The following is a 46,054-nucleotide window of genomic DNA, read 5'->3' as shown; positions in this document are numbered from 1 at the left end:
ACCTTCCGAGATGGCGAGCCTCCGGCTGAAACCTCCGGGGACGCCGTCTCATTTCAGTCCTCGCAGGACAAGCGAGCAGAGCGTTCCCCGGAGGTCCCGGCCATGAATGAAGGTAGCCCTATCAGCGAGGACGCCGAACTGGCCAAGCAGGCCCATCGCGAACTGACCGGACTGGACTACGCCATCCGGCTGGCCGCTCGCTGAGTCAGCCGGTCCGGCCAAGGCACGTGACTGCCGAGGAGAGAGGTCAGCCAGTGAACGACAAGCACGACCGGGACGCGGCCGCGGTCGCCGAGTTCGCCTTCGAGCTGGGGGTGCTCAAGCGCACCCGCCGGGCTGGTTGGTGGCACATCGGCGTCCGCGACCCCGAATCGGTCGCCGAGCACAGCCTGCGGGTCGCCCAGCTCGCCACCATGCTCGCCGCCATGGAGGGCGCCGACCCCGCCCGCGCGGCGTTACTCGCGCTCTGGCACGACTCCCAGGAGACCAGGATCGGCGATCTCACCCACACCGCCCGCGACTACCTGGTGTCGGCCTCCAACGAGCAGATCACCGCGGACCAGACCGCGGCGCTGCCGGACACCGCGCGCAAGACGGTGCAGGAGGTGGTCAACGAGTACGAGGCGGCTGGCACCGCCGAGGCGCACTGCGCCAAGGACGCGGACAAGCTGGAATGCCTGTTCCAGGCGGTGGAATACCGGGAAAGCGGCTACCGGGGGGTGCAGGGCTGGATCGACTCCTCGCGCGAGTCGCTGCGCACCGAGGCGGCCCGGCGGGTGGCCGAGGCCGCGCTGAGCGTGTCCACCCTGGCCTGGCGCGGACGCTGAGCCGACGGCGCCCCCGGCCGCGAACGGGCCGGGGGCGCCGGACTCACTTACGGCTCAACGCCTCGGTGAGTTTCGTGCGCGCCCCCACGCGCAGCACGGTGTTGGCGTAGACCCGGCCGCCCAGCCACAGCAGCAGAGCGATCGCCGGCAGCATCAGCCCGGCCGCCAGCAACTGCTGCCACAGCGGGGCCGCGCCCAGGGCCGCGCGGATCGGCATCAGCATCGGCGCGAACGGCGGCAGCAGCGATACCCACTCCACCAGCTGGTCGTTCGGATTGCGCAGCAGCAGCGGCAGCCCGCCCGCCATCGGGATGACGATCAGCATCATCACCGGCATGATCACCGACTGCATGTCCTCCTGACGGGAGACCAGCGCGCCGGTGGCGGCGAACAGCGTGGCGTAGAGGGTGAACCCGAGCAGGTACCAGCCGATCAGCGCGGTGATCGTGCCCACCGTGCCGCCGGGCAGCGTCACCGACCCGGTGGCGGTGGCCGCGGCCAGGCCGGCCCCGGTGACCAGCGCGAGCTGGGCCAGGCCGACCAGGCCGATGCCGATCACCTTGCCCGCCAGCAGCTGCCACGGCCGGACCGCGGCCAGCAACAGCTCGACCACCCGGCTGCTCTTCTCCTCCACCACGCCCTGGGCCACCGTGATCCCGTAGCCGAGCAGGGCGAAGTACAGCAGCATCGCGGTGGCGAAGGCCAGCGCCAGCCGGGATCCGCGATCCGGATCGGCCGGGGTCAGCGCCCGCACCTGGGCCGGTTCCGGCGCCCGGCCCGCCTGATCCAGCACCGATTTGACCGCGAGCACGTCCAGCGCCGCGCGCAGTTCGCCGTCGGTGTCGTTGTCCACCACCGCGCGCACGCCCGGACCGGCGTCCAGGAACACGGTCACCTCGCCCGCGCGAACCAGACGCTCACCCTCGGCGGCATCGGCCACCGTGCGCAGCTCCAGCTGGTCGCCACTGGCGGTGAACTGCGCCCGCAACGCCTCGCCGACCGGTGCGCTGCGCGCGGTGACCGCGGCGGTGCGTTCGGTCCCGCCGTTGAGCGTGGCGAAGCCGACCAGGCCGCCGACAATGGCCAGCATCAGCAGGGTGCCGAGCACGAAGGACTTGCCGCGCATCCGGGTGGCGATCTCGCGACTGGCCACCAGCCAGGCGCCGCGGGCCGGTCCGAGCTGGGTGTTCACGCGCTCGCCTCCTCGGTGACGATGTGCCGGTAGGTCTCGGTCAGACTCGGCTGGTGCCGGCCGAAACCACGCACCGGCCCGGTGCGCAGGGCCGCAGCCAGCACCACCTGGTCGTCCACGCCCTCGGCCAGTTCCAGCACGGTCTGACCGTCCACTGTGGACACAATGCGGACGCCGGGAATGCGTTCCGCCCAACCCGGAGTAGCCGAGGGCGCGTCCACCACCAAACGGGCCGAACCGGCCCGCTGTAGCTCGGAGACGGTGCCGCAGGCCACCATCCGGCCCTGCCGCACGATGCCCACCCGGTCGCACAGCCGCTCGACCAGGTCGAGCTGGTGGCTGGAGAACAGCACCGGCACGCCCTGGGCGCACTGCTCGCGCAGCACCTCGCTGAGCACGTCCACCGCCACCGGGTCCAGCCCGGAGAACGGCTCGTCCAGCACCAGCAGCATCGGCCGGTAGACCAGCGCCGCGGCCAGCTGCACCCGCTGCTGGTTGCCCAGGCTGAGCTTCTGCACCTCATCGTCCCGGCGCTGCGCCACACCCAGCCGCTCCAGCCAGTCCTCGGCCTCCCGCCGGGCGGCCTTCGGGCCGAACCCGTGCAGCCGGGCCAGGTAGGTGAGCTGCTCGCCGACCTTCATCTTCGGGTAGAGCCCACGTTCCTCCGGCATGTAGCCGATCCGGCGGCGCCCGGCGAAGTCCAGCGACGCCCCGTCCCAGCGCACCTGTCCCGAGTCGGCGGCCAGCACGCCCAGCACGATCCGCATGGTCGTGGTCTTGCCGGCGCCGTTACCGCCGACGAAGCCGAACAGCTCACCGGGCCGCACCAGGAAGCTCATCCCGTCCAGCGCGCGCAGGTCCCCGTAACGCTTGCCGAGCCGGTCCACCTCCAGGCCAGCGCCCGCCCCCACCGTCGCTGATGTGTTCATACGGCGAAGTGTTGTAAAAACCCAACAGCTTGTCAAGTTGTCCAACCAGCCGGTTGTGCCAGACTTACCTGGTGAGCCCAGTGCGACGGGGCAAGGACCTGCCGATCTACAACCGGCTCCCGGTGCTGCGCGCCGAACGCGGCCTGTCCAGGGTCGCGCTGGCCGAGGCGGTGGAGGTCAACCCGCAGACCATCGGCGCGCTGGAGCGTGGAGATCACTACCCGAGCCTGGATCTGGCCTTCCGGATCTGCGAGGTCTTCGGGCTGCCGGTGGAGGCGGTGTTCAGCCGGGCGCCGTTCACCCCGCTGTCCGAGCAGGTCTATCGAGGAGGGCAGGGATGAGCCTGCGCGAGCGGTACACGGAGTACGAGCGGCGGCGGACGGCGAAGTTCAGCCGCAGGCTGCCCCGCTGGCGCACCCGGCGGCACCGGCGGGTGCTGGCCGTGGCCTGGTCGCTGTTCCCGGTCTTCCTGGTCGTGGTGCTGCTGACGGACCTGCGCGGTACCGGGTGGTTCCTGCCGCTGTGGCTCGCCCTCTACGCGGGCTGGCTGTCGGTGTGGGGCCTGCTCCGGGTGCTGACCGCGGCACTCGTCGAGACCCTCTCGCCCTCCTTGGACGAGCGCCAGCGCGAGCTGCGCGACCGCGCGATCTTCCTCGGCTACCAGTTCGGGCTGCTGACCCTGCTCCCGCTACTGGCCTACCTGCTGCTCAACCAGCGCAGTCCGGATCTCGGCATCAACGCGAGCATCCTGCTGGCGATCGCCTTCGTGGTACTGGCGGCCGCGCCGACGGCCCTGCTCGCCTGGGTGCTGCCGGATGACCACCCCGAGGATTTTCAGGACCAGTAGGGCTCGGCCCGTCGCGCCGCCGCGGCGATCGCCGCCCCGTCGAGCTTGGCGGTGGTGTTGATCCCGGCGCTGGCCCACTCGATCCGCAGCTCGAACTCGGTGTCCGGCAACGGGTGCAGCCAGAGCTGGAAGTGCGAGTCCACCCGCCCGCTGTCCGCGGCGCCACCGTCCGGACTGCACACCAGCAGCGCTCCGGCGGGCTGCTGCTCCGGCGCCGACCCGACCGCGGCGACCTCGGTCCCGTCGGCCAGCCGCACGCTGAAGTGCGGGGCGGATTCGGTGGAGGGGTCGCGGTTCCAGCGCCGCCGGTGCGCGCCGAAGAGCCCGTCGTGCAGCTCCCACCAGGCATCCTCGGCCAGCCCCGCGCGCCGGGCGGCCACCCTGGCCTCCACCTGGCAGCCATTGGGATAGGCCCGCGCGCCGACCACGAGCACCACCGCGTTGTCCGTCCTGGTCACCACGGCTTCCAGCGGCACCAGCACCCCGGGCACATCCTCCGGCGGCCCCAGCCACACCGCCCGCGCGGCCCGCGCCGGCTCGGCCACGGGCGCGGCAACGACATCCGGCTCATCGTCAAAAAACCCCATGACCCCCAACCCTAACCACCGAGTTGGCCCAACTGGTACGCCGACTTGGGCCAACTCGACGTACGAGTTGGCCCAAGTCGACGGTCAGCGGGTGGGGAAGAGGACCTTGGCGCTGCCGCCGCCGCGGCGGACCGGCTCGGCCACCGCCTGGATCTTGCCGCGGCCCAGGAACTCCAGCGCGGCCACGGTGCCGATCTCCGGGTTCGGGGTGAAGGTGGTCGAGGGCAGCTCGAACTGCTGGCCGTACGCCTCCAGCTCAGCCCGCCTTGGCGAGTTGAAGAAGGCGGGTTCGGCCTCGGTCTTGGCCCGGTTGCGCTGGGACAGCCGCGGCGCGGCCACCGCCTGGGGCAGGGACATGCCCAGGTCGATCCGGTTGAACAGGGTCTGCAGGACGGTGGTGATGATGGTCGAGCCGCCGGGGGAACCCAGGGCCAGCAACGGTTTGCCGTCCTTGAGCACGATGGTCGGCGACATGCTGCTGCGCGGCCGCTTGCCCGCCTCGGGCGCGTTCGCCGGCCACGGCTGGCCCGCCGCCGGGGGCGCGAAGTCGAAGTCGGTCAGCTCGTTGTTGAGCAGGAAACCGCGGTGCGGCACGGTGAGCGCGCTGCCGCCGGTCTGCTCGATGGTCAGCGTGTAGGCCACCACGTTGCCCCAGGCGTCCGCGGTGCTCAGGTGGGTGGTGGAGGTGCCCTCGTGCCGGTCCGAGCCGGGCGCGGTGGTCTTGCAGCCGCCGGGCTTGAGCGGGTCACCGGCCGGGGCGGGGTGCGGCATGGCCTTCTTCGGGTCGATCAGGCAGGCCCGGTCCTTGGCGAAACCGTCCGACAGCAGCTGTTTCAGCGGAACGTCCACAAAGGACGGATCCCCGATCCACTTGTTCCGGTCCGCGTAGGCCAGCCTGCTGGCCTCCAGGTAGGTGTGGGTGGCCCCGTTGACGTCCTTGCCGGACAACGGGAATCGCTCCATGATGTTGAGCGCCTCGCCGACCGTGGACCCGCCGGAGGACGGCGGGGCCATGCTGTACACGTCCAGCCCGCGGTAACCGATCTTCGTCGGCGCGCGGTCCACCGTCCGGTAGGCGGCCAGGTCGCCGGTCTCCATCAGGCCGGGCCGCACCTTGATCGTGGCGCCCGGGGCCACCGGCGGCTGGTTCACCGTGTGCACGACCTCGCGACCCAGCTCACCGCGGTAGAGCCAGTCCAACCCGCGCTGGGCCAGGCCCTGGTAGGTCTGGGCCAGGTCGGGGTTGCGGAAGGTGCTGCCCACCTCGGGCAGCTTGCCGCCGGGCAGGAACAGCTTCGCGGTGGGTGCGATGGCGCGGAAGCGAGCCTCGTTCTGCCAGGTGTGGTCGCGGTACTCCTTGTCCACGGTGAACCCGTCGCGGGCCAGCCTGATCGCCGGGCGCAGGTTCTCGGCCAGGTCCCGGCGGCCCCACTTGTCCAGGGCGCGCTGCCAGGTCAGCGGGGTGCCGGGCACGCCGACGGACAGGCCGGAGGTGACCGCCTCGTCGAACGGGATGGCCTTGCCGTCCTCGACGAAGGAGTCCCGCTTCATCCGCTTCGGCGCGGTCTCCCGGCCGTCGATGGTGTGCACCCTGCCGGTGCGCGCCTCGTAGTAGACGAAGAACCCGCCGCCACCGATCCCGGCGGAGAACGGTTCGGTCACGCCCAGCGCCGCGGCCGCGGCCACCGCCGCGTCCACCGCGTTGCCACCCCGGCGCAGCACCTCGATACCGGCCTTGGTGGCGTCCTCATCCACCGTGGACACCGCACCGCCGTAGCCGGTCTGGGTTGGCCTCTTACCGCTCTGACCAGCCTCGACCGCGCCCGCGGCCGGAGCACTGGTCAGGGTCACCGCCGCGGTGGCACACAGCACCACCGCCGCGCGCAAGGGTCGTGAGGTCCGCACGTCGCCGCCTTTCGCCGGGTTCGTTACCCCGGCAAACTAACGGCTCAGGACCCGCCGCACCAGGCGCAGACCTTGCCTCGCCCCCATATTCGGCAGATATGCCCGGCCGATCGCGTTGGCGATGCGCGGCAGCGCGGCCGGGTCCGGGTAGGCCATGTACATCGGCTGGTAGGTCGGCTGGAACTTGGCCTTGAACGCGAACAGCGAGCGGAACCCGTACACCGGTTCCAGCGCCCGGCCGGCGAAGTCGAGCAGTCGTTGCAGCGCGCCGGGCTGCTGACCGCGGTCCAGCCGGGCCAGCGGAGCGCCGGAGAGGCTGAGGAACTCCGCGCCCTCCTCCTTGAAGCTGAGCGCGGCCGAGGCGATCAGGAACTCCATCACGCCGCGGAATCCGGTGGCCCGGCGGCGCATGAAGTCCAGCGTCCAGCCGACCACCTGCCCGTCCCGGTGCACCGGCAACCAGCTGGTGATGCCGTGCACGGTCCGGTCGGCGTCCAGCGCGACCAGGCAGCGGACCTCGTCGTCGTTCAGCTCGTCCAGCCCGCCGAGGGTGAAGCCCATCTCGGGCAGGCCCTTGTCCGCCACCCACTCCTCGGAAATGGACCGGACCTGGTCGGTGATGGCAAGGGGCGCCTTCGGATAGCTCCACCATTCCGCGGTGATCCCGGCCTTGCCCGCCTTGTTCAGCGCGGTGCGCACGTCCTGCCACTTCTTGCCGGTGAAGGCCAGTTCGGGCAGTGGCACCAGGGTGTCCTCGGCGACCTGCACCGCGCTCCAGCCGAATTCCCTGGTCTCGTCCTTGATCGCTTCGGTGACGCTGTAGAAGCAGGGCGTCCAGCCGTTGCGCGCGCAGAAGTCGGCGAATCCGCGCACCGCCTCGATCCGCGCCGCGGGTTCGCCGACCGGGTCGCCGGTGGTGATCGCGATGGTGGCCACCACCCGGTAGGCGACCACGGCCTGCTCGTCCGCGGTGAACCAGTAGTTGTTGCCGCGCCAGGTGGTCATGTGCGCCAGGGTGGAGCCGCCGAACTTCCGCGCCAGGTCCCTGGCCCGCGCGGCCGCGGTCTCGTCGGTGGGTGGCGCGGCCCGCCAGAAGGTGACCAGCAGCGCGCCCAGCACCAGCAGCCAGAACACCACGCCCAGGTACTCGCACAGCAGCCCGGCCATGCCGCCGGTGGCGATGAACCGCACCGGGAACAGGTCCAGGTAACCCGGCGGCAGGAACCGCGAGGGCGCGTCCGCGATGAGCTGGCCGAAGCCGGGCTGCGGGTCGAACTGGTCCCGCCAGGCGTACCCGCCGAGCACGTACACCACGCCCAGCAGCACGAACGCGCCCACGATGAAGGCGACCAGCCGCCGCCGGGACCTGCGCGGCCCGGCCACGGTGAACTGCCTGCGGGTGACCACCAGGCCGATCAGCATGGCCACCGACAACAGCACCGGCATCGAGGAGTCGAAGACCAGCTGGCCCTTGGTGTGCGGCGTGATGTCGCCGAATTCCGCGGCCGGAGTCAGCATCAGGTCCACAATGGACTGGACGAACCACACCAGCAGCGCCAGGTTGGCCACCGTGGCCGACCACCAGGCCAGTTTCCGGCCCCGCCGCAGCCCTTCGGCCAGCACCAGCAGGAACAGCGCGGGCAGCACGGACATGATCGCGCTGGGCAGGCCGTCGAAATTGGCCCTGGCCTTGAGTTCCCGGCACCGCTCGGCGAAGTCCGGGTCGGCGCAGATGGCCTCGATCTGGTCCGCGCTGGGCACCGGCGAGGTCAGCACATCACCGAGCGCGGTCAGCGGCCCGGCGGTGTAGGGGGTGAGCAGCATGAACACCGGTCCCAGCGCGCAGGCCGCGAGCAACAGCGCGAGCAGCACCCTGGTCTCCGAGCGGGACGGCGCGCCCACGGTCTTGCTGGAGCGGCCGAGCATGGCCAGCCCGGCCAGCATGCCGACCAGCCCACCGCAGAGCCGCACCACGTCCTGGGCGTAGCCGGAGAACAACGCCAGCGTCACCAGCGCCACGATCAGCGCCAGCCGCAATCGCCTGCGCCACAACGCGGGCAGCCGGGAGCTGAGCGCCAGGCCGAGCCCGACCGCGCCGGTGGACGGGCTCAGCGCCAGCTCGGCCGGATCGTCCAGGAAGTTCAGCCACAGCCAGCCCGCCACCGAGCCGAGTTTGATCACGCCGATGCCCAGCAGGGTGCCGCCGACCTGGCTGATCAGGAACAGCACCGCGGTCCGGCCCGGTCCGAGCAACCGCTCGCCAGCCGCGCCGAATCCCAGCAGCAGCACCGAGGTGGCCAGGTAGCCGACCAGGTCCAGGCACCACAGCGCACTGCTCAGCGGCGCCCACCAGTGCCCGTCGGCCAGCGAGCCGGTGCCGATGCCGACCTGCGGCAGCAACTCCCCCGAGGGCCCGTCCAGCAGGCTGCCGGTCAGCGCGCCCACCGTCCACAGCGCGACCAGGAACACCAGCGTCAGCGGGGCGTGCGCGAGCAGTCCGAGCAGCCCGCGCAGCGCGGCGATTCCCTGGTGCACCAGCCTGATCGGCGCAGGCCGGCGCGCCACGGACGCTGGCTCGACCTGACTGTCCTCAGTGGACACTGCGGGCTCCGATCATCGCGGGGTCAGTCCGGTGTGCTGGGCCAGCCAGGGCATGGCCTGGGCCAGCGCCGGTCGCCACACCACCCAGTTGTGCGGGCCGGGGATCTCCAGCCAGTCCACCTGCATGCCCGCCCGGCGGCAGGCCTTGAGCACGTCCTGCTGCTGCGGCCGGAACTCGCCGTCCTTGTTGCCGGAGACGATCAGGCCCGCGGTCTTCGGGAACTTCGCGGTGGCCAGGATGTCCAGCGGGTTGACCCGTTTGAACGCGGCCTCGTCGCCACCGAAGGCCGCGTTCACCGAGTCCTTGCGGGTGCCCAGCGAGGGCTCGCGCTGACCGGAGATGTCGATGAAGTTGCGGTAGACCTCGGGCGCGCGCACCGCCAGCTGCAACGCGCAGGTCCCGCCCTGGGACAGCCCGCCGATGGCCCAGGCCTGCGGGTCGGCCTCGGCCTGCAGGTTCTGCCGGACCCAGGCAGGCACGTCCTTGGCCAGGTAGGTCTCGGCCGCGCCGAGCTTGGAGTCCAGGCACATCGGGTTGGCCAGCTCGCTGCCCAGATGGTCCGGCACCACCACGATCGGCGCCAGGCCCCGGTTGTCCGCGGCGTACTTGTCCATGGTGGTGGCCAGTTGCCCCGGCCCGAGCCAGTCCGACGGCGAGCCGGGCTGCCCGGCCAGCAGCACCAGCACCGGCAGCTTCGGCCGCGGCGTGGCCTGGTAGGCCGGGGGCAGATACACCCGGCCGGTGCGGGTGCTGAACCCGGCCGAGGACGGGATGGTCACCTCGGACACCGTGCCCTGGGCAGGCAGGTCCGCCGGCGGCTGCCACACCTCACTGAGCGCCTTGCCCGGCGGCACCACCACGGTGGAGGCGGCCGGTTTGGCCGCCTCGGACAGGTCGGTGGTCGGGCGCTGCCCGCTGCCGAAGAGCGCGCCCACGGTCGGGAACTGGCCGAAGTACCGGTTGATGTCGGCCACCCCGCACACCGCGAGCACCACCACCGCCAGCGCGATCCCGGTCCGGGCAGGCCAGCGCTGCGGGAGGCAGCGGAACACGCCGAGCACCAGGCTGCCGACGATCATCGTGATCCACAGCGTCGTGTTGGTCGGCACCCGGTCCGCGAACGGCCGCCACACCTGGTTGACCAGCACCTCGATCAGCAGTCCGAGCACCAGCATGCCGAGCAGCACCAGCGGCAGGGTCCGCCGCCACCACACCCGGCGGCCATCGGCGAGCAACACGGCGAAGGCCGCTCCGCCGGCGAAGGTCAGCCCAGCGGGGACCGCCCCGTCGATCAGGGACCAATCGAGCAGGCTAGCCATGGGCACACCCTGGGTCCGCCCAGCCCGGTGGCACAACGCGACAACCTGTCCGTTCATCAATTAGGGCGGTTCGTGTCCCCGAAATTGGTGAAGTATGTGATCTGTGACCGATCGACTCGCCACCCTGTTGCCCCGCCCACGGAGCGCGCGAGGGCTCGCCGGTACCTTCCGCTTCACCGAACGCACCAGCGTTGTCGCTGGTCCGGGCGCTGAGAGCACAACCGATCTGGTGCGCCGCGCACTGGGCTTCCTGCGCCTGCCGCTACCCCAGCGCGGCACCCCCGACCCCGGTTCGGTGGTGATCACCCTGGACGCCGCCGCGCACGGCCCGGAGGGCTACCAGCTGCTGGTCCGGCCGGACCGGCTGGACATCGTGGCCGGGTCCACCGCGGGCGCGACCTACGCGGTGCAGACTCTGCGCCAGCTGCTGCCGGACGCGGCCTGGCGGGCCGCGGCGCCCAGGGGCACGGTCTGGGAGCTGGCCTGCTGCGAGGTCACCGACGCCCCGGCCACCGCCTGGCGCGGCCTGATGCTCGACGTGTCCCGGCATTTCCTGCCCAAGCGGGAGGTGCTGCGGATGATCGACCTGCTCGCCATGCACAAGCTCAACCGGCTGCACCTGCACCTGGCCGATGACCAGGGCTGGCGGATCGAGAGCGCCCGCTACCCCCAGCTCACCGAACTGGCCGCGCACCGGTCAAGGACCATGATCGGCCACGGCCACTCCCCCGAGGGCGAGGACGGCACCCCGCACGGCGGCTGCTACAGCCGGGACGACCTGGCCGAGATCGGCGCGTACGCGCAGGAGCGGGCGGTCACCGTGGTGCCCGAACTGGACGTGCCCGGCCACGCCTCGGCGCTGCTCACCGCGATGCCCGAACTGGGCTCGGTGCCCGGCGGCAGCTACCAGGTCCAGTCCACCTGGGGCATATTCCCCAATCTGTTGTCCCCGCTCCCGGCGGTGGAACAGGTGGTGGACGAGCTGCTCGGCGAACTCCTGGAGGTGCTGCCCGGCCCATACGTGCACCTGGGCGGGGACGAGTGCCCGCTCGGCCAGTGGGAGGCCAACCCGGAGATCCAGGCCTACCGCGAGTCCCGCGGCCTGCCGGACATGGCCGCGTTGCACGGGGACTTCCTGCGCAGGCTGGCCGACCGGCTGGCCGGCCGCGGCGTCCGCGCGGTGTTCTGGGACGAGGCCTTCGGCAGCGGCGGCCTGCGGCCGGACTCGATCGTGATGGCCTGGCGCGGCGACGAGGTGGCCCGCAAGGCCGCGGCCGCCGGGTTCCAGGTGGTGCGCACCCCGGTCTTCCCCACCTACTTCGACTACTACAGCGAGGCCGACCCGCGCGAGCCACTGGCCATCGGCGGTCCGGTGCGGCTGGCCGACGTGGCCGCGCTCGACCCGCGCCCGGCCGGGTTCAGCGAGGCGGAGAACGCCAACATCATCGGCGTGCAGGCCCAGCTGTGGAGTGAGTACCTGCCGCACGCGCGGCTGCTCGACTACCGCGCCTTCCCGCGGACCTGCGCCCTCGCCGAGGTGGCCTGGACCGGCGCCCCGTCCAGCTGGCCGGAGGAGCCGGAGCGGGTGCGCGCGCAGCTGTCCAGATTGGACGCCGCGGGTGTGGAGTACCGGCCCTTCGACGGCCCGAAACCCTGGCAGCAAGGCGGATCCGGCGCCCGCGCCTTCCAGCCCGGCTTCCCGATGGCCGAGGTCACCCAGGCCCTGGGCGATCTCGCCGCCCAAGACAACCCGGAAGGACTACTACCTTCGTCGTAACCTGGCCGTGACCAGGTCGCAAGATCCGGTACGTTGGCGGTGTGCGTCTGGCCCGCCCCGTTGTGGCGCTGCTACTCGGGGTCCTCTACCTCACTCTCCACCTCGGTGGCGAGTGCTTCGTGACGCACACCGCTTCCGTGCATTCCCATACACACAGCGGTTCCACGGCCGATCACAGCACACACGACTGCGATCACACCCAGCACGACGGCACCGATGAACTGTGCCTCGCGCTGCCCCGCGGCGCCGATCCGCTGACCCCCGCCACCGAACTGCCGGACCCCGCCGTCATCCCGCCGGTTTTCCTTGCCCCGCAAGCAGAACCCGCCCCGGCTCCACTCGCGTGGCACCAGACCGTCCACAGTAGACAGTCGCGCCAGCTCGTCAATTGCGTGTTCCGGACCTGAGCAGCAGCCGGTAACCCGCCTTCACCCGTACCTCTTCCCGAGGAAGAACCACAGACATGGATCTGCTGCTCCCGCATGCCCGCACGTCCCCGGCCAGGTTGCTCACCAGCGCGCCCCGCTGCCAGAGCCTGCCCGCCGCGGTCGGCAACACCCCGGTGTTGTGGATCGACGAGCCCTTCGCCAAGGCGGGCAACGGTTTCTGGGCCAAACTGGAAGGTGCCAACCCCGGCGGCATGAAGGACCGCCCGGCCCTGCACATGATCGACTGCGCCCGCCGCCGCGGTGAGCTGGCACCCGGCGCGATGATCGTCGAATCCACCAGCGGCACCCTCGGCCTCGGCCTCGCGCTGGCCGGAATCGCTTACGGGCACCCGGTAACCCTGGTCACCGACCCCGGCATGGAGCCGATCCTGCACCGGCTGCTGGCCGCCTACGGCGCGCGGATCGAACTGGTCAGCGAACCGCACCCGACCGGCGGCTGGCAGGAGGCCCGGCGGCAGCGCGTCGCCGAGGTGCTGGCCGAGCACCCGGGCGCGTACTGCCCGGACCAGTACCACAACCCGGACAACGTGGCCGCGTACTCGGCGCTGGCGATGGAACTGGTGGCCCAGCTCGGCCGGGTCGACGTGCTGGTTTGCTCGGTCGGCACCGGCGGGCACTCCGCCGGGGTGTCCAGGGTGCTGCGCGAGTTCTGCCCCGACCTGCGCCTGATCGGGGTGGACACCATTGGCTCGACCATCTTCGGCCAGCCCGCCCGCCGCAGGCTGATGCGCGGCCTGGGTTCCAGCATCTACCCGCGCAACGTGGCCTACGACAGCTTCGACGAGGTGCACTGGGTGGCACCGCGGGAATCGGTGTGGGCCAGCCGCGCGCTGGCCGCGACCAGCTTCGCCACCGGCGGCTGGAGTGTCGGCGCGGTCGCACTGGTCGCGGGCTGGCTGGCCCGCGACGCCGAACCGGACACCCGGATCGCGGCGATCTTCCCGGACGGCCCGCAGCGCTACTACACCACCGTGTTCAACGACGAGTACTGCCAGGCGCACGGCCTGCTCGACGGCCCGCCGCCCACCGACCCGGCCGAGATCTCGCACCCGCTGGCCGCCGAGGTGACCGGGTGGACGCGCTGCCGCACGGTCGTCGACCCCGCGGCGGGCACCCGGTGATCCAGGTCCTGTCCCAGTACCGGTCCTTCCCCCGGCCGGTGCGGCTGCTGCTGGTCAACCAGCTCACCATCAACCTGGGCTTCTACATGCTGATGCCCTACCTGGCCGCGCACCTCTCCGGCGGGCTGGGCCTGGCGGCCTGGCTGGTCGGGCTGGTGCTGGGCGTGCGGAACCTGTCCCAGCAGGGCATGTTCCTCTTCGGCGGCGCGCTGGCCGACCGGTTCGGCTACAAGCCGATGATCATCGCGGGCCTGGCGCTGCGCACCGTGGGCTTCGGGCTGCTCGGCTTCGTGGACAGCCTGCCCGCGCTGATCGCCGCCTCGGCCGCCACCGGACTGGCCGGGGCGCTGTTCAACCCGGCCTCCCGGGCCTATCTGACCGCCGAGTCCGGCGAGCGGCGGGTGGAGGCGTTCGCGCTGTTCAACGTCTTCTACCAGGTGGGCATCCTGATCGGGCCGCTGATCGGGCTGGCGCTGACCGGGGTGGCCTTCTCGCTGACCTGCCTGGTGGCCGCGGTGGTCTTCGCGGTGCTGACCGTCATGCAGGTCAGGGAACTGCCGGCGCGCTCGGCGCCAGGAGGCGGCGGCAGCCTGCTCGGCGGGGTCGGCACGGCGGTGCGCAACCGGCCGTTCCTGTTCTTCGCCATCGCCATGATCGGCTCCTACGTGCTGTCCTTCCAGATCTACCTGACCCTGCCGTTGCAGGTGCGGGCGATCGCGGGCGGCGAACTGGCTGGCACGATCGGGGTCGGCGCGCTGTTCGCGGTCTCCGGGCTGGTCGCGGTGCTCGGGCAGTTGCGGATCACCGCCTGGTGCCGCAGCCGCTACGGCCCGGCCCGGTGCATCACGCTCGGGCTGGCGCTGATGACCGGCGCGTTCCTGCCGCCACTGCTGACCGGCCTGCTGGACCCCCAGCAGCAGGGCGGACTGGGCCTGTGGCTGCCCGCGCTGCTGCTGACCTCGCTGCTGCTCACCCTGGGCACGGTGGTGACCTATCCGTTCGAGATGGACACCATCGCCGCGCTCTCCGGCGGCAGGCTGGTCGCCACGCACTACGGGCTCTACAGCACCCTGTCCGGCATCGGCATCACCGTCGGCAACCTGGTGGCAGGCCGCGCGCTCGACCTGGCCAGGTCGGCGGGCGTGCCCGCGATCCCCTGGCTGACGCTGCTGGCACTGGGCCTGCTCGGCACCCTGGCCGTGCACCGGCTGGACCGCTCGGGACGGCTGAGCCCGGTCCCGGTCTGAGTACTGCGGGTGGCTCCCGATTCCGCGTCGACCGGGAGCCGCCCGCACCTCCCGCATGCCCCTTCAACACGGGAAGTTCAGCGACACGCGGCGAAAGATCCCCGCCGCGACCGCGCTGCCCCTGCTCGGCCGCGGCGGGACCTCGACCGGACCGCGCCACTGCCCGGAATATCTGTTCAGTCCCCTCCCGGGTTACACAGGCATCGCAGGTCCACTCGGACGAGTGAGTACGACCAACTGGGGGATGTCACCCGCCAAACCGTCATGCGCTCACCCCCGAGGTCTCTCACCATGGGACGAGGCCGAGCGGGAGGCGTCTATGGACCACACACCGATCACCGTCGACTACATGCCCGAGGGCGAGGACTGGACCGTCACGGTCCGGTACGGCCGGCTTGAGGAGGCGGCCACCGCGCCGGGCCTGATCGCGGCCAGGGACCAGGCCGATCAAATTCTGGAGCGGATCGCGCCCGGCATCCCCAGCCGCGCGGTGCACCTGCTCGACGGCGACGCCTTCGCCTTCACCACCGCCTACCTGCACGCCCGGCACGGCCTGGCCCCGCTGGGCGGGGCGCCGCTGACCCAGGCGCCGACCCAGCCCGATGGCGAAGAAGTGGAAGAAGAGGAAGAACAAGGGACCCAAGCTGCCACGAACACCGGCTGACCTTCCACTTCGGACGACCGGTTGACACCCCGGCCCGCTCAGCGGCCCTAGGATGACAGGACACGGGCGGTCACGCCGCCGACACAGACGTCGGCGGCGGTGAGAGGGGGCAGGTTTGGCGACTGCGCCAGGCACTGACGAGTTGCACAGCAGCCGAGCCAAGGAGGCGGGCGGGGCGCCCCGCGGCAGACCCCGCGACGCCAGCAGGGACGACGCCCTGCGCAAGGCCACCCTGGAGGTGATGGCCGAGGTCGGCTACCGCGCGCTGACCATGGACGCCGTCGCCGCCCGCGCCAAGGCGGGCAAGGCCACCATCTACCGCCGCTGGGAGTCCAAACTCGAACTGGTCATCGACACCTGCAACGAACTGGTCAGCCGCAGCGTCCCGGAACCCGACACCGGTTCGGTCGCCGGCGACCTGCGCGAGTTCCTGCTGGGCTACGCCGACTTCCTGACCGGCCCCTCGGGCAAAGCGGCCCAGGCCCTGGTCGGCGAACTCCCGCACGAACCCGAACTGGCCACCGCCTTCCGGGACAGCTTCCTCACCGGCCAGCGCGGCATGCTCCGCCGGATCCTGGAACGGGGCGCCGAACGCGGCGAGATCAACCGCCAAGCCCCCCTGGGCATGGTCAACGAGCTGGCCGGCGCCACCCTGACCTACCGGCTGATGCTCACCGGCGAACCCATCGACGCGGCCTTCGTCGACAAACTGCTGGAACAGGCCCTGCTACCGCTGCTCAACTGAGCAGGCGGCAGCGGGACCCGTCCCGGTGTCAGCGAAAGATCTTGCGCAGCAACGCGAGCACCACGAGCGCCCCGAAGGCGATCAACGAGTACTTCACCCGCGGATCGTCCAGTTTGGACTTCACCGCGGCCTTGGACTCCGCCACGAACTTCTTCGGGTTCGCCCGCACCGCCAACTCGTCCAACGTCGAGGCCAGCGAGTCCCGCGCCTGCTCGATGTCACGCTGAATGCTCTCCGGATCCCGAGCCACAGGTCCCCTCCTCGCAGGACGATGTCTGACGCGGGATCACGGTAGCCCCAACCCGCCACGCCGCGTCACCCAGTCCGCCTCCACCCGCCAGGTGTCGCCGGTTAGGCTGTACGCCGACGGGGCCGTAGCCCAATTGGCAGAGGCACACGGTTTAGGTCCGTGCCAGTGTGGGTTCGACTCCCACCGGCCCCACGTCGACTGGGTCGACCCTGCTCGCGCTGCGCGCTTCGCCGGGTCGACGTGTCAGTCACCCCGGGGGCGAAGCCCCCGGACCCCACCCGGCGGGCGCCGCCCCCGGACCCCCGCCTGCCCTGCACGTGCGGCTCCGCCGCCTTGCCCGCCGTTCCCCTCCGCGCGTGTTGGCCGTTGTGGACGCCGTGTTGGCTGTTCTGGTACGCCGTGTTGGCTGTTCTGGTACGTCTTGTTGGCCGTTGTGGGGCGCTAGGTGGTGGCGTGGGCTCGGCGGGCTTTTTCCACCAGGGTTTCGGCGGCTCGGCCTGCTCGTTTGAACTCCTCGATGGTGGCTGAGGTGTGGCTGTAGCCAGCCTTGGTCTTCATTTTGAGGAGAGCGGCCAGGTGTCTGGCCGCTTCTCGGTCGGCCTTGCCCAGCAGGGCGGTCGCCTCGGTGTGGTTTTCGCCGTGGGCGTGGTGGCCCAGGGCGGCGCAGCAGATGACGTCCGAGGCGGCTATGCCCGCGTGCACACACAGGGTCACGTAACTGTCGGCGCAGTCAGTGTCCTGGTCGGCCAGGTCGCGGATCTGGTCCGCCTGTTCCTTGAACTGTTCCGCCTTGCGCAGGCGGCCGCGGCGGATCGCCGCGTCGCACGGTTGCGTCCGCACGCCCACCCCTCCCCTTCCGCAACTGCCTGCTCAACCAGGCACGGGTCCCGGCTACGGTGAGCCCCTCGCTCAGCGCTGCGCGCAGGACGGCCTGGTCGCGGCCGTGGGCGGTGACCTCGGCGGCGGTGAACTCCAGCGGACGGGTGTCGTTGCCGATCCAGCGGGTCACCTCGGCCACCAGGTCGCCGACCTGGGCCTCCCACTGATCACTATCGGCATCCTCGGGACGGATCAGCAGCAGGTCGAGGTCACTCGCCAGGGTCATCGTGCCGCGGGCGGCCGAGCCGAACACGGCGGCGTAGACCGGTGGCACGGGCCAGGCGGCCAGCCGGTCCGCAAGGCGCCGCAGGAAGGTCTCCTGTAGCTGGGCCAGGCCGATGATGTGCTGCGCGGCGAGATGCTCGCGGTTGAGCCGGTACGCGTAGGCGTTGCCGATCCGCTCGGCGTGCACGACGCCCTGCCGGGTCAGCCGCCGCAGCACCTTGCGAATCCCCTCCTCCGACCGCCCGGCGAGCAGCCGGCGCAGTTGCCCCGTGGTGAACACGGCATCGTGCCTGGCCAACGCGGCGAGAACATCCCCGTCAAGCGTGGGCGTCACCGTCGCCAACGGCCGATTCAGCTCCACACCCACCTCCCACAATCCCCCACAATAGTACGGCTACCCCCACAAAAATACATCTACCCGCACTATAAGCCGCCGCTTCCACTCACTCCTGAACCACGCCGACCACGATGGCCACCGCCGCCGCGACCGCCTTGCCCCGCGTCACCCGTCCGGCCGCCGCCGCCCGCGCCACCCCGTCCAGCGCGCTGTACAGCCCGACAAGCACCCCCGGCGCGACCGGCGCGAATGGCTTCAACGCCGCCCGCAGCTCAGCCAGGTAGCAGCGCTCCGACCGTTCCCGGAAGTCGCGGGTCTCCGGATGCCCCAACAGCGCCGCCTGCACCTCACCGCAATCCGGTCCCGCCGCGATCATCCCGTCGACGTAGGCCGTGCACACCGCGGTCACCACCTCCGTCAGCGACCCCGCCCGCGACCGTGCCGCGCGCATCGCCTGGGCCAGGTGGTCGTCGTAGTCCTGGTACATCGCCAGCAGCAGGCCCTCGCGGGTGCCGAAGTGGTCGTAGGCAACGGGTCTGGACACCCCGGCACGCTCGGCCAGGGTGACCAGGGTCAGGGCGTTGGCGCCGTTGGTGTGCAGGATCTCGGTGGCCGTGCGCAGGAGGTGGTCGCGGCGGTCCTGTCTTGACATGCGGTGCTCGGCCATGAACTCATGCTACAGAATGTAGGTTACATTGTGTAGGTAGCTGGGAGGGCGCATGGTCGCGGTGCTGGGAACTGGGGCTCGGGCGGCGGGGCTGGCCGGGGTGCTGGGTGCGGTGGAGGGGGCTGGGCTGGTGGTGGTGTGCGCGGCAGAACACGGCGAGCTGGAAGTGTTGCTGGCGCGGGAGTTGGGTGGGGTTGATCTGGTGAACCTCACCTCGGGGACCAGCGCGGAGGCGCGACAGGCCGCGGAGCTGGTGCGGGCGCGGGGCGGGCGGTACCTGGACGGGGCGTTGATGGCGCATCCCGAACACGTGGGCAAGCCGGAAACGGTGCTGGTCTACAGCGGGGACGCCGAGGTGTTCCAGCGGCATCGCGCGGTGCTGGCGCGACTGGGCGAGGCGAACTACCTGGGCGCGGACCCGGGCACGGCGGCGCTCTACGACGTCGCGTTGCTCAACTTCGCCTGGGCGACGTTGATCGGCTACCTGCAGACCGCGGCGCTGCTCGGCGCCGACGGGGTGCCAGCGGCGGCGGTGACGCCGATGCTCACCCGCTGGTTGCGGAGCACGGTGGTCGAGGTGATCGAGGACTACGCGACCCAGCTCGACGCTGGGACCTACCCCGGCGAGCAGGAGTGGCTGGAGCTGGACGCGCCGCTGATGGGGAACCTGGTGCGGGCCAGCGTGGAGCGCGGACTCGACCCGGGGCTGCCCCGGCTGGTCGAGTCGCTGACCGCGCGCGGGATCGCGGCGGGGTTCGGGCGGGACAGCTTCGCCAGCCTGGTCGAGGTCATCCGGGGGTCAGCGGCAGCGCCGGTTCAGCACCGCCATCTAGCGTGAGGTGGGTGACCGACCTTTCGCTTGATCGCATCCTCGCCGCGGCGAAGGTGATCGATCCCGTGTTCCTGAACAGCCCGCAGTACGTGGACGAGCAGCTCTGCGCCGCGCTCGGCCGCCGGGTGCTGACCAAGGTGGAGCTGCTGAACCCGTTGCGCTCGTTCAAGGGCCGCGGCGCGGAGTACTTCGTCAGCGAGGTGGCCGAGGGCATCGGGACGATCGTGTGTTCCTCCACCGGCGGGAACTTCGGCCAGGCCGTGGCGTACGCGGCGCGGCGACGTGGTCTGCGGGCCGAGGTGTTCGTGCCAAGGGGCACCTCGCCGGTGAAACTCGCCCGGATGCGGGCCTTCGGCGCGGTGCCGCACGAGGTCGACGGCTCTCCGCTGGCGCTGGCCGAGGCGTACGCGGCGCAGGCCCCTGACCGGGTGTACGTGCTGGACGGCCGGGATCCCGCGGTGGCCGAGGGCGCCGGGACGATCGGGATGGAACTGTTGCGGGGCAACACCTTCGACACGCTGGTGGTGCCGATGGGCGATGGCGCGCTGATCTCCGGGGTGGCCGCCTGGGTCAAGGCGCACGCGCCGGAGGTGCGGGTGATCGGGGTCGCCGCGGCCGCCGCGCCCGCGCTGGCGCGGAGCTGGGCGGCCGACGAGGTGCTGACCGTGGAACTCGCCAGCGCCTTCGCCGCCGGGATCGCGATCAGCCGCCCGACCGAGCAGGCGGTGGCCAGGACCAGAGCGCTGGTCGACGATGTGGTGCTGGTCAGCGAGGAGGAACTGCGGCAGGCCATGCGACTGGCCGCGCGCACTCTCGGCGTGCTGCCCGAACCCGCTGGCGCGGTCGGACTGGCCGCCATCGCCAAGGGCATTCCGGGCGAAACGGTCGCCACCGTGCTCACCGGCGGCAACGCGGACCTGGCCGACTACGCCGGACTCAGCACCGGCAACTGAGCCACAACCCGCCATTGGTCTGCTCCGGCTGCGACTAACCACCCGGGCCGTCAGTCTGTTTTTCCGCCATAACCCCAGGATTGGGGGGCATTGGTATATGCGTGGCCGTTGATGTGTCCGGCCCGGCGCGATTAGCTGAGGGCAGCTCTTTTCCCTGCATCGGTAGGAGATGAACCGTGCTCCAGAACAAGATCAGGCGATTGGTCGTCGGGGTGGTCACCGCCGTGGCGTCGCTGCTCGTGGTCATCTCGCCCGCGGCCGCCGAGACCAGCGCGGTCCGAGTGATCAAGTACGACACCAGCCAGGCGCAGGAGTTCAAGGCGGCCTGGGACGAGGGCGCCAAGGTCTGGAACGCCTCGGTGAAGAACGTGCGCCTGGAACCGGGCACCCCGGCCCAGATCCGGATCCTGGCCGACAACGGCTGGCCACGCGCGCAGGTCAGCGGGCTCGGCCGCGGCACCGTGTGGATGGGCCGCACCGCCGTCAACGACGGGCACCACGTCCCCCGGATCACCGCGCACGAGCTGGGCCACATCCTCGGCCTGCCGGACCGGCGCACCGGGCTGTGCGTTGACCTGATGTCCGGCGCCAGCGCGGGCACCGGCTGCAAGAACCCGCTGCCGAACGCCGCGGAGAAGGCCCAGGTGGAGCGCAACTTCGCCGGCGGCTTCGTCGCGCCGACCAGCACCGACGGCAGCGACTGGGCCCTGGCGGGCTGATCAGCGCGGGAACGGCCCGTCCGCGATCCTGACGCGGGCGGGCCGTTCGGCTGTTTCCGGCTCAGCAGACCCTGGCCAGCGCCTCGGCGTAGTCCGGGCTCGGCGACAGCGCCGCGGCCAGCCGGAAGTGCCGCACCGACTCCGGCCGCCTGCCCGCCCGCTCCAGCGTGCGGCCCAGCAGGAACCGGGTGTAGTGGTCGGTCGGGTCCGACTCGATCAGCTCGGTGAGCAACTGCTCGGCCCGGCCCAGCTGCGCGGAGTGGTAGTAGGCGCGGGCGGCCAGCAGCCGCACCGAGAAGGTGGCCTCCGCGGTCAGCAGCGGCGTCAGCACCTGCAGCGCACCCAACGGGTCGCCTTGGGCCAGCAGCGATTCCGCCCAACGGTAGTTCTCCGGCATTCGACCCTCCACAGTGGACTCGATGGTGCGTGTGCACCGGCTCAACACCGTGTGGGGTCAGGGCATTCCCGCCCAGGAGAGTTGGGGGGAGCCCTGCCTGCTCCAATGCCCTGGGGAAGCTCTGGAACCAGGCAGGGCTCGCAGCGCGGGCCGGGTGGGACGGGGTGCGGACACCCCGAACAGCCTGCGCCTACGGTCGAAGGTGGCAAGCAGCGCAGCGGGCCCGCCTTCGACATACTCAACAGTAGGCAGTCGCGCTGACGTTTCGCTGACGCGCGCCGTTCAGCCGGCGTGCACGTGCCGCTCGAACACGGTCTCCTCGGCCGCACGCAGTCCGACCGCGACCGCGCCCGCCAGCACCGCGTCATCGCCCAGCTCCCCGCCAACCACGGTCGGCAGCAGCGGGCTGAGGTAGCGCAGCGCCCGTTCCATCGGCTCGATCAGCAGCTCGAAGTTGCGTCCGATGCCACCGCCGAGCACCACCAGCTCCGGGTCGATCACCGCGGTCACCGAGGCGATCCCGTAGGCCAGCCGGGCCGCGATCAGCTCCACCACCCGCAACGCGGTGGCCTGTCCCGCCGCGGCGGCCGCGAAGACGTCCTTGGCGCTGCGCGCCTGGGTCAGGCCCAGCTCGTGCGCCAGTTCCACCACCGGCTCGGCCGCGGTGGCCTGTTCCAGCAGCCCGCGCGGCGGCGGCGCCAGCTCGCCGGAGAGCACCGCCTGCTCGTCGAAGCGCCCGTAGGGCAGGTAGCCGATCTCCCCGGCCGCGCCGTGCGCGCCGCGGAAGAGGTGCCCGTCCATGACAATGCCCATGCCGACCCCGGTGCCCACGGTGACCAGCACGAACACCCTGGCCTCCCGTGCGGCGCCGCGTTCCCGCTCGCCGAGCGCGGCCAGGTTCGCGTCGTTCTCCACGATCAGCCCCGGCCCGAGCACCGATTCCAGCTCGTCCAGCAGGCCCTTGCGGCCCCAGCCGGGCAGGTTCGGCGCGAGCTGCAGCGCCCGGCTGTTCCGGTCGGCGACCCCAGGACTGCCGACCACCTTGGCCACCACCTGGTCGAACCGGATCCCGGCCACGTCCACGATGCGATCGGCCAGCTCCCGGACCTGCCGGACCAGCGCGCTGGCCGAGCGGCAGCGGTTGCGCTCGTCGCAGCGGGACACCTCGGCCCCACCCAGGTCCACCAGGGACAACCGGATCCGCTCCCGGCCGATGTCCACCGCGAGCACGTAACCCGCGGCCGGGTTGGCCTCGTAGACCACCGCCGACCGACCGGGTCCGGCCGAGGTCCGGCCCGCCGGGCGGACCAGTCCGGCCTGCTCCAGCCCGAGCAGCGCCTGCCCGACGGTCGGTTTGGACAGACCGGTGCCCTTGGCCACCTGTGGCCTGGTCGCGGGCCCGGACCGGCGTAGCAGTTCGAGCACCGCACGCTGGTTGAGCACCCGCATGCTGGCCGGGGTCCCGACCGGATGGCTCGACTGACCAGTCACGCGTTACCCGCTTTCGTCAACACCCTGTGTGCCAAAGTCTAGGACCGCGCGTGTGCGGTGGGATTACGGCCTGACCTGGCGCGGTAAGAATTCGGTGCCAGAACGTTGTCGCACTCGATCCGGGTATGCAGCACGATTACCCCCGTGTCGGGTTCGAGGGGGCGCGTGATCCTGGTGGCGGCTTTCGCTGTCGTCTCGGTTGTGCTCGCGATCATGAGCGTGTTCAGCCGGCACGACGCGGCCTCGGACGGCACCCTGATCAACAAGACCGACTTCGCCGTGCCCAGCGGCCAGGTCGAGGTGGTCGAGGCGCGGCCAGGCAGCCCGCTCCAGGTCGGCGACGTGATCATCTCCATCGCGGGCCGGGACGTGATCGAGCACAGTCGCCTGCCCGGCGGCCCGGAGTTCAAGGTCAACGACACCCTTGAGTACCGGGTGCTGCGCAAAGGCAAAGAGGTCGCGGAGACGCACAACGTCACCCTCGGGCGCTACCCGGTCGGCGACCAGCTGCTGCACAGCTGGCCCAGCCTGCTCGTGCTGTTCATGCTCTTCGGCAGCGCCATCTACCTGTTCGTCCGCCGCCCCAGGGACGCGGCCGCGCGCGCCGCGGTGGTCGCCTCCTCGATCGCGATGATCACCCTCGCCGGTTCCGGCTATTTCGGACTGGAAGCCCTCGACCTGGTGGCAGGCGATCAGTTCTGGCGCTGGTACGTCGGACAGCTTTTCTGGGTGCTGCTGTGGGGCGGCATGCTGCATTTCGCCTTCGCCTACCCGGAGGTCACCACCAAGACCAGGTACGGCCTGCTGATCGCGCTCAGCTACGGCGGCGGCCTGCTGCTCTACGGGCTGACCATGCTCATCGGCCTGCCCCGCGCCGACGGCCCGGTGGAAGCGCTGCACGTGTGGGCCTCGCCGATCCGCACCGTGCTCTACGTCTACCCACTGCTGGTGCTCGGCGTGCTCGTCTACAAGTACCGGACCTGCAAGGACAACCTCACCCGGATGCGGCTGCGCTGGCTGGCCGCCTCACTGGGCATCGCCGCGGTGCTCTACGCGGTCCTGTGGGGCCTGCCGACCCAGCTGCTCGGCACCGATCTGGTCGCCTACCAGTACCACACGCTGGTCTTCCTGCCGGTGCCGGTGACCGTGGCGCTGGCGGTGCTGCACTACCGGGCGCTGGACATCGAGATCGTGCTCAGCCGCTCGCTGACCTACGTGATCCTGTCCGTGCTCATCGCCATCGGCTACCTGATCCTGGTCGGGCTGCTGCGGCTGCTGGTGCTGCCCGACCTGGGTTCGCCCGCCGGCCAGGCGGTGGCCGCCGCGGCCGCCGCGGTGATCGTGCTGCCACTGCGCGACCGGCTGGCCACACTGGTCAACAAACGCCTCTTCGGGCACCGCGACGATCCCTACCGGGTGGTCTCGGGGCTCTCCGCCCGGCTGGAACAGACCCAGACGCCGGAAGCCATGCTGCCGACGCTGGTGGAGACCATCGGGCACGCGCTGAAACTGCCGTACACCGCGATCGAGCTGGAACGGGACAAGGGCCTGGAGGTGGTCGCCGACTACGGCGAGCCGGTCGGCGAACCGGTCCGGCTGCCCCTGGTCTACCAGGGCGAACGCATTGGCGACCTGGTCGTCTGCGCGCGCGGGATCGGCGAGGGCTTCAACGACTCCGACCTGCGGGTGCTCACCGATGTGGCCCGGCACGCCGGCGCGGTGGCCTACACCGCCCGGCTGACCACCGACCTGGCCCGCAGCCGCAGCCGCCTGGTCCGCACCCGCGAGGAGGAACGGCGGCGGCTGCTGCACGACCTGCACGACGGGGTCGGGCCCACCCTGGCCGCCGCGGCGCTGGGACTCCAGGTGGTCCGGCAGGTGATGGGGGCCAACCAGGTCGCGGCCGAGGAGATGCTGACCCGGCTGGAGGACGAACTCCAGGGCGCGATCGGCGAGATCCGCCGGGTCGCGCACGGCCTGCGGCCCCCGGTGCTGGACCAGCTCGGCCTGGCCACCGCCCTGCGCGAGCACGCCAGCACGCTGGCCGGCCGGATGGGCGGCAATGGCGAGGCCCCGCTGACCATCGCGGTGGACGTCTCCGACGAGCTGCCGCAGTTGCCCGCCGCGGTCGAGGTCGCCGCCTACCGGATCGTGTGCGAGGCGCTGACCAACGTGGCCAGGCATTCCGGCGCGCACAGCTGCACCGTGCGGGTCTGGCTGGACCGGGACCTGCACGTGGAAGTGCTCGACGACGGCGCGGGGCTGGGCGAGACCAGGCGCAACGGGGTCGGGCTGCGGTCGATGCGGGAACGGGCAGGTGAGCTGGGCGGGGATTTCCTGGTGGAATCCCGTGACCTGGAATCCCGGAACCAGGACGGTGCCCAGGCCGAGGCTGGGGCACGATCAGCGGTGAGAGGCACCCGCGTCGCGGCGCGGCTGCCCGTGCCGAGGGAGGAAGCCTGAGTTGGACCAGCTCCGCATCCTGGTGGTGGACGATCACCCGCTGTTCCGCTTCGGTCTGTGCCAGACGCTGCAGCAGGTGCCTGACGTAGAGGTGGCTGGCGAAGCCGCCACCGGCACGGCCGCGGTGGCCATGGCCGACTCACTACAGCCCGACGTCGTGGTGATGGACCTGAACATGCCGGACTTCAACGGCGTGGAGGCGACCCGGCGGATCGTGCGCACCAGTCCGCACGTCGGTGTCCTGGTGCTGACCATGTTCGACGACAACGAATCGGTTTTCGCCGCCATGCGGGCCGGGGCCAGGGGCTACCTGCTCAAGGGGGCCACCCCGGAGGAGATCGTCCGGGCCATCCGGGCGGTGGGACAGGGACAGGCCATCTTCGGCCCGGCCATCGCCTCCCGGCTGCTGGGTTTCTTCGGCAACAACGCGCGGGCCGCCCAGGTGGAGGCCTTCCCCGAGCTGACCGCCCGGGAGCACGAGGTGCTGGTGCTCATCGCCCAGGGCGAGGGCAACGCCGCGATCGCCCGCAAGCTCGTGATCAGCGGAAAGACCGTGCGCAACCACGTGTCCAACATCTTCTCCAAGCTGCACGTGGCCGACCGCGCGGAGGCGATCATGCGGGCCAGGGAAGCCGGTTTGGGCGAAAACTAGCGACCATAAGTACCTTGCTTGTTGGAGATTAACGGGGCTTGTATAACGATTCGTGAAATCGAAGCACAACGGGACAGCTAGTCCCATGTCCCTGGGACACCGGGTGGGCCACGCTCTCAAGGTCAGCGCAGCACACTTGGCTTGAGGGGGCCAAACATCATGACGAACACGGAACGTGTTCCGGTAGTTCTGCACGCCACGGATGCGATCTCACGTGCGGGCGTCGCGGCCGCACTTCGCTCCCGGCCGGAGGTCCTGCTGGTCGACTCGCTGGAGGCCCGCCCGGACGCGGTGGTCCTCGTGGTGACCGACCGGACGGACACCCGGACTCAGCAACTGCTCAGGGGACTGCAGGTACGAGGCAACACCAAGGTCGTTCTCATCGCCGGGGAGATGGATGACACGGACCTGCTGACCGCGGTGGAAACCGGGGTCAGCGCCGTGGTCCGCCGCTCCGAGGCCACTCCGGAGACCCTGGTCCGCCTGGTGCGGGCCGCGGCCGCCGGTGAGGGCGCACTGCCGCCGGACCTGCTGGGCCGGCTGCTGAACCGGGTCTCCCGGTTGCAGCGCAACGTCCTGCGGCCGAACGGGATGAGCCTGGCAGGCATGTCGGAACGGGAGACCGACGTGCTCAGGCTGGTCGCCGATGGTCTGGACACCCGCGAGATCGCCGAACAGCTCTGCTACTCGCAGCGCACGGTGAAGAGCATCTTGCACGACATCACCAACCGCTTCCAGCTGCGCAACCGCTCACACGCGGTGGCGTTCGCGCTCCGGGAGGGGCTGATCTGAGCCGCCCGTTCGGGTCGTGCGTGAAGACGGGGAGCGTCATGGAGTACTCGTCACGGCCCGAACGGTCGGATGAGCCGGCGGGCGGGGTGATCCGCGAGGTGGACACCGCGTTGTGCCGGTTGCTGGGCAGCAGACTGCCGCAGGGAGTCGAGGTACGGCTGGAACCGCCGACCCCGACCTGGATCAACGAGGCGAACCCGCTGCCCGCGGTGCACGTGTTCCTGTACGAGTTGCGGGCGGGCCGGGCGCACCGGCCCGCCCGCGATCTCGAACTGTCCTATCTGGTCGCCGCGCGGGCGGGCAGTGTGGCCGGGGAACACGAGCTGCTGGGTGAGGCGCTGGACGCGCTCACCGGACAGGAATCCGGGCAGCCGGTGGCGGTGCGGCTGGCCGAGCACGGGGTGGGCGGACTCTGGTCGGCCCTGGGGATGCCGGCGAGAGCCGCGTTCGTGATCTCGGTGACGGCCACGCTGCCCGCCACGCCCGACGCGGACGGAGCCGCACCGGGCGGGACCGCGGTCCCGCTCCAGTCCGACTCCCGCGGCTGGCGATTGCCTTCCTGACTACCAGGCCAGTTCCCGGCACTTGGCCACGTGTCCGGCCGGTTCGACCTGCAGGGTCGCGTGCTCGATGTGGTAGCGCTCGGCGAGCAGTTTCTGCGCCGCGGCCAGCACGTCGGTGAAGTCGACATCCGGTTGCGCGGTCAGGTGCGCCGAGGCCACCTCCATGCCCGAGGTCAGCGTCCAGACGTGCAGGTCGTGCACCTCGATGACGTTGGGCAGCTGCTGGAGTTCACCGGCCATCTCAGAGACGTCCAGGCGCTCCGGGGCGTGCTGGAAGAGGATGCGCAGCGCCTTGCGGCCCAGCACGTAGGCCCGCGGCAGCACGAACAGTCCGATGGCCACCCCGATGATCGGGTCGGCGTACTTCCAGCCGAAGAGCATGGTGACCAGACCGGAGATCAGCACGCCCACCGAGCCGATCGCGTCCGCGACCACCTCCAGGTAGGCGCCCCGGACGTTGATGCTCTCCTCCGCGCCACCACGCAGCAGAAGCAGTGCGATCAGGTTGTTGACCAGACCGATGATCGCCACGATCGTCACCGGCAGCCCCGGCACTTCCGGCGGGGCGTCAAAGCGGTTCACCGCCTCGAGCAGGACGCCGATGGCCACCCCGAAGAGCAGCAGCGTGTTCGCCAGCGCGGCCAGCACCTCGGCCCGGTAGAGCCCGAAGGTCCGTCCGGCGCGCTTGGCCGCCCGCTGCGCCACGATGATCGCGGCCAGCGCCATGCTCACGCCGAGGACGTCGGTGAAGACGTGCGCGGAGTCCGACAGCAGGGCCAGCGAGGAGGTATAGAGCCCCACGGTCACCTGCATGACCAGCGTGACCAGTCCCAGTCCGACCGCCCACCACAACCGGCTCACATACTTCGCCGAAGCGCTGGCGGCCTGCGCCGCCGGCAACCCATGACCGTGCCCGTGTCCCTGCCCCATCTCACGCTCCCTTCCGACACTCAACATATAGTGACATGCGCATATGAACAACGGTGACTCCGGTCACCCCAGCCCCTCCCGATTACCCCTTGGGCAGCAGGTCCACCCGCGCCGCAGCCCGCAAAAGCGCAGGTGAGAGCCGGGAAGCCAGCAACCCGAGCCGCGCCTCGCCGGTCACCGGCAGGACCGCCACATCACGCTCCACCGCATCCAGCACAGCCACCGCTACCCGCTCCGGCGCGAACCCCCGCCGCAGGTAGCGCCGGGTGGTCAGCTCCCGCAGCCGTTGCTGCCTCGCCGCGTCAGCGCCCGCGAACCGGGCCGACCGGGTGATGTTGGTGTGCACAAACCCGGGACAGATCGCCGAGACCCCGATCCCCCGCCCCGCCAGCTCCGCCCGCAGGCACTGCGCCAGCATCAGCACCGCGGCCTTGGTCGTGGCGTAGGCGGGCAGGTTCCGGGTCGGCGTGTACGAGGCCATCGAAGCGGTGACCACCAGCTGCCCGCCCTCCCCCCGCTCCACCAGCTGCGGCGCGAAGGCCCGCAACGTGTGAATGACCCCCCACAGATTCACATCGACCACCCGCGCCCAGTCGGCCACCGAGGTGTCCAGGAATGCCCCGCTGACCGCGACCCCCGCATTGGCCACCACCACATCCGGCACCCCCACCTCGGCCCGGACCCGCTGCGCCAGCGCGACCACCGCATCCCCGTCAGCCACATCAACCGCGTACCCGGTCCCACCCACCTCAGCCGCCACCGCCACGGCGCCGGCCCCATCCACATCAACCACCACAACCTCGGCCCCCGCCGCGGCAAAAGCCCGCACACAGGCCCGCCCAATCCCACTGGCCCCACCCGTGACCAGCACAACCTTCCCGCCAAACCGCTGCACACTCGCCGCGGCCCGCAACCCCCGGCTGGCCGGCGCCCCCTCCACGTGATCAACGAACTCCCCCACCATCCGGGCCAGCACCACCGGATGAGTACGCGGCATCCAGTGCCCAGCCGGCACCTCCCGCCGCCACAACCGCGCCACCCACCGGGCCGTCCCGGCCACATGCGCCGACCTCACATACGCATCCCGCGTCGGCACCACCAACTGCACCGGCAACGAAGCCCACCGCTCCCGGGGCCGCCGCACGAACCCCGGCAGATTCGCCCGGTAAAGCTCCAGCCCCCGCCGCACATCCCGCCCCCGCGCGCCACACCGCCAAGCCACCAGCGGCGACACCAGCTCCCCCAACCGAGACCGGAACACCCCCAGGTACGCCGACCGCACAACCAGCGTCGCCAGCCCCCGCAACCCCCGCCACGAAGGCCGCCGCAACGCCCCCCGAACCCACCACCCCACGTGATCAAGGCAAGGCCCCGACACCGACGTGAACGAGGCGAACACCCCGGAATATGTGGGATCGGTCACAGCCTCCCAAGCCTGCGCCGACCCCCAGTCATGCCCCACCACATGCACGGCCCGCCCCGGCGACACCGCCCGGGCCACCGCCACCAGATCAGCGGCCAACCGCTCCACCCGGTACCCATCCCGCCCCCGCGGCGCCCCCGACCGCCCACAACCCCGCACGTCATACCGCACAACCCGGTACCGCCGAGCCAGCTCCGCCACCACCGGCCCCCAGAGCGCCGAGGTATCCGGAAACCCATGCACCAACACCACAACAGGCGCCCCCAGCACCCCCTCAACCCACACCCCAAGCCGCAGGTCACCGGAATCTACTGAGCAGTAGCCAACCTCGGTCATACTCCAAGACGGTAGGCCGTGCAGACCCCCTCCGGCTATGCGCTAAGCTTCTGCACGTCGCCACGGCGAGGGGTTCTCCCCAGACCACGGCGACCGGGTTAGCCCCCGTAGCTCAGGGGATAGAGCACTGCCCTCCGGAGGCAGGGGCGCAGGTTCGAATCCTGCCGGGGGCACCACAGCAGGACGTAGGCGGCATCCATGATGTCGCCTTTTTCATTTCTCCCCTCCTTCACTTCGCCACTGGGCACGCAGTCCGCTTGCGTGCTGACAGGTCGCGCTGATCAGTCGCGCCCTCGACAAGTGGGACTGAATAATTCAGCTTTGCTCGCCGCGCAATTCCGGCCGCGAAGTCCAGCCGAAAATTGACCAAACAATCATCACTCGTTCGAGCTACATGATCGACACGTTGCGCCACCATCCATCACTCTATCGAGCTAATTCGATCGAGTTAGTTGCCTAGTTGGCCCCTTGCTTCCTGACGGTTGGGTGAGCTGGTCCCCGTTAGGCTCGAATGCCACTCGCCGTGTCTTATCTGCCACTGGGCTCATGATCTTTGCGGCACTGGCACCGACCGAGATCAAGCACCATAATCGCAAGTACAGCGAGGCGACATCGCCTCGCTGTTCGCAATAGAAAGCGCGGCCCCCTGCGGTAACAGGGGACCGCGTCGTATCTAACACACAGATAGGTCCTAATCTGCATGAGCACTATAAGTGCGTCCTACCCGGAAAAGCCAGGTCAGGGCGGACGTTCCGGGGATTCTCACCCGGTTGAGAAAGGCCGCAGGCGTGGCAGGCGGCGTACCGGTCCGCAGGGCCACCGGCAGGTGACCTCCTGGCGGTGCGTGTTCGGCGAGGTCCTGCGGGGCGGCTGGTCCAGCACGCTGCGCGCGACCCTGCTGATCATCGCGATCGCCTGCGGCCTGGCCCTGGTCGGCTACGCGGCGGGTGGGGTGACCGGGCTGGCCGGCGCCGGCACCCTGGTCGGGATCTCCGCGCTGGCCGGCCGGCGCACCTGGGGCAGTCACCCCGGAGCGGCGTTGCCGGGGATGTCGAACAGTGAGGCACGCTGATGAGCTGACCGGCTAGCTGTACCGGTCCCGCGGCGCAGCGACACCGTGTCCGCGGGACCGCAGGCCCACCCCCGCGTTGCGCAGCAGGGTGCGCACGGCGCTGTAGGAGGAGCCGAACTGCGCGGCGAGTTGCCGGATGCTGGCGCCGGATCGATAGCCCTCGATCACCAGTTCGGTGGCGGCGGGCTGCTGCGCGCGCACCGGTCGGGGCACGCCGCCCTCGGCCAGCAAGCGCCGGATCGCCCGCCGGTCGATGCCGGTCCGCCTGCTCAGGTTCTCGATCGACTCGCCCGCGCGGTGCCTGCGGACCAGGTCCGCGGTCAGTTCTGCCGCGCTGGCCCGGAGACAGGCGTCGTTGTCGGTGCGCACGCCTGCCTCGATCAGCAACCTGCGCACCAGGGCCGGGCCGCGGCGGAGGTCCGCGGCCAGTTCCGGGATGGACACGGCGCCGGTGGCGAATCGGCTGGCGAGTTCGGCGGCCACCCTGCGGCGACGGCGGCCGCGGAGTGGTTCGGGATCCGGGGTGCTGGTCACGGAAATCTCCCGGTAGGTCAACAGCATCGTCGGATCGGGACCGCGACCGCCCCGGCCCGTGATGCGCACTTCTGACCAGTACCGATTCAGCCAATAACCTAGACAAGCAAACGAGACGGATACCCATAGGGTGAAGTATTGCCCGATAACCGAGATGGTGGAGTTACTCGCGGTTGCGGCGGAATAACTCCGCGTACACGCTTGCCCCAGTAGTCAGACGGTGTCCGCACCAGGGGGTAGGTATGCACAGCTATGACCCGTACGCGGTGTCCGGCACGTTCGCCGCGGGGAGCTGGGAACGCCCGGCGATCTGCGGGCCGAACGGTGGCCATTGCGTTGAAGTGAGCCTGGATCAGCCCGGATTTGTCGGGTTGCGGGACAGCAAGTTGGACACCAGTCCGGTTCTGGTGTTCGACGATCAGGAATGGCGGTCTTTCCTGACCGCGGCACGTGCGGGCCAGTACGACCTCTGACCGCCGAGGCGCCGCGCCGGGGTGATCGGAGTCTGCTGACGGAGAACTCGTGACACCTTCTGCAACAACAGCACGGCGGCTACTCGGCCTGGAATTGAGGTCGGCCCGGAACCGGGTCGGCCTCAGCCAGAGTGCGCTCGCGGCCAAATCCGGTTGTGGCCAGGTGACGATCACGCGGTACGAACAGGAACTCGGTGCGGTCAAGCCGGAGTACCTCCGTCGGATAGTCCAGGCGCTACGGATCAAGGGCGAGGACGCGGACAACCTGTTCGGTCTGGCCTTGGCCAGCCGGAGCCGGACGCCATGGCTCGGTGAGCGCAAGGCGGTGGCCGAGTGGGTCCGATTCGTCTACGAGACCGAGTGCGACACATCCCAGATCCTCAACTGGAACAGCGAACGCCTGCCCGGTCCACTGCAGTCCGAGCACTTCATGCTCGCCCTGCACGGACTGGACGGAGCCACGAACGTGACCCCGCAGGTCGCCATGCGCACCAGGCGGCGGGAACTGTTCGACAGCAGCGTGCTGGAGAACTACGGCTGCATCCTCGGCGAGGCGTTCTTCGAGCGGGTACCGTTTCAGTTGGGTTCGGCCGCCGCCCTCGATCAGGTTCGCCATCTGCTCGATCTGGCCGAACATCCGAAGATCTCCTTCCAGGTCCTGCCGTTCACCGCCCGGATCCGGCACCTCGAATCGGACTTCATGGTCATGAAGTTCCCCGAGGCACAACTGGACTACGCGTTCGTCGAGTACCTGAATGGCGCCAAGCAGATTAACCCCGATGAGGGTCTTGACGCCTTCGAGCAGGAATGGCAGAAAATCAGCGAGGCAGCCTGGAACACCGCCAAGAGCCAGGACTACCTGACTGAACTGGCAAAGCGACTGGCCGGGCCTTAGCCTGGGAGTACGAGTCGGCAACCGAAGGACAGTCATGGCCGCGCCAGTCGATCAGGACCCGTTCCCGCCAGCCGGGCTCAACCTCAACCGCCCCGGCAACGCCCGCGTCCACGACTATCTTCTGGGCGGAACCACCAATTGGGCGATAGACCGCACTCTCGGTGACCAAATACTCGCCGCGCTTCCGCTGACCAGGTCGATTTACACAGCTAACCGGCTTTTCCTGCATCGAGCAGTCCGGCAGCTCATTGAACTCGGAGTTCGACAGTTCATCGATATCGGTTCCGGCTTGCCGACCATGAGCCAGACGCACGAGATAGCCGAGGAGCTGTGTCCTGACGCGGTGCGGGTGGTCTACCTGGACCATGATCCGCTCACCGTGGCGCACGCCCAGATACACCTCGAGCGCAGCGGCGACCCGCAGCGCCATGCCGTCCTGCACGCCGATCTGCGCGCCGCAGATCGGGTCTGGACCCTGATCGGCCAGACCGGCGTGCTTGACCTGGCCGAACCAACCGCGTTGCTCGCCGTGTCGGTGCTGGACGCGCGCCAGCCCGACCAGACCGGGGCCGCCGACATGAGCCCGATCGCGGTGGCGCGATACCGGGAACTGCTCGCCACCGGCTCCTACCTCGCGCTGTCCCATGCCACGGTGGACGGGGTGCCTGCCGCGCTGGTCCCTGGGCTGACCGAGGCCGCCCTCCTGTACGCGGGGGCCGGTATCCCGGTGCTCCACCGGGACCAGCGTGAGATCGCCGCGTTGTTCGGGGACTTCGAGCTGTTGTCTCCCGGGCTGACCTGGGCCCCGCTCTGGCGACCCGAGGGCGGCGACCGCGCGGCAGGCGAGCCGCGCTTCGCCACGCCGAATCAGTCGGCCGTGCGCGTCGGCGTCGCACAGAAGCGCTGACCAGGGCGCTGGACTGACGACACTGTTCGGAAAGTATCCCTACTAACGGCCGTTCAGCTGGACCGATCACGCGGTTACCGTTGAGGGCGTGGACGGCTGCCTTCCCACTGCCGTTGGCCGGCCACGATCCCGTCGCCATGACTCTGTTCTCACCGCCCTGGAACAGGAAGAGGATCGGCATGTCCAACGGCAGGCGTGCCCGGGTGACGCAGGTGCTTGCGTTGCTTGTGGCGTTGGTGGCTCTTGTGTTGGTTCCCACGCAGGGGGGTAGTGCGGCGCCGGCCGCGCCTCGGTACAAAGTGTTGGGGTTGTATCAGGGGACTTGGGATGCGGCTCATATCGCGTTTGTCAAGGAGGCTAATCCTTGGTTTTCGCGGATGGCTACGCAGCATAATTTCTCGTATACCGCGAGTACTGACTGGAATATTTTGGCCAATGATGGTGCGTTGAACCAGTACCAGGTTGTTCTTTTCCTGGATGCTTTGCCTGGGTCTGCGGCGCAGCGTAGTGGGTTCCAGCGGTATGTGGAGCGGGGCGGCGGCTGGCTGGGGTTCCATGTGGCTGCTTACAACGACAATCCCGGTGGGTGGAACTGGTACCACAACACGTTGCTGGGGACCGGGCGGTTCAAGAACAACACCTGGGGGCCGACCACCGCGAAGTTGAAGGTGGAGAATCGGTCGCATCCGGCTACGGCCGGGTTGCCTGCGACGTTCACCTCGTCGGTGAGCGAGTGGTACAGCTGGACCAATGACCTTCGGCAGAATCCGAACATCCAGATTCTGGCTTCGGTTGATCCTTCGAGTTTCCCGCTGGGGACCGATCCGAACCAGACTTGGCGGTCTGGGTACTACCCGATTATGTGGACCAACAAGAACTATCGGGTGCTGTACGCGAACTTCGGGCACAATGCGATGGACTACCCGAACAACCGGCCGTTGTCCTCGACGTTTGCCAGTGATACCCAGAACAAGTTCCTCATCGACGGGCTCAACTGGCTGGGGAGCCGCTGATCCAGGACTCCGGGCGCATTCCCACGAGGATTGCGTCCGGGGTTTGGGTGTTGTCGACGAAATCGGCCGCCGCGTCCGCCGGTAGGTAGCGGGTGACCAGGCGGATCAGGTCGGCGCGGGGTGGGGTCTGCTGCCAGGTGGTCACGGGGCCTTCGACGGTGACGTAGCCGTAGGGCGGTTCCGGGTGTTGCACAGACAGGGTGAAGCGGCCGGCTTTGCGGATCAGGATTGCTTTGCGGGAGCTGGACCGGGTCCAGACCAGTACCTCGCCGTCCCGGTAGTCATACCAGACCGGGACGGCGAGGGGGCCGCGGTTGTCCCTGGTCACGGCGAGGATGGCGACTCGGGGAGCGGCCAGGAACTCGATGCGGTCCTGGACGGGCATGGGCACGGGGCTCTCCTCGTCGGGGGTGCGTGGTGGGGTGCGCGGCGGGGTGCGCGGCTCCCGTGGGATGTGCGGGGCCGAATTACTCGATCGTGTCAGGCGGGGACTTGGTTTGGGAGGGCTCCTTATATATCCCGATATGCCTGCAACTTCCGGTCAGACGATGGGATAAATCTGTGGGTGGTTGACGGGGTCGCGGGGTTCACTTGTCCGGACATGAATGAGAAGCAGATGGTTCGGGTGTCCAAGCGACTGTCGCGGCACCTGCGGCACGCACCCGGGGAGATCGGGCTGGAGTTGGGCGACGGGGGCTGGGTTTCCGTCGCGGAGTTGCTCAGCGCGCTGGCCGGGCATGGGTTCCGGGTCAGCCGGGATGAGCTGGCTGAGGTTGTCGCGCGGAATGACAAGCGGCGGTTTGCCTTTGACGACAGCGGGATGTTGATCCGGGCCAGTCAGGGGCATTCGGTCCCGGTTGAACTGGCGCTTCCGGTGGCGGTACCGCCCGCGGTGCTCTTCCACGGGACGGTTGCGGCCGCGTTGGCGGCCATTCGGCGGGAAGGGCTGCGGCCGATGCGACGGCTTCACGTGCACCTGTCCGCCACTGAGGAGACCGCGGTCCGGGTGGGCGCGCGGCGGGGCAAGCCCGTGGTGTTGCGAGTGGCTGCGGCGCGGATGGTCGCCGAGGGGCGGGTGTTCTACGTCAGCGCGAATGGGGTGTGGCTGACGGATGGGGTGCCGCCGGAATACCTGGAGTGGGCGGACTTGGCTTAGCGGCGGGTGTTTGCGGTGATCTCTTCGACGATCTGGGGCCAGATCGGGCGGGGCAGGTCGTGGCGCAGGTCGGGAATGAGGATGAGGGTGGCCCCGGGGATGGCGGCCGCGGTGGCTTTTCCGCCGCTGACGTCGATCAGGGGATCGTCGGTGCCGTGGATTACCAGGGTGGGGATGTCGAGGCTGGTCAGGGCCTTGGTACGGGGTGGGGCGGACCAGATCGCGGCGAGCTGGCGGGCACCGTCCGCTGGACGGTAGGCCCGGTCGTAGGCGGCGGTGGACACGGCTCGCATGTCCGCCTCGGTCACGCCGAGGCGGGTCGAGGAGATCGCCAGGCCGGCCTGGGCGCCGTGTTCGATGATGTCCTCGCGGGTGCTGGGGCTGGGGCGTTGCAGGAACGCGGCCGTGTCCGGGCGGCTCTGGCCGACGGTGCGGTCGCCGGTGCTGGACATGATCGAGCACAGGCTGAGCGCGCGGCCGGGGTGGTTGATCGCGATCAGCTGGGCGATCATGCCGCCCATCGAGGCGCCCAGCAGGTGCGCGGCGCCGATGCCCAGCTGGTCCAGCAGGCCGACCGCGTCGGCGGCCATGTCGTCCAGGGAGTACGGGACGGTGCGGTGGTCGCCTGCGACGATCGCCGGGAAGTCCGGGGCGGGGGTGTCCGGGACTCCGGTGGACAGGCCGACGTCGCGGTTGTCGAAGCGGATGACGAAGAAGCCCTGTGCCACAAGCAGCTCGACGAGCCGGTCGTCCCAGGCGGTCAGCTGGGCCAGCTGGCCCGCGATCAGCAGCAGGGCCGGATCGGTTGCGGCGCCGTGGGTTTCGTAGGCCAGCTCGATGCCGGTGGGCAGGGTCGCACGGGACATGGGTTCGATGCTGCCAGCGGTGGGATCAGCCGGGCCGCTCGTGGACCGGGATCTCGCTGAGGGCTGAATCCGTTGCCCAGTTGGCCAGGAAGCGCAGGGCCTCGGCGGAGCGGGAGCCGGGTTCGGCGGTGTAGACGATGATTTTCTGGTCTGTGGCATCCCGCAGGTCCATGGCCTGGTAGTTCAGCGTCAGCGGGCCGGCGATCGGGTGCACCAGGGTCTTGCGGCCGTGCATCTGCGCGCGCACCCGGTGATCTGCCCACCAGCGGCGGAAATCCGGGTCCTTCAGCGACAGTTCACCGACCAGCGCGGCCAGTGTGGGGTCGTCCGGGTACCGGGAGGCGTCCTCCCGCAGGTAGGCCACGCAGTCGCGGACGACCTCGTCCCAGTTCCGCAGCCGCGGGCGGATCTCGGGATCCAGGAAGGTCAGCCGGAGCAGGTTGCGCTGGGCGGGCGGCAGCCGGGCGAAGTCCAGGTAGAGCGCGGCGGCGAGGTTGTTCCAGGCCAGCACCTCCATCCGCCGGCCCAGGACCAGGGCGGGCAGGCCTTGCAGGCTGTCGAGGATCTGCTGGGTTTGCGGGCGGACCGACGCGGTGGCGACGCGGGTTCCCGGCGCGTGCACCGGTTCGGCGATGCGCAGCAGATAGGCGTGTTCGTCCTGACGCAGGTCCAGGGCCCTGGCCAGGGCATCCAGCACGGCGCGGGAGACGTTGCGGGCGCGGCCCTGTTCGAGCCGGACCAGGTAGTCCACGCTCACGCCCGCCAGCTGGGCCAGCTCCTCGCGGCGCAGGCCGGGCACCCGGCGCCGGCGGCCGTCCTCGGGTAAACCGCGCGCCACCGGGTCCACCCGCGAGCGGCAGGCGCGCAGGTATTCGCCGAGTGCGGCGCCTGCGGAGGGGGTGCGGTCCATGGGCCCATTGTGACCGTCGGCGGGCTCGCTTGCCTGGTACTGCCAGTCCCAGGGACGGGGAGTCCCAGGGACTGCCCGTCCCTGGGACAAGCGGTCCCTGGTTGGGCTCTGGCGAAGTCGGCAGAGTCGTTGGCAGCAGAGGACGCAGCAGAGGACAACGACCTTGGGAGCAGAGCACATGACCACGTGGTTCATCACCGGCGCGTCGCGGGGCTTCGGCCTGGAAATCGCCCGGCAGGCGCTGGAACGCGGTGACTCGGTGATCGCCACCGCCCGCGACACAACGGCGGTCGCCTCGGCACTGCCCGGCTTTGGCGAACGGCTGCTGCCGGTACCGCTGGACGTCACGGACGAGGATGCGGCGCGGCACGCGGTCGCGGCCGGGCTGGCCCGGTTCGGCCGGATCGACGTGCTGGTCAACAACGCCGGGCGCGGGCTGCTCGGCACGGTGGAAGAGGTGAGCGACGCCGAGGTGCGTTCGGTCTTCGACACCAACGTTTTCGGGCTGCTGGCGGTCACCCGCGCACTGCTGCCGGTGTTCCGGGCCCAGCGCGCGGGCAAGATCCTCAACCTCAGCTCGGTCGGCGGCGTGGTGAGCTGGGCCGGCTGGGGCGCCTACTGCGCGACCAAGTTCGCCGTCGAGGGCATCTCCGAAGCGCTGCGGCTGGAGCTTGCGCCGCTGGGCGTGCAGGTCACCTCGGTGCAGCCGGGGCCGTTCCGCACCGATTTCCTGGACTCCAGCTCGCTGGTCCGCTCGGCTGCCGTAATCGAGGACTACGCGGCATCCGGCGGAGTCATGCGGAACTGGGCCGATGACACCAACCACGCCCAGGAGGGCGATCCGGTCAAGGCGGTGCAGGTCATCCTCGCCGTCACCGACCGGGAGGTGCTGCCGGCCAGGCTGCCGCTGGGCAGCTCCTGCGTGGCCGATATCGAGGGGCACCTGGCCGAGGTCACGCAGGAGCTGGCCGACCTGCGTGACCTGGCCGTGTCCACGGATTTCGCCGGCGTGGCCGCGGGGTCCCCGCTGCCCCGCGGCTGACCGGTCAGGCGGCGCTGGTCACCGGCGCGATCCGCAGCGCGGCCACCAGGTCCCGGTAGAGTTCGTCGTTTTCCAGGAGGTGGGCGTGGTTGCCCAGGGCACGCCGTTTGCCCTTGTCCAGCAACAGGATCTGGTCGGCGTCGAGCACGGTGGAAAGCCGGTGCGCGATGGTGACCACCGCACCGTGGCGGGCCACCCTGGCGATCACGTCCTGCACCGCGGCCTCGGTCAGCCCGTCCAGCTGGGCGGTGGCCTCGTCCAGCAGCAGGATCTCCGGATCGCTGACCAGGGCGCGGGCCAGGGCGATGCGCTGGCGCTCGCCGCCGGAGACCACGGAGCCGGAGAGCACGGTGTCCAGGCCGTCCGGCAGCGTGCGGGCCCGTTCGGCCAGCTGCACCGCCTCCAGCGCGGTCCACAGCTCCGCCTCGGTCGCGCCGGGGTGGGTGTACTGGAGGTTCTCCCGGAGCGTGCCGGGCAGCAGCGGGGTGTCCTGTTCGACGTAGACGATCCGCCTGCGGACCTCGGCCAGCGACCACTGCTCGTAGCCGGTGCCGTCCAGCGCCAGCTCACCGTGTTCGGGCTGCAGGAAGCGCAGCATCAGGGAGAACATCGTGGTCTTGCCGGAGCCGGAGGGGCCGACGATGGCGGTGTGCCCGGTGCGTGGGATGTCCAGGCTGACGCCGTCCAGCGCGGCGGGCGCGCCGGGGGCGTAGCGGGCGGTGACCTCGCGGAAGGAGAGCACGGGGGCCTGCGCGGCGGGCTCAGGCTCGCGGGCCAGCGGCTCGGTCTGCTCGATGGAGAGGTTCTCGATCTCCTTGATCCGGGCCGCGGCGGCGATGCCGGACTGGAGCTGGGTGAAGGTCCGGGTCAGCGTGGATACCGGCTCCATCACCTGGAAGGCGTAGAGCAGGAAGGCGACCAGGCTGGAGACCGGCAGCGCGCCGGAGCTGACCCGCCAGGCGCCCAGGGCCAGGATCAGCAGGATGGCGAGCTGGATGCCCCAGCTCGCGGTGGTCCAGGCGACCGCTTCGATCCGCACCGCGCGCACGCTCTGCCGCGCGGATTCCTTGGCCTCGGTGAGGATCCGGGTGCTCTCCCTGGCCTCGGCCCGGCTGGCCTTGACCGTGCGGATGGCCCGCAGCGCGCCTTCGAGCACGCCGCCGAGCCTGCCGACCGCGGCCTGGGCGTTGCGCTGGGCGTCGGCCAGCGGGGACATCAGGATCGCCACCACGGTGCCGACCACGATGAGCACGATGACGGTGCCGGTGAGCAGCACCCAGTCGAGCACGCCCATCAGGATCAGCGCGCCGGCCAGCGCGACCGCGCCGTTGACGAAGTTGACCACGCTGTCGGTGGCCGCCTCACGCAGCAGCACCGTGTCCGAGGTGACCCTGGTGACCAGTTCGCCGCTGGGGCGGTTGGCCAGCTCGCCGACCCGGACCCGGAACAGCCGGTGCACCATGGTGCTGCGGGCGTCCAGCACGATCCGCTCGGCCAGTCTGCCGAGCAGGATCCACTGCGCCAGCCCCAGTCCCGCGCCCACCAGCAGCAGGCTGACCAGCAGCACGACCGCGGGCAGGATCGGCGCGGACACGGCGAGACCGTCCAGCACCCCCTTGGTGACCAGTGGGGTGGCCAGCGTGGCCCCGGTGGTGCCCAGGCCCAGCACCAGGCCCAATAACAGTGTCCGGCGGTGCGGCCGCACGAAGTGCCACAGCACGCGGGCGTGCTGCCAGCGCGGCGAATCGGGTTCTGACATGTCTGCGCCCCAAGTTGTTCGTTCAGGTCAGGTCATCAACGTACCAGCGTGGGACACCCATGTCCCATAATTTATAGGGAAAGCCCCTAAGTGGGAGGACGTGGTACTAGACTGGTTCCTTATGACGAGCAGCACCCGGGAGTCAGGCAGCCGGAGCCGGACCCGTAAGGCGATCCTGGACGCGGCTGTCACCGTGCTGGCGCAGCGGTCCACCGCCTCGATGGCCGAGATCGCCGATGCCGCCGAGGTCGGGCGCAGCACGCTGCACCGCTACTTCCCGGAACGCTCCGAGCTGATGACCGCGATCTTCCGGATGACGGTGGAGCGACTGGGCACCGCGCTGGCCGAGGCGAAACTGGCCGAGGGCACCGCCGCGGAAGCGCTGCGCCGGGCGGTGCACGCCTACTTCGAGCTGACCCCGGCGCTGATCCAGGTGTGCAGCGAGGGACAGCAGCGCAGCGAGGACGGCTGGCTGAACGCGGCCTTCGAGCGGGCGGACAAGCCGGTGGTCGGCCTGATCGCCCGCGCGCAGGCCGAGGGGTACCTGGACCGGTCGATCAGTCCGGAGTGGATCTACAAGGTGCTGTGGTGGAACGTCTTCGCCGGGATCGAGGCCACCGGCGAGGGGCTGATGGGCAAGCATCAGGCCGCGGAGTCGGTCATCCGGCTACTGGAGCGGGGGTTGCTGGCCCAGGCAGGTTCGTGACCGCGGCGCCGACGACCTCGCCGATGGTCTGCTCGCTCAGACCGCCGCGGCGCAGCAGTTCCACTCCCTGCAGGGTGGCCAGCAGCACCCTGGCCTGGGCCGAGGTGTCGGTGTCCGGATGCAGTTCGCCCTCGGTCACCGCGGTGGCCAGCGCGCGGGCCACCAGCTCCTCGATCGCGGCGAAGGTGGACTGGGTGCGGGCCAGCACCTCCGGGTCGTCGCCGCCGAGTTCGGTCGCGCCGCTGACCAGCAGGCAACCGAAGCGCTCCTGGGTGCTGGGCGTGGTGGCCATCCGGACCAGCAGGGCGCGCAGGCGCTCCAGCATGGATCCGCTGCCCTCACGCAGGCCCGCGCACAGGGCCTCCACCTGGCGTTCGCGGTTGATCTCCAGCGCGCGCAGGAAGAGCTGCCGCTTGTCGCCGAAGGCTCCGTAGAGACTGCCTTTGCCGAGGCCGGTGACCTGCATCAGATCGTCCAGCGAGGTGGCCGCGTAGCCCGCGCGCTCGAACTGGGCGCAGACCGCGGTCAGCACCTCTCGTTCGTCGAAGCTGCGCGGCCGGGGCATGCCCCGATGCTAGTCCGCGCGCCGGCCGGCGCCGCCGGATCGCGCCGGGAACGTCACCTTCCAACAAGAACGAACGTTCTGTACGATGGCGGCATGAGCACCGAGGTGAAGGTTTCCGAGCCCAGGGAGCGACTGCTGGCCACCGCTTCGGAGTTGTTCTACGCCGAGGGCATCCAGGCCATCGGGGTGGACCGGCTGGTCAAGGAGGCATCGGTGACCAGGGCCACCTTCTACCGGCACTTCCCCACCAAGGAGGACCTGGTGGTGGCCTACCTGCGCGGCAAGCACGAGGAGATCCGCGGCGGGGTGGCGGCGGCGGTGGCCGGTCAGGACCCGGTGACGGCGCTGCACATCATGCTCGGCGCGTTCGCCCAGGCCAGTTGTGGCCCCGGTTTCCGCGGCTGCGCCTTCCTCAACGCCGCGGCCGAGTACCCGGATCCGCAGGCGCCGGTGCGGATGCTGGTCCGGGAGCATCGCGGCTGGTTCCACGACGGGCTGCGGGGCAGGCTGACCGAGGCCGGGCACCCGGACCCCGGGCACGCGGCCACCGCGCTGGTGCTGGTGCGGGACGGCATCATGTCCGGCGGATATCTTGACCAGCCGGCGGACATCCAGTCCACAGTGGACCGAATGGTGGACGGCGTGCTGGCCGGGAACTGCTGACCACCGACTTTCGCCGGGTAATCCGGCGGTCTGCGTCACATGCGGCCGAACAGGTGATTTCCCGCGCCCGGATAGCGGACAGCGGTTCGCGCACAGCCTTTCCGACCTGCGGACACCGTGATCCAGAGCCCGGCATCGCTTATTGGACAACGGATCTGCCAGTTTCGGCGGAGCCCGGAGTGATCTAGCGTCGGCGCGTGTTCACCACCGCCGCCCCGGTTCCGCTCGCCCCCGGCAGGCTGCTCGTGGACGCCGAGGAGATCGAGGCCACCAGGGCCGCCTTCGTCGAGGCGATCAACGAACTGGCTCCGTTGTTGCGGCAGGCCCAGCACGCTCTGGTGAGCTGGCCCGCGGCCTCCGACGAGGTGAGCCGGGACGCGGCCGGTGAACAGACCCGGCGCGGGGTGCAGTCGGAGGACTCCGCGCTGGCGGTGCTGACGGTGTACCTGGCCGAGCTGTTCCACGCGGTCGAGCAGCTGGACGCGGCCGCGGCGCAGTACCGCGCCGCCGAGGACACCGCCACGGCGAATCTCCGTGTCTGAGAAGGGAAGGACCGGCATGCGAGGCGCCCATGGACGCTGCTGGCTGGCCGTCCCGCACCTCAAGATCTACCTGGACATCCACAGCGGCCCCGGGGTCGGCGCGACCGAACCCGCGGTGACCACCTACCGCAAGCTCGCCGAGGCGCTGCACCAGGTTGACGACAACCTGCACGCCCGGCTGGCCAAGTTGCGCACCGGCTGGCAGGGCGAGGCGGCGGCGCACACCGCACACGCACTGGCCCCGCTGGCCGCCTGGGCCGCGGACACCAAGGTGGCGATGACGACCGAGGCCGAGGCCACCCAGGAGTGCGCCGACGCCTACGCGGACGCGCGCAACCACGTGCCGCCGCCCCAGTTCCTCCCGGCCAAGCCAGTGACCGCGGTGGCCTGGCTGCCCGCGCTGGTGGGCAACCGGATCGACTACGAGCCGGTGGAGGTCCAGGTGGACGCCGCGCACGCGGAGGCCGCGCGGGCGATGGAGGTCTACCAGGAGCGGGTGGACACCGCGCTGGCAGAGCTGCCACCGCTGCTGAACCCGCCGCGGCTGGACATCTCGATCGTCGCGCCGGGTTCGCTGTTGTCCGGGCTGTCGGTGCGGGATCCGTTGGGGCTCAACGCCTCGGTGTCGGTGAGCGCGGCGGGCCACCCGGCTCTGCATCCGCACCAGCCGGTCGCACCGGTGCACACGATCATTCCCGATCCGGCCCCGGCGCCGCTGGCCGATCAGCGGCAGCCGACGCCTCGATCGTCCACTGTGGACAAATCACAGGTTTGGTCGACGGTCGGCGACGGCAATCCGGCCGACGATCACCGGCAGCAGCAACAGAATCCGCCCCGGCCTGGCACGATGGTCCGGGCGGTGCCGGAGCAACGGGTCGAGAAGTCCACTGTGGACCGTCGAAGGGCCGATGCCAGGCCGGAGGAAGCCGGGTTCGGGCTGCGCGACGGGGTGCTGGGCTACCACCCGGCGCCGCGCACCTCGCCGGAGGCCGAGGAGGACACCCCGGCGGTCATCGGCTCCTCCCCCGCGCTGTGACCGCGTTCGCGCTTTCCGTCGCGGCGGTGGACCTGCTGTGGCGGCGGCTGGAACTGGGTCCGCAGCCGCTGGTCATCCGGGTGCCGCCGCAGGCGCACACCGCGACCGAGCGGGCCGGGCAGACCGAGGCGGCCGAGGCCGAACTGGCCGCAGCCGGACTGGTGCTGCGTGGCGGGGTGCACCCGGAACTGGTGGCGCTGCTGCGGATGCTGGCCCGGCCGGAGCGGGAGCTGGACGCGCGGCTGTTCCTGGAACTGCCGGTGCGCGCGCTGGCGGCCAGCGCGGGCGAGCAGGCCGCGCTGGTGGTCTCCGACGGCGTCCGCTGGCAGGTCACCGTGCTGGAGCCGACCGGGCTGGCGCACGCGATCCTGTCCCCGCTGCCCGAACGCCCGGCGGGACCGGGGGAAAGCGTGTCGGTGCGGTCGGCGGCGTTGAGCGCGGCAGCGGCCTCGGGTGACCTGGAGGCCTTCGAGCCCGCGCTGGTCGAGTTCGGCGTGCCGTCGGCGCAGGCCGCCGCGCTGGCGCTGATGTTCCGGGATCCGGTGGACTTCGGGCAGTTCGGCGTGGCCGGGCTGGACGCCACCGGGCGGCGGCGCCGGGCCGAGCGGGTGGTGGCCTTCCACGACACCAGCTACGGGCGCTACCTGGTGGAGGAGCACCGGGCCAGCGACGGCACGGCCTGGACCACGGTCAGTCCGGCCGACACCCGGCGGCTGCACGGCCAGCTCACCACGCTGTCAGCTGATCTCGACCTCGCTCGAAGTCCAGCAGCTGCCGCTTCTTCGCCAGTCCTCCCCCATATCCGGTGAGGTTGCCGGTCGAGCCGATCACCCGGTGGCAGGGCACGATGATGCTGATCGGGTTCTTGCCGTTGGCCAGGCCGACCGCGCGGGCCGCCGAGGGGTTGCCGAGCCGCTGCGCGAGTTCGCCGTAGGTGGCGGTCTCGCCGTAGGGGATCTCCAGCAGGAGTTCCCACACCGAGCGCTGGAAATCGGTGCCCTGCAAGGACATCGGCAGGTCGAAGTGGCGCAACTCGCCGGCGAAGTACCGGGTGAGCTGGTCGATCACCGGGCCGAACGCGGCCGGGTCGGGTTCGCCGAAGCTCTCCTGCGGTGGCAGGTGACGTTGCCGGTCCATGTAGATGCCGGCCAGCGCGCCGTCCTGGGCGACCAGGGTGAGCGGGCCGTAGGGGCTGTCGATGATGGTGTTGGTGCGCATGGCTTTCCTTATGCGGGCAGCAGGTTGATCGGGTGGTCGCCGGTGGCCCAGAGGTGCTGGACGGCGTAGGCGCGCCAGGGTCGCCAGAGACCGGCGTGCCGGGTGAGGGCGGCTGGGGTGCTGGGCAGGCCGAGGTTCTCCGCGGCCAGGCGGATGCCGAGATCGGTGGGGATGAAGGCGTCCGGGTCGCCGAGGGCGCGCATGGCCACGGTTTCCACCGTCCACGGGCCGAAACCGGGTAGCTCGGCGAGCCGGGCGCGGGCGGCGATCCAGTCGCTGCCGGGGCCGAGATCGAGATCGTCGGCGGCCAGCGCGTGCACCAGGGCGAGCAGGGTGCGGCGGCGGGACTCGGGCATGGCCAGGCTCGCGGGATCGAGCTGGGCCAGCGCCTGTGGCGTGGGGAACAGGTGGGTGAGGCCGCCGCAAGGGTCCTCGATGGGTTCGCCGTGCGCGGCGACCAGGCGGGCGGCGTGTGTGCGGGCGGCCGCGGTGGAGACCTGCTGACCGAGCACGGCGCGCACGGCGAACTCGGCCGGATCCACGGTGCGTGGCACCCGGCGACCGGGATTCTTCTCCA

The 46,054-nt window shown here is 70.5% G+C and carries 50 protein-coding genes and 2 tRNA genes (1 of these 52 only partly in view); 30 read left to right on the top strand and 22 right to left on the bottom strand.

The annotated features are described in order from the left end of the window. The first annotated feature begins 254 nt into the window (after positions 1-254). Positions 255-827, top strand: a complete 573-nt coding sequence (locus ACTOWY_RS30475) for an HD domain-containing protein (RefSeq protein WP_441313045.1) — start codon at positions 255-257, stop codon at positions 825-827. Positions 828-870: 43 nt separating this feature from the next. On the opposite strand, the gene ACTOWY_RS30470 is transcribed toward ACTOWY_RS30475, so the two are convergent. Further along, complete coding sequence (locus tag ACTOWY_RS30470) at positions 871-2,019, bottom strand: ABC transporter permease (protein ID WP_441313044.1); 1,149 nt, start codon at positions 2,017-2,019, stop codon at positions 871-873. Further along, complete coding sequence (locus tag ACTOWY_RS30465; protein WP_441313043.1) at positions 2,016-2,948, bottom strand: ABC transporter ATP-binding protein; 933 nt, start codon at positions 2,946-2,948, stop codon at positions 2,016-2,018. Before ACTOWY_RS30465 ends, ACTOWY_RS30470 begins: the two co-directional genes overlap by 4 nt. 71 nt (positions 2,949-3,019) lie before the next feature. Between ACTOWY_RS30465 and ACTOWY_RS30460 the strand changes: the two genes are divergently transcribed. After that, complete coding sequence (locus tag ACTOWY_RS30460) at positions 3,020-3,289, top strand: helix-turn-helix transcriptional regulator (protein ID WP_247764082.1); 270 nt, start codon at positions 3,020-3,022, stop codon at positions 3,287-3,289. Next, a complete protein-coding gene (locus ACTOWY_RS30455) occupies positions 3,286-3,795 on the top strand; it encodes a hypothetical protein (RefSeq protein ID WP_441313042.1) in 510 nt (169 codons plus the stop codon). Before ACTOWY_RS30460 ends, ACTOWY_RS30455 begins: the two co-directional genes overlap by 4 nt. On the opposite strand, the gene ACTOWY_RS30450 is transcribed toward ACTOWY_RS30455, so the two are convergent. From ACTOWY_RS30450 to ACTOWY_RS30435, 4 genes are all read right to left on the bottom strand, one after another. Continuing rightward, positions 3,783-4,382, bottom strand: a complete 600-nt coding sequence (locus ACTOWY_RS30450) for a hypothetical protein (RefSeq protein ID WP_441313041.1) — start codon at positions 4,380-4,382, stop codon at positions 3,783-3,785. The two genes, ACTOWY_RS30455 and ACTOWY_RS30450, sit on opposite strands and share 13 nt — an antisense overlap. Positions 4,383-4,466: 84 nt before the next feature. Further along, entirely contained in the window at positions 4,467-6,287 is a 1,821-nt protein-coding gene (gene ggt, locus ACTOWY_RS30445; RefSeq protein ID WP_441313040.1) for a gamma-glutamyltransferase, read from the bottom strand. A gap of 36 nt (positions 6,288-6,323) precedes the next feature. Beyond that, positions 6,324-8,852 (bottom strand): bifunctional lysylphosphatidylglycerol flippase/synthetase MprF, encoded by a 2,529-nt coding sequence (locus ACTOWY_RS30440; protein ID WP_441313039.1) that lies wholly within the window; start codon positions 8,850-8,852, stop codon positions 6,324-6,326. 48 nt (positions 8,853-8,900) lie between these two features. Continuing rightward, on the bottom strand, positions 8,901-10,208 hold the full coding sequence (locus ACTOWY_RS30435; RefSeq protein ID WP_441313038.1) for an alpha/beta hydrolase: 1,308 nt from the start codon (positions 10,206-10,208) through the stop codon (positions 8,901-8,903). A gap of 103 nt (positions 10,209-10,311) precedes the next feature. Between ACTOWY_RS30435 and ACTOWY_RS30430 the strand changes: the two genes are divergently transcribed. The 6 genes from ACTOWY_RS30430 (at position 10,312) to ACTOWY_RS30405 (ending at position 16,211) form a co-directional block, all read left to right on the top strand. Then, a complete protein-coding gene (locus ACTOWY_RS30430; protein ID WP_441313037.1) occupies positions 10,312-11,985 on the top strand; it encodes a beta-N-acetylhexosaminidase in 1,674 nt (557 codons plus the stop codon). A 41-nt stretch (positions 11,986-12,026) separates the two neighbouring features. Next, on the top strand, positions 12,027-12,392 hold the full coding sequence (locus ACTOWY_RS30425) for a hypothetical protein (RefSeq protein WP_441313036.1): 366 nt from the start codon (positions 12,027-12,029) through the stop codon (positions 12,390-12,392). 56 nt (positions 12,393-12,448) lie between these two features. Further along, on the top strand, positions 12,449-13,555 hold the full coding sequence (locus ACTOWY_RS30420) for a PLP-dependent cysteine synthase family protein (RefSeq protein ID WP_441313035.1): 1,107 nt from the start codon (positions 12,449-12,451) through the stop codon (positions 13,553-13,555). Further along, on the top strand, positions 13,507-14,802 hold the full coding sequence (locus tag ACTOWY_RS30415) for an MFS transporter (protein ID WP_441313034.1): 1,296 nt from the start codon (positions 13,507-13,509) through the stop codon (positions 14,800-14,802). Before ACTOWY_RS30420 ends, ACTOWY_RS30415 begins: the two co-directional genes overlap by 49 nt. A 319-nt stretch (positions 14,803-15,121) precedes the next feature. Continuing rightward, entirely contained in the window at positions 15,122-15,466 is a 345-nt protein-coding gene (locus ACTOWY_RS30410; RefSeq protein WP_441313033.1) for a hypothetical protein, read from the top strand. Between the two features lie 142 nt (positions 15,467-15,608). Next, positions 15,609-16,211, top strand: coding sequence for a TetR/AcrR family transcriptional regulator (locus ACTOWY_RS30405; RefSeq protein WP_441313032.1), 603 nt, complete (start codon positions 15,609-15,611; stop codon positions 16,209-16,211). Between the two features lie 28 nt (positions 16,212-16,239). Here the strand turns inward: ACTOWY_RS30405 and ACTOWY_RS30400 are convergent, their stop codons facing one another. Beyond that, a complete protein-coding gene (locus ACTOWY_RS30400; protein ID WP_441313031.1) occupies positions 16,240-16,461 on the bottom strand; it encodes a DUF3618 domain-containing protein in 222 nt (73 codons plus the stop codon). A 118-nt stretch (positions 16,462-16,579) separates the two neighbouring features. Between ACTOWY_RS30400 and ACTOWY_RS30395 the strand changes: the two genes are divergently transcribed. Further along, positions 16,580-16,653 (top strand) — tRNA-Leu (locus ACTOWY_RS30395). A 249-nt stretch (positions 16,654-16,902) separates the two neighbouring features. Here the strand turns inward: ACTOWY_RS30395 and ACTOWY_RS30390 are convergent. From ACTOWY_RS30390 to ACTOWY_RS30380, 3 genes are all read right to left on the bottom strand, one after another. Further along, positions 16,903-17,163, bottom strand: coding sequence for a hypothetical protein (locus tag ACTOWY_RS30390; RefSeq protein WP_441313030.1), 261 nt, complete (start codon positions 17,161-17,163; stop codon positions 16,903-16,905). Between the two features lie 28 nt (positions 17,164-17,191). Next, positions 17,192-17,926, bottom strand: a complete 735-nt coding sequence (locus ACTOWY_RS30385; RefSeq protein WP_441313029.1) for a nucleotidyltransferase domain-containing protein — start codon at positions 17,924-17,926, stop codon at positions 17,192-17,194. An 82-nt stretch (positions 17,927-18,008) separates the two neighbouring features. Beyond that, on the bottom strand, positions 18,009-18,569 hold the full coding sequence (locus ACTOWY_RS30380) for a TetR/AcrR family transcriptional regulator (protein WP_441313028.1): 561 nt from the start codon (positions 18,567-18,569) through the stop codon (positions 18,009-18,011). Between the two features lie 52 nt (positions 18,570-18,621). Between ACTOWY_RS30380 and ACTOWY_RS30375 the strand changes: the two genes are divergently transcribed. The 3 genes from ACTOWY_RS30375 (at position 18,622) to ACTOWY_RS30365 (ending at position 21,073) form a co-directional block, all read left to right on the top strand. Then, on the top strand, positions 18,622-19,407 hold the full coding sequence (locus ACTOWY_RS30375; protein WP_441313027.1) for an NAD(P)-dependent oxidoreductase: 786 nt from the start codon (positions 18,622-18,624) through the stop codon (positions 19,405-19,407). Between the two features lie 5 nt (positions 19,408-19,412). Then, positions 19,413-20,354, top strand: a complete 942-nt coding sequence (locus tag ACTOWY_RS30370; protein WP_441313026.1) for a threonine ammonia-lyase — start codon at positions 19,413-19,415, stop codon at positions 20,352-20,354. Between the two features lie 176 nt (positions 20,355-20,530). Then, entirely contained in the window at positions 20,531-21,073 is a 543-nt protein-coding gene (locus ACTOWY_RS30365) for a snapalysin family zinc-dependent metalloprotease (RefSeq protein ID WP_441313025.1), read from the top strand. A 61-nt stretch (positions 21,074-21,134) separates the two neighbouring features. Here ACTOWY_RS30365 and ACTOWY_RS30360 read toward each other — a convergent pair whose 3' ends face one another. Both ACTOWY_RS30360 and ACTOWY_RS30355 read right to left on the bottom strand, forming a co-directional pair. Next, positions 21,135-21,470: a tetratricopeptide repeat protein gene (locus ACTOWY_RS30360; protein WP_441313024.1), complete on the bottom strand. Its 336-nt coding sequence runs from the start codon at positions 21,468-21,470 to the stop codon at positions 21,135-21,137. Between the two features lie 282 nt (positions 21,471-21,752). Further along, complete coding sequence (locus ACTOWY_RS30355) at positions 21,753-22,961, bottom strand: ROK family protein (RefSeq protein WP_441313023.1); 1,209 nt, start codon at positions 22,959-22,961, stop codon at positions 21,753-21,755. Positions 22,962-23,174: 213 nt separating this feature from the next. Between ACTOWY_RS30355 and ACTOWY_RS30350 the strand changes: the two genes are divergently transcribed. The 4 genes from ACTOWY_RS30350 (at position 23,175) to ACTOWY_RS30335 (ending at position 27,431) form a co-directional block, all read left to right on the top strand. Continuing rightward, positions 23,175-25,424, top strand: coding sequence for a histidine kinase (locus ACTOWY_RS30350; protein WP_441313022.1), 2,250 nt, complete (start codon positions 23,175-23,177; stop codon positions 25,422-25,424). A gap of 1 nt (position 25,425) precedes the next feature. Then, positions 25,426-26,076 carry a response regulator gene (locus ACTOWY_RS30345; RefSeq protein ID WP_441313021.1) on the top strand — a complete coding sequence of 217 codons (651 nt, stop codon included), beginning with the start codon at positions 25,426-25,428 and terminating at the stop codon, positions 26,074-26,076. A 159-nt stretch (positions 26,077-26,235) separates the two neighbouring features. Then, positions 26,236-26,868 carry a response regulator transcription factor gene (locus tag ACTOWY_RS30340; protein ID WP_185001885.1) on the top strand — a complete coding sequence of 211 codons (633 nt, stop codon included), beginning with the start codon at positions 26,236-26,238 and terminating at the stop codon, positions 26,866-26,868. A 38-nt stretch (positions 26,869-26,906) separates the two neighbouring features. Beyond that, positions 26,907-27,431, top strand: a complete 525-nt coding sequence (locus ACTOWY_RS30335) for a Pvc16 family protein (RefSeq protein WP_441313020.1) — start codon at positions 26,907-26,909, stop codon at positions 27,429-27,431. Here the strand turns inward: ACTOWY_RS30335 and ACTOWY_RS30330 are convergent, their stop codons facing one another. Further along, positions 27,432-28,361, bottom strand: a complete 930-nt coding sequence (locus ACTOWY_RS30330) for a cation diffusion facilitator family transporter (protein WP_441313019.1) — start codon at positions 28,359-28,361, stop codon at positions 27,432-27,434. A gap of 82 nt (positions 28,362-28,443) precedes the next feature. After that, positions 28,444-30,120 carry an SDR family oxidoreductase gene (locus tag ACTOWY_RS30325; protein WP_441313018.1) on the bottom strand — a complete coding sequence of 559 codons (1,677 nt, stop codon included), beginning with the start codon at positions 30,118-30,120 and terminating at the stop codon, positions 28,444-28,446. A 101-nt stretch (positions 30,121-30,221) separates the two neighbouring features. Between ACTOWY_RS30325 and ACTOWY_RS30320 the strand changes: the two genes are divergently transcribed. Both ACTOWY_RS30320 and ACTOWY_RS30315 read left to right on the top strand, forming a co-directional pair. Continuing rightward, positions 30,222-30,296 (top strand) — tRNA-Arg (locus ACTOWY_RS30320). A gap of 650 nt (positions 30,297-30,946) precedes the next feature. Further along, positions 30,947-31,192 (top strand): hypothetical protein, encoded by a 246-nt coding sequence (locus ACTOWY_RS30315; RefSeq protein ID WP_441313017.1) that lies wholly within the window; start codon positions 30,947-30,949, stop codon positions 31,190-31,192. 12 nt (positions 31,193-31,204) lie between these two features. On the opposite strand, the gene ACTOWY_RS30310 is transcribed toward ACTOWY_RS30315, so the two are convergent. After that, complete coding sequence (locus tag ACTOWY_RS30310) at positions 31,205-31,753, bottom strand: helix-turn-helix domain-containing protein (RefSeq protein ID WP_441313016.1); 549 nt, start codon at positions 31,751-31,753, stop codon at positions 31,205-31,207. A 215-nt stretch (positions 31,754-31,968) separates the two neighbouring features. Between ACTOWY_RS30310 and ACTOWY_RS30305 the strand changes: the two genes are divergently transcribed. From ACTOWY_RS30305 to ACTOWY_RS30290, 4 genes are all read left to right on the top strand, one after another. Then, on the top strand, positions 31,969-32,199 hold the full coding sequence (locus ACTOWY_RS30305) for a DUF397 domain-containing protein (RefSeq protein ID WP_247764107.1): 231 nt from the start codon (positions 31,969-31,971) through the stop codon (positions 32,197-32,199). A 49-nt stretch (positions 32,200-32,248) separates the two neighbouring features. Next, complete coding sequence (locus ACTOWY_RS30300; RefSeq protein ID WP_441313015.1) at positions 32,249-33,094, top strand: Scr1 family TA system antitoxin-like transcriptional regulator; 846 nt, start codon at positions 32,249-32,251, stop codon at positions 33,092-33,094. A 34-nt stretch (positions 33,095-33,128) separates the two neighbouring features. Continuing rightward, on the top strand, positions 33,129-34,001 hold the full coding sequence (locus ACTOWY_RS30295; RefSeq protein WP_441313014.1) for an SAM-dependent methyltransferase: 873 nt from the start codon (positions 33,129-33,131) through the stop codon (positions 33,999-34,001). Positions 34,002-34,180: 179 nt separating this feature from the next. Further along, positions 34,181-35,014, top strand: a complete 834-nt coding sequence (locus tag ACTOWY_RS30290; protein ID WP_441313013.1) for a ThuA domain-containing protein — start codon at positions 34,181-34,183, stop codon at positions 35,012-35,014. Here the strand turns inward: ACTOWY_RS30290 and ACTOWY_RS30285 are convergent. After that, positions 34,992-35,405, bottom strand: coding sequence for a pyridoxamine 5'-phosphate oxidase (locus tag ACTOWY_RS30285; protein ID WP_441313012.1), 414 nt, complete (start codon positions 35,403-35,405; stop codon positions 34,992-34,994). The two genes, ACTOWY_RS30290 and ACTOWY_RS30285, sit on opposite strands and share 23 nt — an antisense overlap. Positions 35,406-35,615: 210 nt before the next feature. On the opposite strand from ACTOWY_RS30285, the gene ACTOWY_RS30280 reads away from it, so the two are divergent. Continuing rightward, complete coding sequence (locus ACTOWY_RS30280) at positions 35,616-36,170, top strand: RNA 2'-phosphotransferase (protein ID WP_441313011.1); 555 nt, start codon at positions 35,616-35,618, stop codon at positions 36,168-36,170. Here the strand turns inward: ACTOWY_RS30280 and ACTOWY_RS30275 are convergent. Beyond that, positions 36,167-37,036: an alpha/beta fold hydrolase gene (locus tag ACTOWY_RS30275; RefSeq protein WP_441313010.1), complete on the bottom strand. Its 870-nt coding sequence runs from the start codon at positions 37,034-37,036 to the stop codon at positions 36,167-36,169. The two genes, ACTOWY_RS30280 and ACTOWY_RS30275, sit on opposite strands and share 4 nt — an antisense overlap. Before the next feature lie 25 nt (positions 37,037-37,061). Further along, positions 37,062-37,946, bottom strand: a complete 885-nt coding sequence (locus ACTOWY_RS30270; RefSeq protein WP_441313009.1) for a helix-turn-helix transcriptional regulator — start codon at positions 37,944-37,946, stop codon at positions 37,062-37,064. 178 nt (positions 37,947-38,124) lie between these two features. Between ACTOWY_RS30270 and ACTOWY_RS30265 the strand changes: the two genes are divergently transcribed. Further along, positions 38,125-38,988: an oxidoreductase gene (locus ACTOWY_RS30265; RefSeq protein ID WP_441313008.1), complete on the top strand. Its 864-nt coding sequence runs from the start codon at positions 38,125-38,127 to the stop codon at positions 38,986-38,988. Positions 38,989-38,992: 4 nt separating this feature from the next. Here ACTOWY_RS30265 and ACTOWY_RS30260 read toward each other — a convergent pair whose 3' ends face one another. Then, positions 38,993-40,747, bottom strand: a complete 1,755-nt coding sequence (locus tag ACTOWY_RS30260) for an ABC transporter ATP-binding protein (protein ID WP_441313007.1) — start codon at positions 40,745-40,747, stop codon at positions 38,993-38,995. A 121-nt stretch (positions 40,748-40,868) separates the two neighbouring features. Here ACTOWY_RS30260 and ACTOWY_RS30255 point away from each other — a divergent pair, with 121 nt between their 5' ends. Beyond that, the gene (locus ACTOWY_RS30255; RefSeq protein WP_441313006.1) at positions 40,869-41,453 is read left to right on the top strand and encodes a TetR/AcrR family transcriptional regulator; all 585 of its coding nucleotides are present in this window, start codon (positions 40,869-40,871) and stop codon (positions 41,451-41,453) included. Here the strand turns inward: ACTOWY_RS30255 and ACTOWY_RS30250 are convergent. Further along, on the bottom strand, positions 41,407-42,018 hold the full coding sequence (locus ACTOWY_RS30250) for a TetR/AcrR family transcriptional regulator (protein ID WP_441313005.1): 612 nt from the start codon (positions 42,016-42,018) through the stop codon (positions 41,407-41,409). The two genes, ACTOWY_RS30255 and ACTOWY_RS30250, sit on opposite strands and share 47 nt — an antisense overlap. A 93-nt stretch (positions 42,019-42,111) precedes the next feature. Here ACTOWY_RS30250 and ACTOWY_RS30245 point away from each other — a divergent pair, with 93 nt between their 5' ends. The 4 genes from ACTOWY_RS30245 (at position 42,112) to ACTOWY_RS30230 (ending at position 45,068) form a co-directional block, all read left to right on the top strand. Next, positions 42,112-42,681, top strand: coding sequence for a TetR/AcrR family transcriptional regulator (locus ACTOWY_RS30245; RefSeq protein WP_441313004.1), 570 nt, complete (start codon positions 42,112-42,114; stop codon positions 42,679-42,681). A 197-nt stretch (positions 42,682-42,878) separates the two neighbouring features. Continuing rightward, positions 42,879-43,223 (top strand): hypothetical protein, encoded by a 345-nt coding sequence (locus tag ACTOWY_RS30240; protein ID WP_441313003.1) that lies wholly within the window; start codon positions 42,879-42,881, stop codon positions 43,221-43,223. Between the two features lie 16 nt (positions 43,224-43,239). After that, a complete protein-coding gene (locus tag ACTOWY_RS30235; protein ID WP_441313002.1) occupies positions 43,240-44,259 on the top strand; it encodes a PPE domain-containing protein in 1,020 nt (339 codons plus the stop codon). Continuing rightward, complete coding sequence (locus ACTOWY_RS30230; protein ID WP_441313001.1) at positions 44,256-45,068, top strand: ESX secretion-associated protein EspG; 813 nt, start codon at positions 44,256-44,258, stop codon at positions 45,066-45,068. The genes ACTOWY_RS30235 and ACTOWY_RS30230 overlap by 4 nt, the downstream gene beginning before the upstream one ends. On the opposite strand, the gene ACTOWY_RS30225 is transcribed toward ACTOWY_RS30230, so the two are convergent. Further along, positions 44,986-45,477: a methylated-DNA--[protein]-cysteine S-methyltransferase gene (locus ACTOWY_RS30225; protein WP_441313000.1), complete on the bottom strand. Its 492-nt coding sequence runs from the start codon at positions 45,475-45,477 to the stop codon at positions 44,986-44,988. The genes ACTOWY_RS30230 and ACTOWY_RS30225 overlap by 83 nt on opposite strands. 8 nt (positions 45,478-45,485) lie before the next feature. Further along, positions 45,486-46,054, bottom strand: the 3' portion of a protein-coding gene (locus ACTOWY_RS30220; RefSeq protein ID WP_441312999.1) for an AlkA N-terminal domain-containing protein. Its footprint extends 901 nt past the window's final position; 569 of the gene's 1,470 nt are visible here — the last part of the coding sequence; the start codon falls outside the window, past its right edge — the gene reads right to left on this strand; its stop codon occupies positions 45,486-45,488.

It is taken from the genome of Crossiella sp. CA198, assembly GCF_052078295.1.
In the GTDB taxonomy this organism is placed as follows: domain Bacteria; phylum Actinomycetota; class Actinomycetes; order Mycobacteriales; family Pseudonocardiaceae; genus Crossiella.
This window is presented reverse-complemented; position numbering and strand designations above follow the sequence as displayed.

Excerpts from the sequence above, each read along its gene's own strand:
- ACTOWY_RS30465 (WP_441313043.1), bottom strand. The coding sequence starts at position 2,948 with ATGAACACATCAGCGACGGTGGGGGCGGGCGCTGGCCTGGAGGTGGAC.
- ACTOWY_RS30455 (WP_441313042.1), top strand. The coding sequence starts at position 3,286 with ATGAGCCTGCGCGAGCGGTACACGGAGTACGAGCGGCGGCGGACGGCG.
- ACTOWY_RS30450 (WP_441313041.1), bottom strand. The coding sequence starts at position 4,382 with ATGGGGTTTTTTGACGATGAGCCGGATGTCGTTGCCGCGCCCGTGGCC.
- ACTOWY_RS30435 (WP_441313038.1), bottom strand. The coding sequence starts at position 10,208 with ATGGCTAGCCTGCTCGATTGGTCCCTGATCGACGGGGCGGTCCCCGCT.
- ACTOWY_RS30420 (WP_441313035.1), top strand. The coding sequence starts at position 12,449 with ATGGATCTGCTGCTCCCGCATGCCCGCACGTCCCCGGCCAGGTTGCTC.
- ACTOWY_RS30410 (WP_441313033.1), top strand. The coding sequence starts at position 15,122 with ATGGACCACACACCGATCACCGTCGACTACATGCCCGAGGGCGAGGAC.
- ACTOWY_RS30380 (WP_441313028.1), bottom strand. The coding sequence starts at position 18,569 with ATGGCCGAGCACCGCATGTCAAGACAGGACCGCCGCGACCACCTCCTG.
- ACTOWY_RS30375 (WP_441313027.1), top strand. The coding sequence starts at position 18,622 with ATGGTCGCGGTGCTGGGAACTGGGGCTCGGGCGGCGGGGCTGGCCGGG.
- ACTOWY_RS30360 (WP_441313024.1), bottom strand. The coding sequence starts at position 21,470 with ATGCCGGAGAACTACCGTTGGGCGGAATCGCTGCTGGCCCAAGGCGAC.
- ACTOWY_RS30350 (WP_441313022.1), top strand. The coding sequence starts at position 23,175 with ATGAGCGTGTTCAGCCGGCACGACGCGGCCTCGGACGGCACCCTGATC.
- ACTOWY_RS30340 (WP_185001885.1), top strand. The coding sequence starts at position 26,236 with ATGACGAACACGGAACGTGTTCCGGTAGTTCTGCACGCCACGGATGCG.
- ACTOWY_RS30335 (WP_441313020.1), top strand. The coding sequence starts at position 26,907 with ATGGAGTACTCGTCACGGCCCGAACGGTCGGATGAGCCGGCGGGCGGG.
- ACTOWY_RS30330 (WP_441313019.1), bottom strand. The coding sequence starts at position 28,361 with ATGGGGCAGGGACACGGGCACGGTCATGGGTTGCCGGCGGCGCAGGCC.
- ACTOWY_RS30325 (WP_441313018.1), bottom strand. The coding sequence starts at position 30,120 with ATGACCGAGGTTGGCTACTGCTCAGTAGATTCCGGTGACCTGCGGCTT.
- ACTOWY_RS30310 (WP_441313016.1), bottom strand. The coding sequence starts at position 31,753 with ATGCTGTTGACCTACCGGGAGATTTCCGTGACCAGCACCCCGGATCCC.
- ACTOWY_RS30305 (WP_247764107.1), top strand. The coding sequence starts at position 31,969 with ATGCACAGCTATGACCCGTACGCGGTGTCCGGCACGTTCGCCGCGGGG.
- ACTOWY_RS30295 (WP_441313014.1), top strand. The coding sequence starts at position 33,129 with ATGGCCGCGCCAGTCGATCAGGACCCGTTCCCGCCAGCCGGGCTCAAC.
- ACTOWY_RS30290 (WP_441313013.1), top strand. The coding sequence starts at position 34,181 with ATGTCCAACGGCAGGCGTGCCCGGGTGACGCAGGTGCTTGCGTTGCTT.
- ACTOWY_RS30280 (WP_441313011.1), top strand. The coding sequence starts at position 35,616 with ATGAATGAGAAGCAGATGGTTCGGGTGTCCAAGCGACTGTCGCGGCAC.
- ACTOWY_RS30275 (WP_441313010.1), bottom strand. The coding sequence starts at position 37,036 with ATGTCCCGTGCGACCCTGCCCACCGGCATCGAGCTGGCCTACGAAACC.
- ACTOWY_RS30270 (WP_441313009.1), bottom strand. The coding sequence starts at position 37,946 with ATGGACCGCACCCCCTCCGCAGGCGCCGCACTCGGCGAATACCTGCGC.
- ACTOWY_RS30265 (WP_441313008.1), top strand. The coding sequence starts at position 38,125 with ATGACCACGTGGTTCATCACCGGCGCGTCGCGGGGCTTCGGCCTGGAA.
- ACTOWY_RS30260 (WP_441313007.1), bottom strand. The coding sequence starts at position 40,747 with ATGTCAGAACCCGATTCGCCGCGCTGGCAGCACGCCCGCGTGCTGTGG.
- ACTOWY_RS30255 (WP_441313006.1), top strand. The coding sequence starts at position 40,869 with ATGACGAGCAGCACCCGGGAGTCAGGCAGCCGGAGCCGGACCCGTAAG.
- ACTOWY_RS30250 (WP_441313005.1), bottom strand. The coding sequence starts at position 42,018 with ATGCCCCGGCCGCGCAGCTTCGACGAACGAGAGGTGCTGACCGCGGTC.
- ACTOWY_RS30245 (WP_441313004.1), top strand. The coding sequence starts at position 42,112 with ATGAGCACCGAGGTGAAGGTTTCCGAGCCCAGGGAGCGACTGCTGGCC.
- ACTOWY_RS30235 (WP_441313002.1), top strand. The coding sequence starts at position 43,240 with ATGCGAGGCGCCCATGGACGCTGCTGGCTGGCCGTCCCGCACCTCAAG.
- ACTOWY_RS30225 (WP_441313000.1), bottom strand. The coding sequence starts at position 45,477 with ATGCGCACCAACACCATCATCGACAGCCCCTACGGCCCGCTCACCCTG.